This is a genomic window from Actinomadura rubrisoli (assembly GCF_004349215.1).
Taxonomy (GTDB): Bacteria; Actinomycetota; Actinomycetes; order Streptosporangiales; family Streptosporangiaceae; genus Spirillospora; species Spirillospora rubrisoli.
In genome coordinates, this window is record NZ_SMKU01000022.1 from 1 (window position 1) to 50,737 (window position 50,737).

Consider the following 50,737-nt stretch of genomic DNA (forward strand, 5'->3'; position numbering starts at 1 on the left):
TAAGAGACAGCCCCCGTCCGAGCCGGAGGCCCCCTCCAAGTCGCGGGCCAAGCCTTCGCGGCGGACCGCGGACGGGCGCCGGGGCCCGCTCTCCGGCGCGCTGTGGCAGACGTTCCACCGCCGCGGCGAGAGTTCCGGCGACCCGTCCGGCGACCGGGAGCTCGCCGAGCACGTCGCCGGCTGCCCGGCCTGCCAGAGCCGCCGCCAGGTGCGCGCCGCCGCGCTGCTCAGGAGGGCGCCCGCGCCCGTCCTGCCCGCCGCGCTCCGCCACCGCGTCATGCACACCGCGACCGACCCCGAGCTGGCCGGCTACCGCGCCGACATCGCCGCCCGCGGCGGCGCCCTCACCCCCGAGGGCCTGCCGAGCCAGCCGGACGTCCCCTCCCCGTTCACCCGCCGCTGGCTCCTCACCGGCGGCGGGATGGCCGGCGCGCTGATCGCCGCGCTGGCCGCCGTCTTCACCATGGGGCCGGACATCAGCGGGAACACGTTCTCCTGGCCCCCGCTCAGGACGCACCCCCAGCCGTCCATCACGCAGGAGGAGCCCACCACCGACTCCGGTCACAGCCCCGGCCCCTCCTCCTCCGGCGGCGGTCAGGGCGGGCCCGGCCGCCACGGCGCGCCGCCGCCCGTCCGCCCCCAGACGGACGGGAAGGACCCGAAGCCCCCGGCGGAGCCCGCGCACCCGTCGCCGCCGACGTCCAACCCGCCGGCGTCCCACGGCGTCCTCCAGGTCGACCCCGGCAAGGTCGAGCTCTACGGCAGGAAGACCGCCCCCGTCCGGCTCGCGGCCGAGAGCGGCCCCGTGACGTGGACAGCGATGACGTCCACGAACCAGCTCGTCCTGTCGCAGACGCAGGGCGCCATGCCGAAGGACGGGACGCTCACCCTGACGCTCACCCTGCGGACCGCCCTGATCGGCCTCCCAGGCCAGGGCACCCTGACCTTCAAGGACTCCGAGGGCGCCGAGCGCCGCGTCACCGTCGTCTGGGGCGCCAGCATCCTGTGACCGGCGTGCTCAGCCCTCGGCGGGCGCCCCGGCGAGATGGTCCCTGATCGTTTCGAGCTGCTCGCCCAGCGCCGCCTGGACGCGGGCCTCCATCGCGCGGGCGATGAACGGGTCGACGACCATCTTCACCAGCGGCCGCATCCGGCGGACCATGACGGCGATCTCGGCGATGTCGTCGCCGGTGGGCGGGATCTGCTCGTCCAGCCGCTCGAACACGTGCTCCTGGACGAGGTTCACGAACCGCCCGGCGATCACGTCGCAGTCGTCGCGGATCTGCCCGGCGATGTCGAGCACCGCGTCGAGCGGGATGCCCGCGCCGACCAGCTCGGCGCCCACGTGCAGCAGCCGGGGGCTCGGCACCCGGAAGGCGTCCCCCTCCGGCTCGATCAGCCCCAGCTCGACGGTCCGCTCCAGCATCCGGGCCACCTCGTCGTCGCCGAGCCCGGTCCCGAAGATCGCGACCAGCTCGCCGTAGGTCGCCGTGCCGGGGATCTCGTCCGACCACGGGTCGGTGAGGACCTTCTCCAGGCCCAGCACCTCGCCGACGTCCTTGCCCGTCTCCCACGCCGACAGCAGGTCCTTGATGATCGCGAACGTGTAGCCGCGGCCGAGCAGCTTGCCGATCAGCCGCAGCCTGGCCAGGTGCGACTCGTCGTACAGGCCGACCCGCCCCTCCAGCCGCGGCGGCGGCAGCAGCCCCCGGTCCTGGTAGGCGCGGATGTTGCGCACGGTGCTGCCGGACGCCCGCGCCAGTTCGTCGATCCGGTACTCGACCATGCCCCGCCCGCCGACTCGTCCACCTTGACCGCCGTGATCGTGCTTCGGCACTATTGTTACATTGACCGATGACAAGGTGGCCCCGATGGCGGACCCCGGCATGCCCCGCACCATCGAGGAGACCCTCCTCGGCGGCCCCCTGCGCTACACGCGCAAGGAGGTCGAGGTGCTCGCCGGCGTCTCCGAGGACTACGCGCGCAGCATCTGGCAGGGGCTCGGCTTCCCGACGCCGCCGGACGACGAGGTCGCCTTCACCGACGGCGACGTGACGGCCCTGCGCGAGATCAGGGACCTGCTCGGCAACGACCTGGTCAACGAGGAGCTCGTCCTCCAGCTCGTCCGCGCCGTCGGCCAGACGATGGGACGGCTGGCGAGCTGGCTCGGCGACGTGTGGCTGCGGCGCCTGGGCGAGGAGCTGCCGCCCGACGAGCCCGTCACGTCCGACATCGTCACCGCGGCCCTCACCGCGACCGAGGAGCTGCGCCCCGCCTTCGAACGCCTCCTGCTGCACGGCTGGCGCCGCCAGCTCGCCGCCACCGGGATGCGCGCCGCCGCCACCACGGCAGCCGCGAGCGCTGACCCCGCCGCCGGCGTCGCCACCCTCGCCGTCGGCTTCGCCGACGTCGTCTCCTTCACCAGCCTCAGCCGCGCCCTGGACGGCGACGCCCTGGCCGCCTTCATCGAACGCTTCGAGGTCACCGCCACCGAGGCCGTCGCCGAGCAGGGCGGCCGCGTCGTGAAGACCCTGGGCGACGAGATCCTCTTCGTCGCCACCGACCCCGCCGCGGCCGCCGAGATCGGCCTGCGCATCGCGGACCGCTTCAATGAGGACCCCGACTCTCCCAAGGTCCGCGTCGGCATGGCCTACGGCGAGATCATCCAGCGTCTCGGCGACGTCTTCGGCACGCCCGTCAACCTGGCCGCCCGCCTCACCTCCACCGCCTACCCCGGAACGGTCCTCATCGACGCCGTCCTGGCGTCCGCCCTGCCCGCCCGCTCGAGATTCGACGTCTCCGGCCTGCGCCCGCGCCCCCTCCAGGGCCTCGGCCGGGTCCGCCCCCGCCTCCTCCGCCGCGCGCCCTGACCGCGCCCGGCGAGCCGAGCCCTCATTACCCTTGGGGACGATCCGGGGCCGGAAATGAGGAGCGCTCGATCCCTGTGCGCAGCGGGGCGGGGCAGGTCGTCCGGCACCGCAACGCGGGACTCTACCTGGGCGCCGTCCTCATCGGCATCGGCCCAGCGGGCGCCGCGACAGCCCTCTTCTGCCTGATCGCGGACGCCTCGTAGAGCTGCCCGGATCGGCGCACCGTCCTCGTTGACCATGATCTCGGACCGGTCACCGAAACCAACCAGCGCGGTAACCACCCCGCCCAACCGGCCGCGAACTCTTCCCCGCATAGAGACATCTCCGGTCACGACCGGGCCTCCAGCGGTGTCCTCGGCGGAAATGGGCCACTGAGAGTCGGGAGGCCAGTGCCCTGACCGACTACGTCCCGCCACGACGTCCGGCCTCGCCCCAAGCCCGCTCGCGCTCACTCCGGAGAGGTGATACGCGCCTTCTCAGCCCGGGTCGAGATCACTGGGTGGCAGCCGCTCCAGGTACGGAGAACGGCCGCGGAAACCGCGATGGAATCGCGAAGGCCGCCCGGTGCCCAGAAGTTCACGGAACCACTTCTCATGCTCGATCTCCTCATTGAGAATAGCGTGGGCGATCTCGTAGGTGCGATGGTCCTTGCCTCGTGTGAACTCGCAAAGGCGACCGTAGGCGAGAACTGCCCGCTTCTCGCACTCGATAAGCACCTTTACGAGAGAGCGCAGACCCTCGCCAGGGACGGCGGGGACGTCCTCGTCCGAAACATCGGCGACGAACAACCGGATGTCCACCGGTACCCTTGCATCCAGTTCGTGGATCCGAGTCACCAGCACGTCGAAATGGTTGCGGTCCTCCGCGCGAACGTCCCTGAGTATCTCCCGGAGTCCGTCGTCGACGTCGGTCGACGGCACGCACAGGATCGTGCAGCGGTAGCACGCGGCCAGTTCCGCCCTGGCGAGCGTCATCAGCCTGTTGACCAGGACGTCCACGTCGATACCAGCGCGCTCAACGGTCTCGCGCGCGATCCGCCCCATGGGTCGGCTCCCTTCGACGACGTGCGGCGGATTCCTCGCCGCGTAACAAGGCGATCAAGAAGGAGAGGTCTCCAACGCGGCGCGGTCCTCCGGGTTGACGGCCAGGAACGCCGCCGCGGCCACGGCACCCCCCACGAATTCGGCCAGCAGCCAGATCCAGATCTTCGACCAGGCGAACATCCCTATGGACGCGGCTCCGGTGGCGACCGCCGGGTTAAAGGCGCCACCGGAAATGCCGCCTACCGCGAACGCTCCGGCCGCCACGGTGAATCCGATGGCCAAGCCGTAGAAGTCGTTGCCGGGTTGGTCCTTGCTGGTCGCCACGTTCAACACGACATAGGCGAGCGCGAGGGTGAACAAGGTTTCCACCACGAGAGCTGTCCCGAGGGAACGGCCTGACGGTGACAGTTCTGCCACCTCGGCTGGATGTACCACGTACCTGGCGGTGAGGGCAGCGGATACGCCTGCGATCATCTGGGCGCCCCAGTAGTAGGCGGCGTCGGCAAGGCCGATCCGTCCCCGCAGGAACACCGCCAGCGTTACCGCCGGGTTGTAGTGAGCACCGGAGACGTGTCCGCCGGCGTACACCATGACCATCAGCACGGCCCCGATCGCCAGCGGCGCCATGGGGGCCTTCGCCAGAACCGTGCAGCCCACTGTGAGGACAAGAAAAAAGGTGCCGATGAACTCGGTGATAAAACTACGCACGATGCCTCCCGAGCGACTTGAATGGTCCGGGAACTTCCCGCCGCGCATCCCACCAGACGATGACGGGCGACACGCAGATCGTGTCACCTCGTCCGGCCGAGAGGAGGCTTACGTTCCTTACAAGAGGCTTACGGCCACGAGATCACCCGAGTTATAGGCGAGCCGCACGTTGCCGGGCGCAAAAGTCGCCGGACGCAGCAATGCCTGCCGGTCCCTGACCCGGATGGCAACCCTCGGTTGAGGATCTCCGGCCATTGACTTGCGAGTGCCCTGCCCTCTTCACGCCCTCGCGGAGTTGGCGCCAGCGGCCACTGAGCTCGTCGCGACGATGATCGTCGTGTTCGTCTTCCACCTCGGGCCGCACTGCGGGACCGGTCCATCAACGGTGGACGTCATCACCCTGCGCCGCAAAGGACTCACCTATCGCCGCATATCTCAACACGCGGTCAGAGGGAACCGGTTCCCGCCGAAGACCTGATCAACGAAGCCGGAGAGAACGCGTCTGGCTTGTGCCGCGGTCAAAGACACCGGCCCCTTCGATCACCAAGTCGATCTTCGCTGGTTCCGGCTCGCCGTTAAGCGTCGGCACCCAGGACTCAAGACCGGTCTTCACGATGACAGGCTCTGCATCGGGTGCGTCGTCCGGTATCTCGACGCGGAGCAGTTGGCCGTAGTGGTGGACGGGCCGCCGGACTAATCGGGACGGGCAGCCACTTAACGCGCACACGGGTCGAACACCGCGCAGAGGTGAGCGAGAGCCGGGCCGGACGGGGGCACCGGCCCGGTTCTCTCCGCCATCGTCCTCCCGCCCGCTGAAGTCGGCTATGCCGCGCTGCGTCCTACAGCGGCCACTACGAGTCCCCAAACCCTCGCCGTGGAACCACCTCGCTGCATCGACACTCCCCTGGGGCCTGTGAGCTCCGCTGGGGGCCCTCAGGCCGCGAAGACGGTCCATCTCAACGAAACACAGCAGCTCCAGCTCAACTCCGGCCGGTCGAAGAACACGCGGACGCATCAAGGGGCGACGCGTCGGGAACGATCAGGCGCGGCGTCTAAGCGCGCAGGACGGCCTGGACGGTGGGTCGGGAGTGCTGCAGGTGCGCAGGAGAGCAATGATGTCGCGTCCGGCGCTCTGGGCCTCGACCGGTTTCGCTGCGATCGACCAGCGGCTCAGGGCCGCGGCGGCGCGGACGAAGGCGATGCCGTGCCCGTCCGCCACCAGGGAAGCGACCACCGCGTAGTCGCGACCGCGGTGCACGATGTCGGGCACGAGCCCGGCTTGGCGGCAAAGCGAGACCATGAGCTGCCCGTACGCGGTACCGGCCGCGCGGGCGATCCATCGTTCACCGACCAGTTCCGGTCTCTGGACGGGACGCCGATAGGCGGCGAGGCGGTGAACGTGCCGCACCGCGAAATCCAGCTCACCGGACGCCACGGCGACGACTGCTTCCTCGGCATGTACCGCTGGCGTCGCAACGGAGACCTGCCCGAGCCGATCGACCTGTCTTCGGTGGACGCCATCGCGGCGGAATGCTGGCTGGCCGCAATGCCTGGTCGTCCCGGATGCGCGCTGGTCGGTGGCCCTCGCGCGGTCGTCCGGCGGTGGCCTGTTCGGGCGCGGTCGGCCGGGGTTGTGGCGAAGGAGGGCACCGGCCCGTCCATCTCGGTGCTGTTCCCGTAAATCCGCCCCAGAGCCTATTCCTTGGGGCAGACCACCTCTTTGGCTGCCTGGCTGATGGCCGACACCACAGAGCGGTCGTTGTGATCAATGCTCAATGTGACGGACAGGGCGAACTGGCTGCGGCCATCGGGGGTGGTGTAGGTGCTGGTCAAAAGGCCGGGTGCACCTCCCCCATGCGAGGTGAACTCGGGCTTGCCGCCCTCGCACCCGCGGGGAGGGAAGGTGATCAGCTGCTGCAACGACGCCGGCAGCAGCTTGCCCCCGTAGAACGCGCGGAAGAAGGTGCTCACGTCGCGTGCCGTGGAGACCACTCCGCCGGCTCCGAGCATGGTGCTGGCGTTGAGCCGGTCGACGTCGCGCGGCCTGCCTTGGGCGTCGGGCGCGTAGCCGTGCCCGTGCGGGCCCTTGATGCCTTGGGGAGGCCGGGTCGGCAAGTACGTGCGGGTCATCCCCAAAGGACGGAACAGACGCCGGTTGAACTCGGCGGGCAGGGCATGGCCGGTCACCTTCTCGATGATCATGCCGAGGAGGATGAAGTTGGTGTTGGAGTAGGAGAACTTCTCGCCCGGCTCCCCGGTCCGGGGCATCTCGCGTGCCATCTTCACCAGGTCGACCGGGCGGTAGCGGGTGGTGAAGTCGAAGCCGTCGAAGCGCTCCGAGGCGGGGTAGTCGGGGATTCCGGAGGTCATCTTGATGAGCTGCCGTACGGTGATCTCGCTGGCCCGCTCTACCAGGTCCTTGCTGACCAGTTCGGGCAGGAGGTCTCCGAGTTTGTCCTCCAGCCCCAGCTTGCCTTCGTTGACCAGTTGAAGCAGCATCGTGGCCGTCATCGTCTTGGTCTGGGACGCGATGCGGTAGCGGGCATTGGCGGGGATTCTCCCGCCCTTGCCGTCCAGCAGGCGCGATCCGGCCGACCCTCGGTCGACGCGCTTGCCATCGACGTAGGCCGCGCCGATCGCGCCGACCACACCGCGGGTCTTGGCCAGGGCGTTCAACGCCTGCTGCACATCCCCCATCTGAGTCGAGCCGGCCCTGGCGCCGGCGGCGGTGGCGGGCGCCGCGCTGCTCAGCGCCAGCATCACACTGGCCAGACCGGCGACGCCGGCCTTTGTCGAAAGCTTCACAACAGATCCTCTCGGTGGACGAACACGCAGTGCGAACGCACGCGGGAGTACCGCGGCGTTCAAGGGTCTTGTGTAAACCAGCAGGCGTTTCCTCACCGTTTCCCAGAGGGTTGATTTCGGCGGCGACTGTTGGGCTCAGGCACAGATCACGGGAAGCGGCGCTGAAATGAGCAAGCTTGCTGGTGAATGAACCCGGCCCGTCCACGTCCGCGAAAGAGTTCGAACCGTCATCGCCACGTCATGTGGGCCAGAGCCCGTCAAGCGGCAACATTTGTCAATGAGTTTGGACGACGCCCTGACCGTCGAGGTGTCGTGTTGACGAGTTTCAGCAACGCTCAGGGGCTTGCGGTGGGGGTATCTTAAGGCGTGTAGCCCGGGACACGGAGATACTGACGTTCCCTCAGCGGGACGCGCGTAGGGAAGCGTCCAAGGTGCTCATGAGTCGCGCAATGCGGTTTTCTCCGGTTGGCGCGGGAGGATACCGGGATAGCACGGCGATCAGGATCGGCGTGGCACGGTGCCGAGCCTGCTCGATCAGCATGTCTCCGACGGCAGGGTCGTCGCCTGCGTTCAACTCGGCGATGCGCGCGGCGCTCGCGGCAGCGCGCAGGATGTGTCCTACCTGGGTGGCTCGCGATATCGGGTGCAGGTACGCGGCTGATGCGGCATCGCCGGCGGAGCGTGCGGCAAGACGTGCAGGCTCCGTGCCGGCTTCTTTAGCGGCTCGGTGTGCGTCCAATGAGGTGACGCGCTGCAGCTTGGTCCTTTTCGCGCCGTTGATGAACTCCCACGCGGCATCGAGGGCTGCGCGCGGACGAGGATCACCGGGAACGGCCTCCTCGAACACCGGAAGGACTTCCTGAGCGCTGTCTGCCACGTAACGCGTTACGACCCGCAACTCGTCCATGGTCAACTCGAAATCACCGGAAGCCGCCATCATGTATTCGATCCTCCCACTGGCCGGAGGCGTTACCCGGGCCCGTTCGCCGCAACCAGAGGAGAAGATCGCCGGGCGCCTCGGTCTCGAATCCGAGCTGTCGACGGAGGTTGGCGACTCCGAACACTGCGATTGGGGGCTGGGCGGCACGCCGTCGCTGCGAGCCGCGAACGCCAGGAGCCAGCCTCGTACAGTTTCCCGCAGGTCGATGGACCATCACGCCGTCCGGCTTGGCAATGCCCCCCTTCGCCGAAGCGGGAACAAACACCGTCGCTAAATCCCATCGACATCACCGCCCGCATCCCCTGTAGCCGTCCATCAAACCAACGCACAAACGTTCCTGCTTCTCACGGCCGCAGCCACCTGCGGCTGTACGGCCCCTGCGCTGCTCGTCTGGGGTACGCCTATCTCCCGCATCCGCAGGCGCAGCCCCTGATCGGTGCCCGCGTCGGCCGAAGGAGCGGTTCGCCGGACTCGGTCGCACTGATCACGGTGTTGATGCGTCGCCTCACCCAACTGGAGCACTGCGCAACTCAGAGTCCGGCCAGGCCGCCCCCCACCTGGCCGGACGGCGAGCCCCGCATCAGGCGCATCCGTGCCGTCCTCACCGGCGCGCTGAACCACGCCGTCAAAGTGACGAAATCGCTCGACGTGCCCAGCCGCCGTTTCCACGTCCGCAAGCGCAGCCCGACGACGAACTGGATGAGGACAAGTACGGCGACTCCAACCGCTACGTCGTCATCGTCGACGACCCGACCGTCGACGTGATGACCACGCGGTTCGAGTGCCAAGCCGCCGAGAGTGAAGCCTGGGGGAGGCGTACATTGCGCTTCCCCTCGTAGCGTGGAGACCGAACCGGGAAAGAAGGTTGGGTCGTGGGAGTCAAGAGGCGCGGGTTTGACCCGGAGCTCCAGCCACCGCGCCACCGCGCCAGCCGACCGCACCAGCGGAGCCGCCCGAGACTGCACCAGCGACCGAGCTCGGCGACGCACCTCCGCCAACCGAACCAGCGGCGCCGAGTGAGGCAACCGAGCCATCCAGCCTGCCCGAGCCATCCACCGTGCCTGAGCTTGCGAAGGTCCAGCTCACAGAGGGTGTGCCGGTCACCGAGCCAGCCGACGAAACCCCGGCCCCTGGCGTGCGCGCGGCTGACCGCGCCACCGTACCCGGCCTGGCACGGCAGGCCGTAGCCGCCGGAGGGCGGCCGGTCACCGTGGACCTGAGCGTGCCACCGATCCCGGTGACCGAGCCACCGCGCGAGTTCGTGCCAGCCCGCCGGGTTGCCGACCGTGCCAAGGCGGCGACCGTGTCAGCCACCGAACCGACCGCGCCGGTCACTCTGCGGTCCGGATCGCGCCCCGACGACGCGACCGTCGAGAAGACCCGCGCCCTGTACCGAGAACACCGCGCCGCTGGCTGCGCCCTAACCGATCGCCAACTCGCCGCCGTCGCCCAGGCGGGCCGGGCTGGCGATCGGGCGGCGCGCCTGCGCCCGCATTATCAACGAAGAGACGACCTGATGGTCATGCCACTGCCACACCGGTTCCCCGGCCCCTACTTCCAGTCCCGTTCGGCGCCGTCTCTCGACCGCTGCGGCAGCACCTGATTCGCGGCGAACGATGACCCGTGGAGGCTGCACAGCTTGGGCCGCACCTGTCCGCACCACAGGTGCGGATCCTGGACGCTGGCACCGGACGGGTGCTGGAGTCCCATCGGCTGGCCACAGGACCGGCGTTCGTCAACGACATCGCCGTCGGCCAGGGCGCAGCGTGGATCACCGACTCCACCAACCCGGTCCTGTACAAGGTGCCGCTGCGCCGCGATCGCCTGCCCGGCCTGCCGGTCCGGGTTCCGCTCACCGGCGAGTTGAGGTACGGCTCCGGCTTCAACGCCAACGGGATCACCGCGACCCCGGACGGCCGGCGCCTGCTCGGTCGTGCAGTCGGACACCGGCGACCTGTTCCGCGTCGAGCCGTCCGGCATGACCCGCCGCGTGAACCTGCACGGCGAGACACTGGCGGAGGGCGACGGTCTGCTGCTGCGCGGCCGGACGACGCTGTACGCCGTGCAAAACCCGTGGAACGCGGTGGCCGTCCTGAGCCTGAACCCCGGAGGACACCCAGGGCCGCGTGGTCCGCCGGTTGCGCGACAAGCGGTTCGACGTCCCGGCGACCGTGTCGGCCTTCGGCTCGCGGTTGTACCTGCCGAACGCCCGTTTCGACACCGCGCCGACCCCGAAGACGCCGTACACCGGCGTCGCGATCCGGGCGCGGCGAGGGACTTGTGCCCTGACCCGTCCGATACTACAAAGCAGCATATTTCGACCATCTTCGCAAAACGTGGTTCCTGCTGCGGGCAATTTCGCTAGCGTGCCGTTCGCTGCACCTTCTCAGCCCCGGAGAAAGCATGGCCGAGCCGAGACCGAACTCCGAGCCGAGTTCGGCACCACTGCACGTTCGCGTCAGAAGAACCGCGAGGCTGCGTCCTTGGGCGCTGATCCTTCTGCTTCTCAACCTCGCCTCCCTCGTCGTGAGCGGAGTCCTCTCCAACGTTGCGACCTCGGTCAACTGGATCTGGTGGTTGTGGCTGCTCGGGCTGGCGGCATCCGGGGCCTTTCTGGCCTGGAGGATGGTACGTCTCCCTCGGTTTTATATCGGTCCAGAAGGGATCAAGTACGGCCACGGCCGTCTACAGGTGGCGTACAACTGGAGTGAGATCGCCTCCGTGACCATCGCCACCAGAGCACGTTTCTTCGGGCAGAGGACAACGATCTGTCTGCGGCCGTTCGATGGCCTGGGCCCGGAGGTCTTGTTCGCTCAGCGCCTTTCCCGCTTCTCGATCACGCCGCCTTTCCTCGACGGAGCGACCGGGTGGATCGTGGTCTGTGAGATCGATCAGTTCAGCCTGCCGGCCACCCATGTCCGGGAGGCGCTCGCAACATTCGCCGGTCAGCGCATGCGTCCCGGCGCCTGACAGCGTCCGGGTGGCATGACCCGGCAGGAGCTGTCGCGGTACGCCGCGGGACGCTACGGACAGTGCTGGCTCGCGGACCTCGTCAGGAGGAGATGAGACGACGGCCAGCAGCGCATCGTCCGCCACTTGGAGATCCACCAGCCCGGCGTGATTCGTCACCAGGTGTACGTCGGCACCCCGACGACGCTGGGGCGCCTCGCTCCGCTCGGTGACTTCGAGGAGACCGAGCCGTTCGCCGCGCTCGTCGAGGACGGTGACGCGATCCCCACTGGGATTGACTTGTTGACGGCCGGTTACGTCCCGAACATCCGCCCGAATCGGATCTGGTGGAACTACCCGCCTGGCGTGAACCTCGGCCGTTCCGACTACCAGGGCGTCGAGGCCCTCATGGACTCCCTTGACGAGGTCTGGAGTAGCTAGATGCGCGATATCCGGCTCGGGAACGCCCGGATCTTCGCCGATCGCGCGATGCTGAAATCGGACGGCCGCGGTCAAGGCGCCTACCTCGACCTCGACCGTGAGGCGTTTACGCCCGTCGACATCAACCCCATGTCGGGGCAGTCGATGATCAACGAGGTGCAGTTCGCGATCCGCGTCAAGGAGCACGAGGACTCCGCGCGGGCTCTCACGGAGGCGATCGTCCGGTCCGCCGGCTACAGCGCTCAATCTTTCGGCCTGGTCGGCGACGTGGCGCTGACGGCCACCGAGGTCACGGCCCGCAAAGAGCAGTCGTTCCAGACCAAGGCCCACAAGATCACCTACGTGCGGCCGACACTGGGGAACCTGCATTACGCGATGCTCGCCCTTGATGAGGCGGTCTGGGACAGGCGCGGCCTCCGCCCCCAGGCCCCCGACATCGAGTGGCCGCCCGGCATCACCCCCAACCCGGCCGACACCGCGCAGACCGTGTCGCTGCTGGTGTCGGCGCGCGCGGTCAGCCTCTAGACCCAGATGGTGCATCCGGACTGGGATGAGCCCCGCGTCGCCGAAGAGGTCAAACGCATCCAGGCCGAGACGCCGTCCCCGCTCGACCAGGTCCCCGCGCCTGAACCTGCACCCCAGGAGATGCCCGAGCAGCGCGCCGCGCAGAGCCTGGCGGACCAGGACGCCGAGCGGCTTTTCAACGAAGGCGGCCGCGCCCCCGCGCGCACCTGACGCTCCCCTTGCTCGTGGCCCGCCTGGTGCGGGCCCGCCACCTCATCCCAGAGACCGGCCCGACTGGTGCGGGTCGGCATCTCGCATGCCCTGGAGGCATTCCGCATGAACGACAAAGGCCAGCCGACGCTGAACCTGCCCGATGTGTCCACCCTCCCCGTCAACGACCGCACGGGCCTGCGCGCCCTCGCCGTGCCGCCGTCGGGCCGCATCGTGTGGCCGGTCCAGAGCGGTGCCCCCGACGACTCCGACAAGTCCGGCGACAGCGGCCAGGATGACCAGGGCGGCAGCCGCGACCACGACCAGGACGACGACGGCGAGGTGACGACCAGGACGACGACACCGAAGAGGACGACGCCGACGACGACGGAGACGGCAAGGAAGAGGCGCGGCGCCGCCGCGACCGCTCCGGCCGCCGCGGCTCCGACGACAAGACCGCCCGCACGATCGCCGCGCTACGCGAGGACTTCAAGGGCGAGCGGTCCAAGCGGCAGGCCGCGGAGAAGAACACCGCCGCGCTGCAGAAGCAGATCGACGATATGCAGGCCAAGCAGGCCGACGCGCTCGCCAAGGCCCTCGGTCTGAAGAAGGACGACGAGCCGCCCACGCCCGAGCAGCTCGCCAAGGACTTCGACAAGCAGCTCAAGGCGGCGCAAGTCGACACCAACACCGAGCGGCAGCGCGCCGACACCGCCGAGGCGAACTGGCGCGGCGCCGCGATCCAGCTCGCGGTGTATCTGGCCGCCGACGACCTCGACGCCAACGCAAAGGCGCTGCTGGACAGCGCCTGGTTCCTGAAGAAGGTCGGCGGGCTGGACCCGTCCGACTCCGCCTTCGAGGACCAGATCACCGAGGCGATCAAGAACGCCGTGGACGGCAACGAGCGGCTCCGCAAGCCCAAGCCCCGCGCCGCCAAGCGCTCCGGCGGCGAGATGGCACCGGCAACAAGCCGAACCGCAAGCGTCCCGCCTCGATGTCCGAGGCCATCACCAACGCCTACGCCAAGTAGCCCGCCATGTACCTCACCACGTAACCCCTGGCGGCGCCTGGCATACCGAAGGAGAACCTGAATGCCCATTACTCTCGCCCAGGCGCAGATCAACTCGCCCGCGTCCACCACCCGGGCACTCCGGCGTTCCGTGTGATCACAGGCGCCGCCCTCCAGCAGCGATAGGAGCCTGATCCCTGATGATGCAGTTGCGCGTCGCGTTCTGGTGCACGATCGACGGCACCCGCTACCTCCCCGGCGACGAGGTCACCCTCGACGACGACGCCGACGCCGCTCAGCTCATCCGCGACGGGCTGTGCCGCCCGTGGGACAACGACGCCGCCGTCGCCGGTCGAGGGCGCTGCGGCCGGTCTTGCTCCGGCTGCCAACCCCGTCCCGGACCGCGCCGCCTCGAAGGCCGAATGGTCCCGGTACACCCTCACGCAGGGCATGGGGGAGGACGAGGCCCGCGGCATGTCGAAGGCCGACCTGATCGCCCGCTACGCTCCGACCTCGCCGTAGTCCGACGCTGGTCAGCTCGCCGCACGCAGTGTCGTCGCGCGCTGCCAATGGGCCCTCGCCCCGAACACGGCGAACGCGATTCCCGCGACCAGGAGCCCACCTATCGGAGGCAGCATCTTGCGGTGTCGGCTGTCGCACTCGTCGTTCACACCACCGAACGCCTCCGCGGTTAGCCCGCTGAGCTGATCGGGGACCTCACCGGCGACGGAGGTGTCGAGGTGCCGCGGACGGAACACCGACCCGCACTCGAAGGGGTCCGCCTTGACCGGCACGAGCCCAAGCGCCAGCCCGACCACGACCAGCCCGATTCCCACCCACAGCAAATGACGCATCCGTTCATGATCGCTAACGCTCGTCACCGGGTGCGCCGGATCCTTGGTTCCACTGCCTGAACTGGCCATATCGGCATTGGCGCAACGTGCGCCCTGCGCGCGCGGAAGCACCGAGGTAGGAGCGCGCCGGTGGACGAGCAGCCATCTCGCCGAGAGCAGCGGGTCGTCGAGATCATCGCCGCCGTCCTGGCGGCCGGGTTGTCCGCGGCGGTGGCTGCGGCCGCGTTGCGGAAGGCGTTCGCCCCGCTCCGCACCTTGCGGGCGCCGCCGTCCGCGCCGCTGGTCTTTTAGAGATGGTGTCTGCTCGCGAGGTACGGCGCCGGTTCGGGGACGCCGCGCACGGCGAGGTAGCCGTCCCGGCCGAGGTCGAGCCGCGCCGCCAGGCCGACGTCGATGGCCCAGTGGTTCGCGGTCGTGATGTGGCCGACGGCGGCCCTCTGGCTCGTGTGCGCGAGGGCCTCCCAGAGGAGCTTCTCGGCGGTCTCGGCCTGTGCGGCGGCCAGCAGGATCGGACCGCCCCGGTTCGCGTCGAGGTAGACGTAGCCGGGGCGCTCGCCGGGCGAGGACGAGACGATCAGCCGCATACGCTCCAGCATGTGCGGATGGTCGGCGCCGTGGGGGCCGCCGCGCAGGGTCACGTCGAGCGCGTCCATCCATTCGAAGTCGTCGGGGCGTCCCTCGCGCAGCCCCTCGGTCTTGGGGAGGACGCTGCGGTCGAGGCGTCCGGACATGCGCATCAGCGGGTGCAGGGTGAAGCCCGCGAGGCGGTAGCGGCGGGTCGCGCCCGGATGCGGGCTGGAGGAGATCAGGCAGACGCGGTCGCCCGCGTGGGCCAGCGCCGCGTCGATGAGCATGCGGCCGACGCCCTTGCCCTGGAAGCCCGGCAGGACGGCGAAGACGGCCAGGTACCAGACGGTGGCCCGGTTCTGCGCGACCGCGAGGCCGGCGATCTCGCCGCCGTCGGTCTCCGCGAGCCAGCAGCCGCCGGGGTCGGTCGCGACGTGGTGGCCGATCCCCTCGATCCAGGCGCGGGCGGCGGCCTCGTCCGGCGGTTCGGGCTCCGGATCGTTCCAGCGGCGGTCCCTCCGGTCGGCCTCCAGGAAGGTGGCGGCGCAGGCGCGCTGGGCGGCGGGCAGGTCGTCCGGTGTCATGGGTCTGATCCGCTCGGAACTCATGGCACGCATGATCGGGCAGGAGTGGGGCGGACGTCACCCGCATTTCGACGGCGTTCGAACGCATCGGGCCCCGCCCATGACCCCGCCGCGTGCGCCCGCTCCCACCCCTGGCCGCCCGGCATCGACCAGCCACATCACAACAAGATCAACGCCGTTGGAGCTCATGACACGTTGCTTACCGGCACCCCTACCTGAGCCAGCACCTGGGGCTGCCCAACATAACCGTGATGCCGCCCGGCGCGAAGTCGAGCGCATGGCCGCGATCCACGGTGACCGGCTCGGCTGGTTCGCGGTCCGCGACGGCGCCACGACCAGCGACTTCTCCCACGCCCACGGGCGCGACTTCCAGGTGTCGCGGCCCCCAGCATCGGCTACCCCGTGGCTGTGCATCCGCGCTGCCGATACCGCCCGGTAGCGCCGTGGGGCACACCGTTGCTCTCGTAAGCACGCGACGCCGCTCTGCCCGTTCTCCGAGACGACGAAGCGGCCGCGAGCCGTTCAGGGCGTCGGCCTCGTAGCAATGTGCGGCTATCGGCGTACGGCGCCGTCGTCGGCCGCGTCAAGCCGGGTGCCGATCCTCACGTAGCAGGTCGGCGATATCGGCTCCCACGGTCCGCCTTCAGCGCTGACGACCGTCACTTGGACCAGCCCGCTTGTACAGGTCACGGCCCTGTCGGACTGGCCCTCGGGATACCTGGTGCAGCCAGGAGCTCGCGGCCTCGACCTGCCGACCTTCAAGGGCTTCGAGGACGAATCCCCGGGCATCCACGGGAACCGGCGCAGAAACACCAAGGCCAATGCCCGCGAAATTCAACATCTGCGGGCTCCGGCTCGACGGTGGCCGGGGCGTGGTCCTCGATAGGGTCCAGTTCGACGCGCAGGGCACCGAGGCAGCATTCTCCACCCGGCCGATCAGCGAGGAACGCATCAAGCGCATCCACGCCGTCCTCACCGGCGCCCTGAACTACGCCGTCAAGGTCCGCAAGATCCTCGACTCCAGCCCTGCGGTCGGTCTGTTTGCGCGCGAGCGCAGCAGCTACAAGGCGCGCGACAATCCGTTGTTGTGGACAGGGTACTGCTCAAGACGGGGAAGGTGCCAGGCAAGATCATGCATGGTCTGGGCGCCCAAGCATGGGGGCGCCTTCCTCGACTTCATCGCCGAGGAACGTTTCTACCCGCTCTACCACCTGGCGATGTACTGGGGCCCGCGGCGTGGCGAGGTCGTCGGCCTAGAGAAGCCCGACTTCAGCATCGCAAGTCGGCGCTTCCACATCCGCCGGGCCCAGCCTGATGACGAACTGGACGAGGTCAAGTCCGGCGACTCCAACCGTTACGTCATCTTGGACGACCTGACCGCCGAAGTGATGACCGAGTGGTTCGAGCGTCAGGACGCCGAGAGCGAGGCGTGGGGTGAGGCGTATACCGACTCCGGCCACGTCTTCACCTACGAGGATGGTCGGCCGCTGCGCCCTGAGCTATTGACGGACTGGTTCAACCTACAACGCCATGCGTCGCCGCCACTTCGAGGAGGCTGGGACGTCAACCGCAGCGTCCGAAAGCACCGCACGAGCACGGAACGGGTCAAGGCGGCGCTGGCGGGCCGCCGCTGCCGCCCGTGCGGTTCCACGACCTCCGGCAGGGGCGGCGACGATGGCGGCTGCGGCCGGTGTGGCAATGAAGGTCATCAGCGCGACGACCTCGGGCACGCCTCCGAGTCGTTCACCGCCGATGTGTACGCGGTGGTGGCCGAGGAGCTTGCCGTCGACGCGGCCCGCAAGATCGGCGGCTTTGTGCCGCGTCGGGCGGCGCGCGGTCGGTCCGCCAGCGCGCGGCGGTCGGAGCGCTGCGGACCCGGTATCGAAGACGGCGCTGGAGCCGCGTAGGACACGGCTCTGCCGTTTGTGCGTGCACGGGCCTGATTCTGGCCTGGAGACGTCTGCGGGGTCGCGTCGCTTGACGCAACCCCGCAGGTAGGTGGCGGAGGATCGGGGATTTGAACCCCGGATGGGCGGTAAACCCAAACCGCATTAGCAGTACCATTCCGGGCGTGCTATGCGATGATTCGCCATCCCGGCGAATTCACGTTCCCGCAGGTCAGCGTCCATACGATGCACGCTCGTCCTCCATGATCAATTACAGTCCGTGCCCACCCTGTGCTCACCAGCCGCCAGGGGGCGTCCAAGGTAACCACTCATTGCCCGAGCACTCACCGTGATCATCAGGCCGGGTCTGTCACCCACCGAGATTCGGCCTACCGCGGGCGGTTAGCCGGAGTGCTGGCTATGCGGCAGGGGAGCGTGTGCATCCTCGGTAGTCATCTTTGGCGTCACAACGAGAAGTAGGGTTATGGAAGTGCGAAAGCTTGAACAGATCGCGGAACTCTTGTCCAGACGCAATGCGATCGATGAACAGATCTCTGCGATCATCCAGCGGCCGATGACGTCTGGTCACCTCGGCGAGTGGATTGCATCGCAGATCTTCGATATCAAACTGGAGGAATCGGCGACCACCACCGCCTTCGACGGCCGGTTCCGCTCCGGCCCGCTTCAGGGCCGAACCGTCAACGTCAAGTGGTACCTCAAGCAGGAGGGCGTTCTGGACACCAGTGCATCGACGACGCTCGACTACTATCTGGTGCTCACCGGCCCACGGTCGGCGGCGGGGTCCTCGCGAGACGATACTCGCCCCTGGTGCGTTCGGGCCGCGTACCTGTTCGACGCCCGGCGTCTTCATGTCGAGCAGAACTCTCGCGGAGTCAAGACCGGTGTCGCCTCGAGCGTGCTCCGGCGGCAGTGGGACGAAGCCGAGATCTACCCCCACGAACGCAACTCTCTGTTCCAGGTCAGCCCACACGAGGCGGAACTACTCGAACTCCTTACAGGCTGACCAGAGCTCATACATTCGGCAATCCAGCCGATACGGGAGCGTAAGGCTTGGTCAGCGAACTACCCAAAGATCCTACGGCTGGTGCGAGCGAGTGGCTTGGGGGGCGGCTGTCCAGGGTTCTGCGATGGATCCGTCGGGTTCCCATCCGTACTGCCGGAGTTTGTCGGCGTCGGTGGTGTGGCCCGTTTCGGCCAGCACGTCGGCGGTGAGCGCCAGCGCGTAGCCGTGGCCCGCGGCTGCGGCGTGCGTCAGCCAGTCGATGGCGTGCTCGCCCTCGCCGCGTTCCAGCAGCAGCCAGACCGCTTTCTGGGCGGCGTCGTCGTCGCCGGTCTCGGCGCGGTTCTGCAGCCAGCCAATGGCTTCCTGAGGGCGGCCTATCTGGCGGAGAAGGTAGGCCGTTCGTAATGCTGCATAGCGAGCGTCAGAGGTGTATCCGCCGGAGACGTTGACTTGTTCTGCTGCCTGTCGGCAATGGCGGATGGCTTCTTCTTGCCTGCCGGTCACCCACAAGACGGCGCTTACCAATTCAAAGGGGAACCAGTGAGGGGTGTCGGGGGGATGTAGGAAAAGGTCGATGACCTCGTCGGTGATGGAACCTTGGGCCACCAGTTGGTCGGCCGCGCGTTTCGCCTCGTCCCAGCGGGTGGCGTACCAGGGGCTTTCGGGTTCGGTGGTAGTCGGGTCTTGGGGATCGGCGGTGTCGGCGTGCTCGGCCGCCGGTCCCCGGTCCGGGACATCGCGGACGTGGTTGCCGGCGTCGTGCAGCAGGCGGAGGCACTTGGCGACGGTGGCGTCCGACGCGGTGCCGTTCGCGGCGTGGGCACGCAGCCGTTGAACGGCTTCGTCGGCCTGGCCTGTTGCGTGTAGTTCTCGGGGCGTGTCAGCCCACTGGGCCATAAAGGAGCTGGTCCCCACGGCGCGCAGCCACCAAGCCAGGACTTCCTCCAGTGGGCCCGCTCGCACCAGCAGTTCGGCCGCCTGCACGCTGTAGTAGGCGGCTTTGTCCTGGTCGTCACCTGCAAGGTCGACTGCGCGCTGCCACCAGCGGACAGCGTCGTCGATGCGTCCGAATTCCACCAGCCGCCTGCCCGCCTTCTCCAGGGCGACAGGGTTGCCGAGATCCGCCGAGCGCTGCCAGTAGTGCAGCGCCTCCTCGGCTCGGCCCACCGATTCCAGAAGTCTGGCCAGGTACTCGGCGTTTATCCCGTGGTAATCGTCGCCGTCGGCTGCCTGTTGCCACCAGCTGATGGCTTCCTCGATGCGGCCCGCGCCCTCCAGGAGGCCGGCGGTCCTCCTCGATGCGTTCACGTACCCGGCGTCGGCAGCGGCCGCGTAGAAGCGGACAGCCGTTCGCAGCAGCCCGTGATCTTTGGCCCTCTGTCCGAATTGGCCGAGGACGGCGGCGGGCGCGCCCTGGTAGTGCAGCAACGCCTCCCACAGCGCGGCTGGGGCGCGGGTGGTGCGGCGGGTCACGCGGCCGTGGTGTTCGAGATAGGGGGCGAGGCGGTAGCTAGGCCGAGCAGGTGCGGGCTGCCCACGGCGTGGACGGATAGGGGTAAGCGGGCCGCGGGTTCCGCGTTGCGGTGCGGACAGGAAGACCAGGGCCGCCTCGAACCATGCCTCATCCAGCAGATCGAACTGGACGGCGGTGAGGTAACCCTCGGCCGCCTCCTCCAGCAGATCCCGGGTCAGGGGGAGGCCGGGGACGGTGCGCAGGGCGTCCATGGCCGCCTCGATCAGCGCCTTGGCCGCCGGGTACGCGGTGCGGTAACGCTCGAGCAGGGCGGGCGCACCAGCCAGGTACTGGGTGATATGCCCCTGTTCGGCGTGTTGCAGTGCGTCGACCAGGCGGGGGTCGCCGGTGGCCGCGTCGCGGACCGCCTTCAGGTCGTCGCCGGTGAAGCACTCGGGCACGATTATGCCGTTATCGCCGACCAGTTGGCGGGCCTGCGCGAACGGATCGGGGCGCTGCCCGGACCTCCACTGCCCGGGGGCGGGCACGGTGCTCAGCGTGGCCCAGTCCTCGTGCCAGATGCTGCCCACCACCAGCACCGGTGCGCGCCGAGCGTCGTTGAGCAGGTCGCGTAGCCCGGAGGCGACCTGTTCGGCCCGGTCGGGGTCGAGCAGGTAGTGCTGGCTGTCGTTGAGCCACACCACCGTCCGCGGACCCACCGCGGGAAGCCCGTCGATGACGGCCTGGACGCGGGTGGGCGTGAGCGGATGCCAGAGCCGCCACGCCTCCGGCAGCGCCTTCACCGCCTCCCAGCAGGCCCGGGTCTTACCGGAAGACGGGCCGCCGATCAGCAGCGCGATGCCGCTGTGGCCGTCCTTGGCGGCATCGACCACCGCTTTCAGAAGCCGGTCGTGCTCCCGCCGCACATAGGCGGGCAGCAGGCCGAGCCCGGCTGCACCGGTCACCGCGCCGACGAGGTCGACGGCGGGCTGGACCTCCAGGTCCTCCAGCACCAGCCGGACGCCGAACTCACCGATCGGCCGTCCAGCCGGTGCCGCTGCCGAATGCGGAACGCGGGCGGGCTGAGCCCGCTCGACGAGACCACGCCAATGCCTTTCGGTGGGTTGTCCATCGCCCGCCCAGTCGCTCCACAGCCGCACCAGCGCCCACACCACGTCGGCGTCGCGGGGAACCTGAGCCTTGGCCGCGTCCTCGGGAAGCCAGTCACTGATGGCCTGGCCACGGAACTTGATCACGTACGGCGGCCTGGCCAGCGCCCTCTCGGTCTCCCGCAGGGAGAACACTTCACCGGCTGCGCGCCTTCGCGTCCTGGCCCGTTCGCGCAGCGCCCGCAGCTCGTCGTAGAGAGCGCGGCCGTCGTCGGTGCCGATGATGTCCTCCTTACCGTCACCCGGTCACCGCCCTATGCCCGCAGCGGGCGGTGCGGGCATGGCCCGTGACCGGCAGCTTAGAACCGGTTCGCCCGCTGCGCCCGCCTTCTGGGACGGGCCCCCGCTCCCACGCCGATCCTGCTGCCGCACCCGGCAGACCGGCCGGGCAACGACAGCGAGAGGGTTCCATGAACAACAACGACATCAGCACGAACAAGAACGACACCAGCACCATCCGGCGGCTTTACCGCGCCGCGATGTTCAGCCTCGTGCGTGGACTGGCCTCAGCGACAGGAGCCCCCCTGGTGACCGGGCTCATGTGGTGGATCCAGAGCCGCTAAGGCCTCCCCGGGACTGGACGGCGGGCCGGGCCAGGCCCGCCATGTGTTGGCCTGGCCCGCCAGACGTGGCCCGATGCGGCGCCCGCGCGCGTGACTGGTGCCCTCGAGGGCTGACACGGAGCGGGTCGGGGCCGTAGGAGGCGTGTTTACTGGTGAGGCTGGGACGAACGCGGTGTAGTTGGCGTTGGGAGGATAGGGCGCGACCGACAGTCGCAGAAACGTTCGCTCGTCGGCAGACCAGCGCGTTGCGGTCTGCTGCCCCTCGTTCAGGTGCCGGAGGCCATGTAGGCGGGGAGGATGTGTTGGGGTGGCGGTCGAGGTTGTTGCGGGCTCGGTTCTAGCGCATGGTGGTGCGCGGGTCGGCGTGGCGTGCAGCGATCTGGACGTCGCGCAAATCAACGCCAGCGTCGAGCATGGTGGTCACGAAGGTGTGGCGGACCATGTGCGGGGTGCATCCGCGGCAACTGGACAACGGACTTGGCCGCCAGCCTGCGCAGGCGGCGGGTGGAGGCGTGCCGATCCATTCGCACCCCGCGCGGGTTTTGCGCGATCGGCCCGGCTGTCCGGTCGCCGATGGCGCGGTCGATGGCTCTGCCGACTGCTGGCGGGAGGGGTATCAGCACAATCCGGGTGCCCTTGCCGACGACCAGCGGGACCCGGTGGCCGTGTTCTTCGTTCAGGTCGTCGATGTCGGCGCCGGAGGCTTCAAAGATCCACAGCCCGAGGAGACCGAGCATCGCCACCAGCGCGAAATCGTTGGCATTGGACGATGCGCGTGCGGCCGACAGTAGGGCCTCGAACTGCAGATGTGACAGTCCGAGCGTGGGGGATTCGAGTGGGACGTAGGGACGTCGGACGACGTCGGCGGGCGCGTGCTCGAGAGTCCCGTCGGTTACGCAGGTGCGGTAGAAGCCGGCCACCACTGACAGCCGCCGGGACACGGTTGAGTGTCGGAACCGGCGGACCTCCTGCCGTACGGCCAAGGGGGCCAGGCGCCGTTCGGTGCACCAGTTCAGGTAGATCCGCAGGTCCGACTCAGTGTGCATGCGTGAGTCACCCTTGTATCGGGCCGGTAGGCGAGCGTCGCCAATCACAAAACGTCCCTGCCTGCGGCCTCAGTGCCGGGCGTCGCTCCCAAGAGTTCATCGAACGAAGCCATACCGGCGACGCTGCGCCCGCATCAGGCGTAAGACCAGGCTGACCCCACGCGGCATGAGCGGACGTCTGCAGCGCGAGTTCGCGGGCGTTTGCGGGAGCGTCCGCTCGTCGGCGTGACCGATCTCGGATGTCTGGTCATCGTTGATCCAACTTCCGAACGCCAGCTGCTGAGAATCAACATCGGAGACACACACTGTCCGAGGCCTTTTGGCGGACGAACAATCTTCTCCGCGCTTGTCCGCAGCCATCCACCTTCTTCGGATCCCACCGAAGGGTTGTGCATGCTGCATGCCTGGCCCTTCAGCTCCGATGGTGGCCGACGTGCCTCTCCGCGCCACGCAGGATGCAAGCTCCATCTCTCCACCGAGGCAAGCCTCAGGGCAGTTTCGAGAGGCAGCCCAGGCATGGCGGCTGCGGCCACCGCTCTTGGCCGGTCTTCGCTCCTACTCGCGCGTCCCGCCTCCGCCGCCTGACTGATTCCGCAAAGATAGGGCGAGGAAACGGGAGGCATGAAGCAGTGTCACGGTCATCGACGGGTGGGGCCGGAACCTCGGGGGGTGTCGGGCATGAGGATCGCTGCTTGGCCTGGTTCGCGGCGCACCTGCTGACTGAGGATCGACTGCCTGGCTGGGCTTCCGGCCACCGTATAGTCGGCGTTGGCAGCCAGACCGCACGGTCTGTCGACGACGTCGGTGCCGTCACAGACGCGGGCGGTTGGCTGATGGTCCAAGCGAAGAAGAGGCTTCAGCGCACTAAGGCTGAAGATGGCGCGCTGGCCGAGGCACTTCGGCAACTCGTGGACGCAGTGATTTGCGAGGTTCCTAGCTCACCGCCGAACCAGCACATGCTGCGGTCCCTTGACCGGGATCTCGATCGGGTGCTGTTGCTTGGTGATGAGCACACGCCGGCAACCGTCAGGGATCACCTGGCTAAAGTGACGGATCGCCTGCGCACCCATCCTGAGGCGGTTCCTCTAGAGGAAGCTGCTACCAACCGACCTGAGCGTGAGGCCCTCGGTGTGCTTCTCGCCCATCTTCGGCGGCTGTGGGAGGAACGCGAGGGCAGGCCAGCCGATGACGCTGCCCTGCGGCGGCTCCTCCGTCCCCTTGTCGTCCGTGCCCTGAACCTGCGCGACGATGGCCAGGAGTATCAACGGGTTCAGGTCATGCTCAGCGACATGCTGGTTGACCAGGACCAGGCGCGCGACCTCTGGGACGCGCTGGTCTCCATCGGCCACGAACTCGGTGAGAGCCAAAGATGGCTTGACCGCGACGCGCTGGTGGCCGAGCTTGAAGAACGACCCTTCCGCCTCAGGCCGGTGACCCGGGTCCGGGGGGACATCGCTCGCCTACGGCAGACCACCAGAGCCAACGTCGCAGTGCTCGGGAGCGCCCTCACCCTCACGACTCCCGAAGGGGGCCTGACGCTTGAGCGAGGAGTGGGGCCGACCTTGCGCGATGCGGAGGGTAGCTTCGCGCTGACTGGTGAGCCTGGTACAGGCAAGACTGCACTTCTCTGCCAGTTGGCCGCCGACCTGATCGATCAGGGAAACGACGTCGTCCTTCTGAGCGCTGAGCAGCTGAGAGCGTCCGCTGGACAGACCCGCACGGAGCTGAACCTCGAGCACGACCTCAAGGACATCTTGCTCGGCTGGCCGGGCACTCATCCCGGCAGGCTACTTCTGGATGGTCTGGACCAGACCCGTGGGGAGAATGCCTCGCAGTGGCTGCCAACGCTGGCCAAGCAGCTTGCAGGCAGCCGCTGGGAGATCGTTGCCACTGTCCGGCGTTTCGACCTGCGCAACGGCCACAAATGGCGTGCGATGTTCCGCGGCGCGCCTGTCGACCCCGCTCATTCTGATTCCACGCTTCAAAACGTTCGCCACCTTCTGGTCGAGGACCTGCTGCCAGGGGAGATGGAGAGCCTTGTGCAAGAAAGCCCTGCGCTTGCCGAGCTCCTTGGAGCCGCCGGAAGCAGGATGCAGCAACTCTTGGGTAATCCGTTCAATTTGGAGATCGCCTCGCAACTGCTGGCTGAGGGCGCCCTCCTTGAGCCCGGCAGCATTCGCAGCCGGCTTGACTTGCTCGACCAGTACTGGCGGGTGCGGGTAGTCAAAGGTGGCAAGAATCCGTGGGAACGAGCCTCGACACTCACGTATGTTGTTGCACAGATGATCGCTGATCGCCGACAACAGGTAACTTACCTGCCTCATGCCGATGCCGATGCTCTGCAGGGCTTGGTGAGCGACGGCGTTCTTCGCGACTTGCCGCAGGGAGTCGGCGTGCCGCAGCCGCCGATCGCATTCAGCCATCCAGTACTTTTTGACTTCGCGGCCGGGATTTTGGCGCTCGGCGACACCTCCCGCGCAGAGAGTCTTGCGGAGAAATTGGACGCCGACCCTAACCTGGCCCTGCTCCTGCGACCCAGTTTGGACTACCGGCTGGCCATCGCCTGGCGAAATGCCCCGACAAAACAGGAGTTCTGGCAGCTCGCTCTCAGGCTCAATGCCGAGACATCAGGGCATCACCTAGCCGCCGCTGCAGCGGCTACCGCATGTAGCCGCGAACTTCGTTCACCTGATGAACTGGCTCATCTTGCGGAAGCGTGCTTGGGCAACAGTCCTGCTACGGAAGCCTGCGAGAACCCAGAGATTAACGCTCGCCGCATGGCGTTCTTGGTCGCGGCCGCGATAGCCAACTCGGATTCACAAACCAGTCTTTTCAGGGCATTCTTGCCATTCGTAAGAGACCTTGCCCGTGCGGCTCGCGCTACCGACGACACCTCCCTCGCGTTGGATGCCGCCCAGTTCCTCAGACGAGCGTCTGGCCCAGGAATATCCTGGCCCGACGCGGAAGTGAGAGACCATCGGGTTCAGGTCGTCGTTGACTGCATGACTGTGGCCTTGGAGGACGTCGACGATCCCGACCGAGCGCAAATTGGGAGGATGCTTGCCTGGCCTCTCGCTCACGCACTTTCCCTCGACGGAACTGCTTGCGAGCGCATCGCACACATGGCAATCTCACATGAAGTGCTGCGAGCATGGGGTTTCGAGATAGCCAGAGTGCTCATCGAGTGCCTGCCAAGTATCGTCGAGAGGAATGCGGCGCTCGCTGTTGAGATAGCTGCGGCCCCCTGGGAGTACGAGGAAGACCGGGAGCAGGTTACTAGAATTACAGAAAGTCAGATCTTCGGGCTAACCAGCAATCTGCAGCAAGACTTGAATCATCTTCGATGGAGTGTTTGCCAGGAACTTCCCGAAGTTGCATCTGCCGACCTTGAGGCTGCCGTTCGGATGCTCATACGGATTGTGGAAGTACCACGGATGTTCCAGTGCGATCGCAGTACCGATACGGGCCGAAGGCCACGCATTCGCTACGGTGATACCTTGCGGTACGCAGGAGGGCACTCCGAGCTGGGCACAGCTGTCGATGCCGTCATCGCTCTGCTTCAGACGAGGGCTGAGCACGCGAGCTCAGGGCTGACTAACGCTGATAAAAACAGCAGCGCCGACCAGCAGGAGCTTCGGCAGGTCGTCGAACTCTTGATCTCCGCGTTGTCCCATGGCGAGGTCTGGCAGCGTCTCCTGATGCAGGCGGCTAACGCCGAGTCGCCAGCTCTCGCGCACCTGCTGGTTCCAGCACTGGAGACCGGCATCTTCGAACGAGGCCAGACCCGAGGGACAGCAGGGCTCGTAGCCGCTCGCCTATCGTCAGAACTCGACATTGCGATTCACCGTCGGATCGAGGCAGCGATTCTCAGTGCCACGAGCCTAGAAGCCGACGAAATTGACGACACCCGCAGGCAGGAGTGGCAGCGCGAACAACGCGATGCGCTTCTAGGCGCACTCGATCCTAGGAAGGTCACCGAACCTGGAGCGCTCCGGCATCTAGAGGAGCTAGCCAGCAGCGATCGAGATGACCGGGGGCGTTCTTGCGGCCACGCAGACCGTGACCTTATAGACGACTCACTGCCTTGGCCAGCAGGGGAACCACGGGATGACGACGATGGCGCGGGGGGGGGCCTTCCGCCGATGTTGCTGAGGCACTCCAGAAAACAGGCGCTCAGGACCCGGCTACCCGCCGGGCGGGATATGAGAAGCTTGCCGAAAGTTGGCCGGCCCTGTTGCAACAGCTCTTGGCTCACGCACCTGAGGCAAATGTAGAAGGAGATCGTCTTCTGCTGGTTCGAGGAGCGCGGCAACTTGCGCATAGTGCGCTCGCTCAACCTGGGCAGCCTCTAGGGCGTGACGTACTGGCTGTTCTCCAGACGGCGTTGCCCTCGGCGACGAACCCTTCCCAGGAGGACGAGGTCGAATCTGGGTGGCGCGCCTGGGGTGCCACGATCACCTCGGAGGCTGTGTCGGGCGTCACTACTCTCGCGAGCAGGCCCGAATGGCTAGCTGAGCTTCACGACGAACTATCGGCAGCCGTCATTCCTTTCCTCAGCTCGCCCAATGCGCTCTACCGAATGCTTAGCGCGAAAGCAATCTCATTTCTTTTTGAGGCAGAGGCGGCCCTTGAGCACCTCGAGGCGCGGCTAAGCTCTGAAACGGATTCGCAAGTGCAGGCGATGCTGGGGTCGCTGCTCAGCAGGTATCGCGACGCCTACCCCCACGAGGTTGATGAGATTCTCCGTCGGATAGCCACCAAATCCCAATGGGCAATCGTGGCGGCAGACTCGAAGGGTGACGCAAAGCTCAGCAACGACGACCGCGCTGAAGTGATCGTGAAATTGCTCATCATTATGGCCGCTGAATATGGGACCCCCTACGCCCACGATACTGTACAGTCATGGCTATCCAGCCCATTGGAGAATCCTCGTCGAGCGGAGCGAGTTCCGGCTTGGCTGCGGCGCTTTCTAAATCCAGAAGATACGAACTCCTCAGTATCGCAACAGCGGACTTTCGCTTTGCTCGAACTCCCCCTCGCAGCAGTTGGAGAGGCGTGGGCTGAGGAGAATGCGGCAGTTACCCCGGACACGGAACGAGCGAACAACGCAGTGAAGGTCGCCAACAGCGTCGTTCAGAGCGTCTATTACGCGAGCGGGGCAACTAATAGCGACGAGTCTCAGAAACAAGAAGCCAGCCTCACGCAAAAAGCGTTCGCCGAACACGCTTTTCCATTGCTGGATGGCTACAGTGTTGTGCGCCACCCCAGCGTTACTCATCATATTATTCAGACACTAGATCACATTAGCATCCATGCACCTGAGCGGGCGCTCCTCGTGGCTGTCAGGGCGGCTGGCGGTGACGTTCACTATGCGCGAGAGCCATTAGCGCTTAGCGCAGTGCTTCAGCTTATACAACGCTACCTCGCTGATCACCGCGAGTTGATCGTCAGCAGTCCAAAGTGTATGACCGCGGTGAGAACGCTGCTTGAAACGTTCGTCCGTCAGGGCTGGGATGAGGCTATCCAATTCGCCGAACGCCTAGAGGACATGTTTCGCTGAAGCGGTAACCGTCCCAGCATGAGGCGCGGACCCTTTCGACCCACTCGTCGCGGAAGGCGCCCAGCTCGCGGCGTAACTCGTTGATGTCCGCGCCGTAGGGGGCCACGCAGCCGCCCGCCATGTGCTGCTCGACGCCGGACTGGCATCCGTGCACCAGGCGTCCGCCCAGGGCGGCGTGCGCCTTGATCTGCTCGATCCGGCGCGGCTCATTGAACCAGGTGCCGTGGTACAGCTCGTCGAGCTTCTCGGCCTCGCGCGTGTCCAGGTCGTACACGACCTTGGCGGCCTCGTCGAACATCCAGGCCGGGCCGACATTGCTGATCGAGCCGTCCAGCTCGACGCGGTTCAGGGCCATCATGGTGCCCATCTCGGTCAGCACGCGCAGGTCCCGGGTCGTGACGCCCATGGCCGCCAGCGACGGGTCCTTCAGGTGCTCCTCGCGGAACACGTAGGCGTAGAAGGCGTAGGCGGTCGTGAGGACCTCGGCGGGGTCGCGCGTGGAGCGGCCGTGCTCCTTGATGAACTGCACCAACTGCTCGACCGTGGTGTCCTGGGTCTCGCGTGCGTCCAGCAGTGCGGACTTCACGGCGCTCCAGTGGCACACCAGCCAGGACGGGTTCTCGTAGCGGAAGAAGTACTCCGCCGGGTCGATGATGATCTGCCGTCCCTGGACGGTGACCCCGTCGATCCGGTTCCAGCCGCTGTGCAGCGGCTCGGGCAGGTTGGCAACGATGCGCGGTGCGGTCTTCGGCAGGATGGTCACGGTTCCTCCTTTGAGCCTTCCGGCTCGGTCAGATGCCGGGTTCTACAGGTCTGGCGAACGGGCCCCGGCCGAGGGAACCGGGGCCCGCATGGGTCACGACCGTCGAGACCCATGGGTTGTCCGCCCTTAGATGGGCAAGGCGCTATGACGTCCTTCCTTGGCGATGTCTGCTTGGGCTTCTCCGGCGGGTCGGTTCTGCCGGAGGTTTGGCCCTCCGAGCGGCGGTGGGGGCGCAGGGGCCCAGGGGGAGCCCCCTCTCCGCAGCCCGGAGGTGTCTTGGAGATGTCCGGACTGGTCGTGACCTACGGGGTCACTATCTGGGGTGTTGTTGCCGGCGCTGCGGAGGTGGGGCCGGGCCTCGTTGAAGCGGATGCTGGGCGGCCCGTGTAACGGGCGGCGGGTTTCGCGGACGAGTCGACGCTCGCGGTGCGACGCCTCGGTGGTGTGCGCCTCGGCGGTGGATCCAGGGCCAGATCAGCCAGGTGATACCGGCCCCGAAGACGACGCAGACCAGGCCGTAGATCAGCTCCCAGGCCACGATGGGTCCATAGTCGACCGACATCGCTAAGGCCGGTGCGACCAGGTGGGCCCCATGTCCGGCGAGTCGGTGACCTCCCGGGCCCGCTCATCCTGCCGCGCCATCGCCTTCTTGAGCTCCGACCACTCCGAGGCGTGGAGCCTGTCGACCAGCCCGGCGTCCAACTCCAGGCGTGTGAGCGGCCCGCGCAGATGAACGGTCCACAGGCCGGTCGTGTCCGACAGGTAAGGAGCCGCCCAGCGTCCCTCGGGAATCCCGAAAGCGGGTAGCGGGTCGTTCTCGTCGATGTGAGGGATGTCGTCCGCGTGGTGGAGCTTCTGCGAGGTCATGCGGTCGCCAATCGAGTCCGTCAGCCGTGGTGAGGCCAGATTGCGAGCGGTACTTCGGGTGGAACTCTGTGCACCACGAGCCTGACCGGTCGTCAGGACGCCGGTCCATGAAGTTGCGCTGAGTTGCGCCTGTGTTGCGCTACTGGGCTTCGAGTGCGACGAGAGCCCCGCTGACCAGCTCGCGGGCGGCTGAGCCGTAGACGGCGAGGGCGGACAGTTCGTCGAACGCCTTGAAGTAGGTGTTCAGCTCGCTCGGCGCGGTGACGGTGACGTTCGCGGTGAGCAGTTCGACGTGGACCTGCGTGGTGTCGTAGACCGTGAAGCCCTCGACCGGCCACATCGCCCGCGGCGCACTGGCGGGGATGATGCCCACGGAGGCCGAGGGCAGCGACATGTCCTCCAGCAGATGGCGGAGTTGCTCGGCCATGACCGCTGGTCCGCCGATCCGATAGTCCAGGACGCACTGCTCGATCAGGAACGCGAAGGTGTGGCCGCCCGTCGTCAGGACGCGCCGCCGGCCGAGCCTGGCTTCAACTGCGGCCTCAACGTCGTTTGGGATGTTCCGGAAGTCGGTGATGACCTGCAGCAGCGCCCGCACGTATCCGGCCGTCTGGAACAGGCCCGGGATGACGTGCGGCTGGTACACCCGCATCCAGCGGGTCTGCTCGTACAGCGGTACGTAGGACTGCTGAAGCTTGCGCAGTCCCGTCGGCTCCAGCCGCCGCCATTCGACGTACCCGCCTTCGGCGGCACGAAGGGACGCGATGAGGTCGTCGGCCTGGCCCTGAGCGCCGCAGGCCTCGCACCACGCGCGGATATCGGACTGGGTTACCGGCTGGACCGCCTTCTCGATCCGGCTGACCTTGCTCTTGTGCCAGCCGACCGCAGCCGCGAGGTCCGTCCCGGACAGTTCGGCGGCTTGGCGAAGCTCACGCAGCCGGTCGGCGAGGGACTGGCGCGCAGCCTGGACGCTGGAAGAAGGCGAAGGTGACGACGGCATGGCAACGATCTGACGGAGATCTCACCGACCCTAGCTGATGCGGTACTCCCGGTGGTCGATGGCGCGATCCCAGACGGCCTCGAAGGCCTGGGCGCACAGCTTGATGGCCGCCGGATCGTCGGTCAGCTCGTCCTCGATGTGCTCGCCGTCCCCCGCGAAGTGGTGGAACCGGATCAGGCGATCGTCGAACAGCCAGAAGTCGTTGCCCGGCAGTGCGAGGTCGCTGGCGTTCCTGCGCGGGAGCCAGCGCACCTGCTCCCCGGCCGACAGGTTCATCGACTCGGTGACCGCGTACTCGAACCTGATGTAGGGCGTCACGGGCTCGGAGACGATGCGCGCGCGACGCACCGAGACGCCCCGGGCGACCGCCGGAGCGATCAGGGCGTGCCAGTCGCTCTCGCGCTGCGTCCGGTCGTATGCGGGGCCTTCGCCGGTGAACGCGCGGAAGGACGGGTCCGACGGAACGTAGGCGTCGCGCATCTCGAGATGGAGCGCCTGGGTCGTGCAGCCGCCAATCAGCTCGTTAAAGCCTTTGAGTTCCAGCGTCCGCATCGGCTTCCTCCATCAACGCCTTCAACAGGACATCCCTCATCCGTGCGGGGATGCGATCCACGATCTCGTTGGGGCCGATGGGGCTCAGCCCGTCGACTTCCGCCAGCTCGCCCGCCGAGGTGACCTGAGGTCCCTGGAACAGTAGATCACCGGTGGCGTCGTCCACGATCAGCGCCGGGCAGTGCCCGCCATCGGTGTCCGGGTCGATTGCGACCAACCGTAGAGCAGCCATCACGACCTCCCTCTCATGTTGCGCACAGTTGCGCCTCAACAGAGGCTCACCCCGGCCTGGGAGGACCGTCAAGCGAACGCAGCGACTATTTTCAACGCTGCACGAGTCCAAACCGGGACCATGAAGGGCGCTCTATGACGAAGCAGGCCGGCGAACCGCAGTGGCGGACGTCCAGTTACACCGAGCGGCAGGACTGCGTCGCACTGGCCGCCCTGAACATCGACTCCATCGGCATCCGAGACAGCAAGAACCCCAAGGGGCCGCTCCTGTCCGTGACGCGAGCGGACCTGGAGAACCTCATCGACCGCATCAAGGCCGGCCACCTCGACCGCTCGTGAACATCCGGGCGCTGTGATCTATTGGCCGTAAGCGATCCGCCGTGAGCGTCCGCTTCTGGAGGCGCAATGTGGAGGCCCAGAGATCGCGGAGGACTGGAGCACTCAGAGGTACTTCGTCAGTCAACGCTTAACAATCTGAAGCACTTGCACTTCAGAGCCAGCTGTTGAAATGATTGCCTCATATTTGCCGCTCATTGCTTCAGAGTGCTTTAAAGAAAGTATATCGCGATAGCTCACCTGGAAGGAATAATCCCCTCTGAAGCGAATTAATCCCCATGCCGTATCGACGATACTGATCGTATTTTGAACCGGATTTCCGTCGAAAGTCCACTTGGCATCCTTTGAGGTGATGCCGTTAGACGGGTCCTGTGGGCAAGTGGGGGCGAGAGGTACTCGCCGGGTGTTCAAGCAGTCAACAAAAGCCTGCACCACCGCGGCTCTCGTTTGATTCATCGCCGCTGCGGTGGGCGCCTGCTTCTTAATTGGCGTTTTGGGCTTTACTTTCGTTGGCCCGACGGAGCCCTCTAGCGTAGGTCTTCCATTATCCCATGCGACTGTCGCGCGATAGTGCATCATCTGCAGGGCAAATTGCGATCCATCGTAGTCAGTCTGATACCTGACCGTCATGACTGCGTTCCCGATTACGTCAAACCGACCCTCGTGGAAGGAGAAGCGTGCGCCATCAATGGGGTCGCCGATGATGTCCCAGTGAACGCCTCTGGCCTGCACATACCCCGTATCGACACTCTGTGGACAAGTTATAGGATTTACAACCGTTGCTTTCGCGCAAGAATCAAGCTTAGCTCTAATCGGCGCTGCGATTGCCTGCCAGGTCGCCCCAATGGGCCAACGGTCTCCAGGTTCGATGAAAGAAACCTCTTTAGGTTGCTCACCTTTCCCGGACAGGAAAGGTCCAACAATAATCACCAGCCCGACTGCGATACCTATCAGAATCTTATTTTTCGAACCTAATCTCTGCGCTGACTGTGCCGCTTCTGCACCTGCGTCTTTAATGGAGCTTCCGTTATTTATATTAACAACTCTGGCGTTCTGTACCTGGATCTGGTCGCGGCCAGCCCGGCCCGGCTGCTGTTGCCTTGAATTCACTGAACCTCACCGCCGCCAGCCGCGCCGGTGTTTGGGTTGGTCTCGGCCGATCGTGACGTCGCGAGCGTGTTGAATCTGGATCTGGTCGCGGCTGGCGGACCCTGTCTGAGACTGGCTGCCTGAGTTGACTTGAGGTCCTTCGCTCGACTGCGACAAGGCGCGTACCAGGGCGTGGACTGCACTGGTGCTCTCAGGATGATCATCAAGCAGGGCCTGGAACTCGCTCCGCAGGAGAGTGGCCACAACTCTTTGGGCGTTCGGCCCCTCCTCCAGAGCTAACTGCATCTCCTCCAGTTGGCGCGTTACCTCGTCAGGGGACCTCCAGCGCGACAGCGCCTTCGACACCGTTCCAGCAACTGCCGTGGCGGTTTGGGTTGCGAGGGCAGAGATGGCGGCAGTAGCTGCCGTCATTGCAAGTTGATCGTCCATGTGTCACCTGATCGTTTAGGTGTCGCCCAGCGAGTCGCCCCGTAAAGGGTTATCGGAATTTTAGGTGCTTTAGAGGGGCGTCGATCGGACGTTCCCGCTTGTCGTCCGGTTCCGGTCGCCCCCTCTAATTCTCACCCGAAGCTGGCGAGTTGATACTTTAGGACGATCCATTTTGCAGGAAAGGGCCGTTCGCTATACATGTGGCGCGCTTGCTTGATTACGATTTGTTACTGATCGCCTTCGCTGTAGCACCATCCCGGCGGAACCAGGTTGACTCAGTCTGCCGCTCCGCTGCAACCGTCATCACCTACCGAGACTCGGAAACCCCGCCCGATCATTGGCGATGACGCGCGGCCCGGCCGAAGCGGCCCGTCTTCTTCCCCACCGAAGAGGTCCCGCAGCCGGTACCGGCCGTGGCCAGTTGCCTGGCCGCGGTGCGTACGTCGACCGCGCATACCGGGTGGACTCACCCATGACCGCGTTGATCGTCATGCCGTGTGGTCAAAGACTCTCAATCCAGGACGGCCCAGCGAACTCGGAAACCTGCTCCGCGAGGAGCGCGCGCCTGCGCCCTGCCGCCAGGCCGTCCCCTGAGCTGCGCCGGGCGGCTCCTAGCGGCAGGTCGAGCGAGACCACGTGACGACTCTGGAATGCGAACGGAACGCCTTTGAACAACGACACGCCACGCCGATGCTTAAAGTGGCCGGCTGGCGCGAGATGAGCGAAGCTGGGATGCAGGCGGCCGAACTGGCCGCCGAAGCACTCCGACGAACCGAGAAGAGAGGAGTCCGAAATGGTCCGAATTCAGCCAACGCTGGAGAGCACCTCCCATGGACGCACTCGACACTCACACCGACGAGGCCACTGAGCCGCTCCCCATCAAGCTGCGCGGTCAACTCTGTCTGAATCCGCGGCGGAAAGCTTCAGGCACTAAGCCACACCCCCGGGCCAGGGCCCTCAGTACGCCGATACGGGCAAGCGAGCACAGCCTCTCGAACGAGCTCGTTATCCACAGCCCGTGGATAACAGGGGGCGGAGTTCCGGGCGGCGTGGACCGACAGTGCTCGAAGAAGCCGATCGAACGGCATCAGCAACCGTGTACCGGTGACCACACAAGCGAACGTGGGCCTCTGGCCTGCGCCAGGTCCGATAGACGAACGCTGACTCACTCCGGGCGGAGGCGGCGACAGGCGGCATCGAGACGCTCGGCGTAGTCGGCAGCGAAGAGATCCGGCAGGGCTTTGTCTAGGGTTCCCGCGATTCGATGAAGCGGCGCCCAGATCGCTGAATCGTCGACGACACGGCCGAGATCGGTCGTCTGCAGCCGTTCCAACCACTCGGACAAGACCAGCGCTTCGTCCCGCGTGAGCCGGATGACGATCTCTTCCTCTTGCATGCCCGCAACCTAGCCGCGCTGGCGAAGCGCGGTCTCAGCCAAGCTCCGAGGGGTCTTCCAGAGGCTCTGCTGCCGCAGGGCAAGAAATGGAGATCGCAAGCGTTATCGGCTGCGGACCGGGCGCGGTCCGCAGCGAGGGACGGGATCGAGCGCGATCCCAGGTGAGGAGGCCAATGGTCGAAGACGGTAGTAGCGAGTCCGCGTCGAGCGGGGCGAAGCGCCGAAACCGCCGAACTCGCAGCGAGGCGAAGCGAAGGCGGGTGCTGTACATCCTGTTGTCGGACGAGGAGCACGCGGCGGTGTCGAGGGCGGCCGAGCGGGAGCGCCTGGCGACTGCGGCGTGGGCGGCGCTGACGTTGCTCGCCGCCGCAACGGGGAGGCCGCGAGCAGAGAACAGCGAGCTGCGCGAGGTGCTGCAGGCCGTCATGCAGGTGCGCGGCCAGGCGCATCGGATCGGCGTCAATCTCAACCAGGCGGTCGCCGCACTGAACTCAGGAGAGGTGTCCTGGACGATCCAGTGGTACGCGCGCGCCGCCGCGCAGACGATCCGCAAGCTCGACGACCTCGCCGACGAACTGAGAAGGCGACTGCCATGAAAGGCGCCGTCGTCATCACGAAGGCCACGGCACCGAGCGTCACAGGGTGATCGGGAAGGTTCTGCGCGGTGTCCGGGTCCAAGGGCTGCTGCGGTACCTCTACGGGCCAGGCGCGAACGGTGAGCACCGCGACCCGCACATCGTGGCCGGCTTTGGGGACCTGGCCGACCTGGAACCGGCAGTACGCCCTGAGGGCCGCCGCGACTTTCGCCATCTGGAGAGTTTGCTGGTCCAGCCGCTGGCGCTGCTCGGTGAACGGAACTACCGCAAGCCCGTCTGGCATTGTGCCGTCCGGGCCGCTCCGGAAGACCCGGTCCTGACCGATGAGCAGTGGGCGCAGATCACTGGCGAGATCATGCAGCGGACCGGTCTGGTCCCGGCGGGGGACGTGGACGCCGTCCGCTGGGTCGCTGTCCGGCACGCCGACGACCACGTTCATATCGTGGCCACGCTGGCGCGGCCGGACGGTGTCCGCCCCGAGGTATGGAACGACGGATACCGGGTGCGGGACGCCTGCCGGGCGGTGGAGGCACGGTTCGGCCTGCGGTCCACGGCGCCGGCGGACCGGACCGCCGCCCGCCGTCCCAAACGCGGCGAGACCGAGAAAGCCGTCCGCCGTGGCCAGCCAGTACCTTCACGTACCGTCCTGCACCACAAGGTTCAGACGGTCGCCGCCGGCGCGGGCAGCGAAAGGGACTTCTTCGAACGCCTCCAGGCCGACGGTGTCCTGGTGCGGCGGCGGTTCAGCCAGCGGGCGGCGGGTGAGCTGACCGGGTACGCAGTGGCTGCACCCGGCGATGTCAACGCGGACGGGCAGCCGGTCTGGTACGGGGGCGGCAAGCTCACCGCCGACCTCACGCTGCCCAAACTCCGCCAGCGCTGGACAGGTGCGGACGGCTCGGTCTGCGGCCCGTCCGCCATCCGTCCGCTGTCCGGACGGCACCTCTCCGCGCGGACAAGGCAGGCCCTGCTGCGGACGACCGTCCGCCGCGCCGCGGACAAAGCCCGGACGACCGCCGAGTTCCTTGACCGGCTCCAGGACGACGGCCTCCTGGTGAAGGTCCGTTACAGCCAGCAGGACCCCGGTCAGATCACCGGCTACGCCGTCGCCCTGCCCACCGATCCCGGCGACGAGGAACCGACCTGGCATCCAGGAAGCCGCCTCGCAGACGACCTCTCACTCACGCGCCTCCAGCAACGTTGGGCATCACCCAGTGCGCGCCCCATGCCAACCGCCGATGACGACCTCACCCTCGAGGAACGGCAGGCGTTCTACGACGACGCGGCCCGCGCCGCGTCCTACGCCACCGGCCACATTCGCCGCTACCTCGCCACCAATCCATACGCAGTTCAGGACGCCTGCTGGGCCGCCTCCGATGCCCTACGCACCGCCGCGCAAGCCACTGGCAACCATCACCTCCGCCGCGCCGCCGAGACTTACGACCGCGCCGCTCGCGCACCCTACGGTCGCATTCCCCGGCCCACTCCTGCTGGCAATGCCCTGCGCACCGCAGCCCGCCTCCTCGCACTCACTTGCTCCGCCAAGAACCGGGCGGCAGTGTCGGCCATGCTGCTCGTCGCCAACCTCATCACGCTGCTCGACAGCATCGCCGAGCTACGCCGACTCCAGCACCGTCAAGCCCAAGTCGACGCCGCTCGAAATGCCGCCGCACGCGTCCGCGAAGCGCAACCCGCCTCCCCCGTCAGCCCGCCACAACCAACCGCGCAGGCGGCCATGTCCTCACAAGCACGCCTGGCCATGGCCGCCTTCCCCAACCCGTGGGCGCCACTGCAACCCACGGTCCCAACTGGACCCGCACCGCCGAGCGCTTCGCCGACAGCCCGGCCAAGCCGACAACGCCGGTGACCACCCGCCCCTGACGAAGATTTCAACGCCCGCCACGAACCCAAACACGGAGGCATCCGAATGCAGACCATGCGACACGAAGACCTCGACACGCTTCCCACCGTCGTCAGCATCACGATCGCCGCCCGCGCTCTGGGACTGTCCCGCACATACGCCTACGAGCTGGCAAAACGCGGAGAATTCCCATGCCGCATCATCCGAGTCGGCACCGCCTACCGCGTACCGACCGCGGAACTTCGCAAGTTGCTCGGCGTGACATAGGCCGGCGGGGAGCCACACCCACCCCTGGATGACGATGAAGATCGTCATCCAGGGGTTAGAGGGCGCCTGACCCCGGCGTCCAAGGTTCAAGACTCCCCTTGAAACGATCTACTTGAGTGTAGTTGACTCTCCGCGAGTGAGCGATGACAGAACGAAGGTCTGTGATGAGCCCTGTGAGCGCCCGCAGGAGCGCCTCGAACGGCTGGTGAAACCTGCTGGCCGAAGGTGTCGGTGAACTCGGACACCTCGAGCCGCTACCCCGTGCACGCGCTACAGAGCATCTCGCCACCTTCGCCCGTGAGGTGATCGGAAGCCTCGCCGCCGTCCGGCGGGAAGCGTTCCGCGAAGCCCGCGCTGATGGCCTCACGCTCACGGAGATCGCCGACCAGCTCGGCGTGAGTGTTCAAGCGGTGTCCCAGGTGCTGAGAAAACGGCCTCACGACTAGAGCGACGTCCGCCGAGATGTCTCGCACCTCCGACACCACGAAACGAAGCGTTCCTGGAGGAGAAAGCCATGCGAGGCACGACCTACAAACGTTGCGGATGCCGCAACCCCGAGACCGGCGAGAAGTACCCCACGGGCAAGTGCCCAAAGCTGGTCAACCGGAACCACGGTGCATGGTGGGCGCGCTACGACGCACCCGCAGGAAGCAGTGGCCTGCGAAGACAGCCGACCGTCGGCCCGTTCAAGACCAAGAGGGCCGCCCAGCAAGCACTTACGGAAGAACTCGGCAAGACCGAGGTCCATGGCCGACAGCTCGATCGGAGCCTGAAGACGGGCGTATACCTGCAGAACGTCTGGCTTCCGGCCAAGAAGGAGAGCCTGTCCGCCTCGACATACGCGGACTACGCGGAGATCGTCCAGCTCTACTTGGCGCCCGGACTGGGGCACCTCAAGCTGGTCGATCTAAGAGACAAGCACGTGATCGACCTGTACGAGGCGATCCTGCAGATCAACCGCCCGCTTCTCGAAGGCGAAAGGCCCAGCGAGCTGCTCCGGCGCCTCCTTGAGGTTCGGGCGTACTCGACGAGACCGCTGAAGGTCGGAGAGGCTCCGCGCCGCAAACAGACCAAACCCATCTCGCCGACGCGGGTGAAGAAGATCCATGCGGTTCTGCTCTCCGCCCTGAACTGGGCGGTGAAGTCCAAGCGCCTGAGAGAGAACCCGATCGAGCACGTGGAACCACCGCGCATCAAGGGAAGGAGGGTGAAGCCACTCGTCTGGACGAGCGAGCGCGTCGAGCGATGGCAGGAGACCGGCAAGGTGCCCGCGCCGGTGATGGTGTGGACAGCTGCGCAGACGGGCGCCTTCCTCGACTTCATCGCGGAGGAGCGGTTGTACGCCCTCTTCCATTTGGTCGCCTTCCGTGGCCTGCGTCGTGCCGAGGTCGCAGGGCTGGCCTGGGCGGACACCGATCTGCAGGGCGCGGGGACGCTGACCGTCCGCGAGACGAGCCCTGATTCCGAGAGCCAGGACGACGATTACGACGACACCACGTCCGAGGCCGGCGAGCGCACCGTGGCGCTGGACGAGGCGACCGTCTCAGTACTGCTGGACTGGCGGGCCGACCAGGAACGAGAGAGGTCCGTTGCCGGCCCCGAGGTATGGGTGGACTCCGGACGGGTCTTCACCCGTGAGGACGGGGCCCGGCTGCGCCCTCAGTGGATCTCCACGCGGTTCGAGGACCTGATCAGAAAGTACTGGCTCGTCCGGCACAGGCATTCCGTCGAAGGCTGGTCCGTCGACAGGATCGCCCGTCGCCACCGGATCTCCGTTCGCGCCGTCCAGATCGTGATCGGAGGTGAGCCTCTGCCACCGATCCGCTTCCACGATCTACGGCACGGCGCAGCAACCCTCGCCCTGCTGGGCAACGTCAACATGAAAGTGATCAGCGAGACGCTCGGGCATGCCCGCCACTCGTTCACCGCCGACACCTATACCTCGGTGCTTCCGGAGGTGTCCCGGGCAGCGGCAGAAGCGGTGGCGGCGGTCGTCCCTCGCCAGCCGCAGACGAGGACACCCGCAGCCACGAACGTGATCTCATTCGCGGACCGCCGCAGCAGGCGCGGCAAACACGCAGGGTAACCAAGCCCGAGGGGGTCAACACCCGGCTTCAGCAGGGAGGAGTGCACTCCGCCGACGTCCCGTGCACACCATGTGCACACCAGGCGCAGAAAAACGGACATCTGGAACGCGACAGGGACTTCGCCCAAGATCGCAATCTCGGGCGAAGTCCCTGGTCAGGTGGCGGAGGATCGGGGATTTGAACCCCGGATGGGCGGTAAACCCAAACCGCATTAGCAGTGCGGCGCCATAGACCGGACTAGGCGAATCCTCCAGTAGCCATCAGGCTCAGGACAGGCTACCGGTTCGGCGCACCTAGCGGCAAAGCCTGCCTGTGGACACGGAAGCATAGTCCGGATCGGCGACGTTCGCTCCCGGGGCCGCGGGAGCGAAGCGTCGTCGGATCAGCTGCCCAGCCGGAAGCCGGTGTAGCCGCAGGCCTTGCCCAGTTCGTTGCCGTGCTGCTGCATCTCGGTGAAGTTGGGCGTGCCGCCGGAGAGGTTGCCGGAGCTGAGCCTCCGCAGCGTGGTGGCGGTCTCATCCAGGTCCGACGCGAACCTCGTCGCGGCGCTCTCGACGTCACCGCCGGCGTTCTGGCCCTCGCTGCGGATCTTCGCGGCCGCGTCCGAGAACTTCTGGGCGTTCGCGGCAGCGCCGCCGCCCGGCGAAACCGCCGCGCCGCCCGAGGCGATGCCCCGCAACTCCGACTCGATGTTCTTGCAGGCGGTGTTCTTCTTGCCTCCGCCCGTGACGGAGTCGATCGGCCCGCAGGCCGTGGAAGCGAGCATCACGCCACCGATGGCGAGGGCGCCGACCAACTTGGTGGCAGACATGCGCATGGGGGTCTCTCCTTCAAGGGGGGTTTGGGACATCGAACGAGGGTAAACCCCACTGGTCACACCCGTCTCGATTACCCCTTTGGCGTTACACCGCCACATTCGGTTCCGTGACACAGCTCACACCGCCGGACGTGATGTTGGCCAACCGATTCGCGGTTGGCTCCCAGGAGCCGGTACAGTTGTCGCGGCAGGCACCCGTAGCTCAACGGATAGAGCATCTGACTACGGATCAGAAGGTTAGGGGTTCGAATCCCTTCGGGTGCGCAGCAGGTAGAAGGCCCCTTCCGATCTCGGACGGGGCCTTCTTTGATCTTGTATGTCGCGACACGCCCCAAGCTCGAAGGGTCCGGTCGCGTGCTTCGCGCTCGGCTCGAAGGCGGGTGGCCCGTGCCGGGCACGGTTGATCGGTCATGACGCTTAGCGCACTGATGGGGATGTTGGTGGGGTCCCCGTGAGGTGAGGCCACGGGTGTGCTTCGTCGAGAAGGTCGGGCAGCGTGGCGAGTTTGGTTTGCTTGTCGGCCTCTGGGACGGCTCTCAACTTGTCCGTGAGAGCCGTCCGCCATCGCGCCTGTTAGCCCTTGCCGCTCGCGCAAGCGGGCACTCTGGGACGGTACGCGTAGTTGTCATGGCGGCCAATCCATCTGCCCTTCGTCCTGGCTCGTCAGCACGAAGCGCAGGACGTCGGCGGACGGGAGGTAGGACACGGGGCTCACCGTTCGGTACCGCTAGTGCGCCCCCATCTGGCGAGGGCCCTGATGACGGCCGGGATGTCTTCAGGGCGAGCCCGGAACAGCGCGACCAGACCGAGCGCAAGCCAGGGCACGATCGTCAAGAGCGCAGCAAGAACGTAGTGCACGACAGAATGCCTCTCGTGAGGACTGCATCTGCCGCTGAGATCTGTACTAAGCCCCCCAAGCTCACTACACATACCAGCGGATGACCCGAGAGTTGCATGGCCGGGGTTCACTGTCAACGCGGTTGGCGCCTCCTGCCGTTGCGACGTTGGCAGCCGCTGGACGATGGTCCAGGTCGGTGGATGACGAGGTGACCGCTGGTATGAAGTGGCGGCCTTGACCAGGATCGGGCTGATAGGGAGGCCCTCCAGTCGGCCGGGAGCCTCGCGAACGGATGTCGGGTTTCGGCGCAGGTTGGACGCACGGGACGTGGCGCGTTTGGCCTGCGCGGCTCCTGCGGTCGGGTCGTGATGGGATCCGGCGCCGGTCAATAGGGAGATGAGAGCGACTCGTCCGAGTGGGGTGGACACATTTGCTGATGGTCTATGCGGTGTGCGCAGGCGCGGAAGTCTTTCCGGTCGAGCCGCATGGTTCAGGGGTGGGGTGGCACTTCGGTGACGAGTGGAGTGCTGGGGGCAGGACTGACCGGTTCTTGGGGTCGTAGGTGGCTCGTTCGTTGACCGTGGTGGACGGGTGTCCGGAAAAGTCGATGGAGAGAGGTAATTTTGACAAGGATGGGCTATGTGTATGGGGGACATGCGTATCTCGATTAAGGCCGCAGGGTTGTCATTGTCTGGGGACGTTGGCAAGCGCGGTCACCAGGGCGTTGGGGGTGCGCGGGGGAACTGGGTGAGCGTGGGTTGTGTGGGGTCGACGCTGTAAGTCAACGAGCGCTGTCCGTGCTCTTAGGTCAGCTCCGATCGCTTCTTCTGCGCGTGTGTAGTCGCCAGTCGAGCACGTGTGTCCTTGTTCTGTCTCCCCGCAGTTGTAGGATTCCAGAGACGCAATGACTCCTGTGGTTATGGAGCGCATCAGGATTTGTGAGCGGCTTCGAATGCGCTGCGGTGGTCGAGGTCGAACCTGCCTGTTCGTTGGGGAGCGGTTGACGCTGGATGCCTGCCGGTGGGCCGTGGCCGAATGGCTCGGTCGTCAGACGGGCGATTGGCGGAACATATGTTGGTGAGGGAAGCGGCTAGCGCACTTTCTGGAATGAGAAGGCTGGCAGTGTGCAGTATTGGTCTGGCCAGGGGGTTGGTTCGCATCCGCTGGGACGGGCACGTGTCGTCATCGTGGGGCAGGGAGGTGTGTCGGTGATCCGGGAGGTGAAGGTCGTTGGGGTGTGTCTGTGGCTTTGGGGTGGACGGGGATTGAACGGTTGTCGACATGGCTGCGAGCCGCGGGGTGCGGGGTGTTGCCTGCCTGTAATGAGCGAAGGGATGACACGATGAGCGTGTTCGGAGTGGATTATGCGTGGGGACGGCCTGGCGCGGCGGCGTTGGAAAAGGCTGGGGTCAAGTTCGTCTGCCGGTATCTGTCGCATGACACGACAGGGAAGAATCTGACGCGGGCCGAGGCGGAGCAGTTGTCGGGGGCCGGGTTGTCGCTGGTGGTCGTGTGGGAGACGAGTGCGTCCCGGGCGTTGTCGGGGCGGACCGGTGGGGTGGCGGACGCGCAGGATGCGGCAAAGCAGGCGCGGGGTTGCGGGATGCCCTCGGATCGTCCGATCTATTTCGCGGTCGACTTCGACGCCGATAGTGGTCAGCAAGCCACGATCAACGCGTATCTGGACGGGGCGGCGTCCGTGCTGGGTCGGGGACGGGTCGGGTTGTACGCGGGGTATGGGCCGATCAAGAGGGCTTTCGACGCCAAGAAGATCACGTATGGGTGGCAGACGTATGCGTGGTCCGGCGGGAAGTGGGATTCGAGGGCGCAGCTCCAGCAGTACTCGAATGACCACACGATCAATGGTGTTGGCGTCGACTACGACCGGGCCGTGAAGGACGACTTTGGGCAGTGGAAGGTCGGGGGCGGGGGCAAGCCGTCGAAGGCGCCCAAGTGGCCCGGGCGGTACCTTACCCAGCCGCCAGTGATGCATGGTGACGATGTGCGGACTTGGCAGACGCAGATGCGCAAGCGGGGATGGCGCGTCAACGTCGACGGGGCTTATGGGCCGAGTTCGGAGAGTGTGTGCCGGGCTTTTCAGGAGGAAAAGGGCCTGGGCGCGGACGGGATCGTGGGGCCGGCGACGTGGCGGGCGGCCTGGGAGGCGCCCGTCAGCTGAAATGTCGGTGGGGGCCGTTAGCGTGCGGTGTGGGGGTCGGGTACCTGAGGGGTGATGCGACGTCGCCGCAGGTGAAGGGTGTGAGGATCGTCGCTCGTGTCCGCAGTGACCTGGGCGGCTGGGGCAGGGCTTCGTGCTGATCGTCGCGGCGGCACCGGGTGTGGGCGGCGGACATGGTCGTGCAGCGGGGGATCAAGATGAGCCGTAAGGGGGTGCCGATCCGGTACGAGGCGCTGGGGCAGTGTCTGGAAGCACTGGGTGGTGAATCTCGGATCGGGTGCGGGCTCGCGGGTGGAATGGGGGCGCGTCGAGTCGTTGATCGAGCGGCAGCTTGGCTAGGTCGGGGTGGCCTTTTTAGGGGAGGGTGATGCGCACGGTCGTCCCCTTGGCGGGTTCGGAGAGGAGATCGGCGCGACCGCCGTGGGCGGCGGCGATCGCCGCGACGATCGGGAGGCCGAGGCCGGTTCCGGTGGTGCCCTGTTCGGCGCGGTGGAAGCGTTCGAACGCGCGGGCTGCGTCGGCCGGCGACATGCCGGGGCCCTCGTCGGTGACCTCGATGACGCCTGGGGCGAGACGGATGGTCGCCGGTGTTCCGGGGGGTGTGTGGGTTCGGATGTTGGCCAACAGATTGGTGAGCACCTGGCGTATGCGCGACTCGTCCACGGTCGCGATCAGGGTGCCGGGGGCGTTGAGCCGGACGGGATGGTCGGGGGCAGCGGCGGTCGCGTCCGCGATGGCGTCCCGGGTGAGGGCGACCAGGTCGGTCGGGGCCGGTTGCAGTGAGGCTTCGCGGTCCAGGCGGGCGAGGTCGAGGAGGTCGCTGACGAGGTTGTTCATGCGGCGGGCCTCGTCCTCGATGCGGCGCATGGCGTCGGGCAGTTCGTCGGGGCCGAGCGCGCCGTGCCGGTACAGCTCGGCGTATCCCTGGATGGTGGTCAGGGGCGTGCGCAACTCGTGCGAGGCGTCGGCGGCGAACTCCCGGACGCGGGCCTCGGAGCGGCTTCTGGCCCAGAACGCCTGCTCGATCCGTTCCAGCATGACGTTGATGGCGGCGGCGAGGCGGGCGGTCTCGGTGCGTCGGCTGGGGGTCGGCATGCGCGCGCGCAGGTCACCTCCGGCCGTGATGGCCTGGGCGGTGGCGGCCATCCGGTCCAGGGGCAGCAGGCCGCGGCCGATCAGCCATCGTCCAAGAAGGGCGAGTGCGGCGAGCAGGAGGGCAGCGGTGGCGACCTCGGTCAGGACGAGGTTGCGGACGGCCGAACGGATCTCCGTGAGGGGCGCCGCCACGACCACGATGCCGTTCCGCCAAGGACGCGCGACGGCGCGTAGGCCCGGGAGCGAGAACGGCTCCAGGGCCTGCGCTCGGGCGGAGAGGGCGGCGAGGTCGAGCTCCTCGACCTCGGTGACGGCCCGCTGGGGCGCGGGCACGTCGCCGCTGAGCACCCTCACCTGGCCCTTCGGCGTGACGGCCAGCACCACGAACTGGGCCGGGGCCACACCCTGCCCGGGCAGACCGGGCCGGACGAGGCGCGTCACCGCACGATCGCGCGTGGCCTGGAGTTGGCCGTCCACCTGGTGCATGAGGTACCCGTTCAGGACGAGCGCGCTCACCAGGCCCATGATCGCGAGTCCGGCGAGCGTGATGGCCAGCAGCCCGGTCAGCAGCCGGGCGTTGAGGGTCACGGCCGCAGCGCGTAGCCCACCCCGCGCTGGGTGTGGATGAGCGGCGTGCCGAGCGGGTCGAGCTTGCGGCGCAGGTAGCTGATGTAGGTCTCGACGACCTGCGCGTTGCCGTGATGCTCCCAACCCCACACGCTCTCCAGGAGTTGGGTGCGCGACAAGACTTTCCCGGCATTGCGCATCAGGTGGGCGAGCAACCTGAACTCGGTCGGCGACAGGTCGACGTCGGCCCCGCCGCGCCGCACCGTCCAGTGGGCCTCATCGAGTTCCAGGTCGCCGACGCGCAGGACGCCCTCGTCGGCGGACGCGGTGGTTCCCAGGAGCGCGGTCCGCCGGAGAACGGCGCGGACCCGCGCGACCAGCGCCTCGATCGAGAACGGCTTGGTGACATAGTCGTCGCCGCCCAGCGTTAGGCCCGTTACCGTGTCGGACGGCGTGTCGCGCGCCGTCAAGAAGATCACCGGGACCTGGTCGCCGCCCGCGCGCAACTGCCGGCAGACCTCGAAGCCGTCCACGTCGGGCAGCATGACATCCAGCAGGACGAGGTCGGGCCGCTGGACCGCGGCCTGGCGGAGCGCGGCCTCCCCCGTGCTCGCGGTGACCGTCGCGAAGCCGTGGAAGCGCAGCGCGACCTCGATGAGATCGCGGATGTTGGCCTCGTCATCCACGACGAGCACCCGTCCGCCCTCGCTCACCCGCTGGTTCTCTCGTCCGTGTGTCGGTACACGTTCACTGGTCGGGTTCCTGCTCACGCGTTGCTTCTTGCCCCTTCGGGGTGCTCGCTCCTGTGTCGGTGGACGTTCATCCGTTGGTTGTCGGCTGCCGGCCTTCGTGCGAGCGTTGGGTCTTCCTTGTCGGCCGCCGTTGGGGTGTCGGTGCTCGCTTAGTGGCGCCCGCAGCGGCGTCGGTTTGTCGCTCATGTGTTGGTGCTTGTTTGCACGTCGGTCTGTACTAGCCCGTCGGACTGTATTTGCCCGTCGAGTTCTTGCCCACGTGGCGGTTCCCGTCCCGCGTGGCGGTTCCCGTCCCGCGTGGCGGTTCCCGTCCCGCGTGGTGGTTCTTGTCTGCGTGACGGTTCTCGTCCCGCGTGGTGGTTCTTGCCCACGTGGCCGTTCTCGTCCCGCGTGGCCATTCCCGTCCACGTGACGGTTTTCGTCCTGCGTGGTGGTTCTTGCTCGCGTGGTGGTTCTCGTTCATGTTGGTTCTCGCCCGCTGGCGTCCGTGGGGTGTTGGTTCTTGCTTGTCGGCTTCGGTGGCGGTCTGGTTCGGCTAGGCATCCATTTGGGCGTGCTGCCAGTCGTCGTGCACTCGTTCAGGCGTGGCGTTTGTGCCTGATCAGGTCGTCCACGGTGCCATATGGCGAGGGTCAGCTGTTCTTGGGTTCGCGGACGAGTTTGGCGGTGCGGGTTTGGTTGGTGCGCTCGCCCATGACGAGGACCTGGTCGCCGTTCGCGAGGGCCGCGACCGTGGATTTGGCGCCGTCCTTGCGGACGCGGGTGTTCGTGTCGGTGGTCCAGGTCCAGGAGGCGCCGTCGACGCTGCGGACGGTCAGTGTCGCGCCGGATCGTGCGGTGATCTGGCCGCGCTGCCAGGTGGCGAGGTGGAAGCCGTCCTTGCGGCGGACGGTCGCCTCGCCGTGGACGCCTTGGATGCCTCGGAGGCCGTGGTGGGCGTGCCCCTTGCCTCGCCAGTTCCCGTCGTCCCCGGGCGACGTCTGGCTGGGGGACGGCGACGGGTTGGCTGCGGCCGCCGGTACGGCGAGGTACAGGCCGAGTCCGAGCAGTCCGGCCGCACCCACGCCGGCCGCGAGGGTCTTCTTGTCGGTTCGCATGAGGATGATGTAACCGGAGCCGCCTGATAGAAGCCCTCACAGAATGCTGAGAGAACCCTGGGAATCAGCTCCGGATCGGCCGCCGCCTTGGCGTGATGTGGATCACACTTTGCGGGTGGGTGTCCGTCGTCACGGGCCTGGCGGGAGTAGAGACCTGTGAACGAGGGGCGGAGGACGGGATGGCGGATCGTGCCGGTTTCACCGACTACGTCGAGGAGCATTCGGATCGCCTGCTTCGGACCGCGTACCTGCTCACCAGGGATTGGGCGCGCGCCGAGGACCTCCTGCAGACGGCGCTGGCCAAGGCGTGGGTCGCGTGGGGGCGGATTCAGGACGATCCGGGCCCGTACGTCTACCGGATCCTGACCAACACGCACGCGTCCTGGTGGCGGCTGCGGCGGCGGAACGAGGTGCCGACGGCGCATCTGCCCGAGGTCCCCTGCGCCGATCTCGCGCAGGTGGTGGACGACCGGGAGGTCATGTGGGACGCGCTCGGACGGCTCTCGCCGCGGCAGCGCGCGACGGTCGTCCTGCACTACTTCGAGGAACTGCCGGTCGAGCACGTCGCGATGGTCCTTGGGTGCTCGGGCTCGACGGTGAAGACGCAACTCCGTCGTGCTCTCGTTCGGTTGCGGGTGGATCCGTCCCTGCACATCTTGAAGGAAACGAGGTAACGGTGCCGTACGCGGAGGAAGAGCTGACCATCGTCCTGCGGGAGCGCAGCAAGGGCGCGTCCGTCAATCCCGGTCGTGTCCACCAGGTCGTGCGGCGCGGGAGGTCCATCAGGCGGCGCAGGCGCCTCGCGGCGGCCGTCGGGGGCGTGGCGACGGTGTGCGCGATCGCGCTGACGCTGCACGGCGGGGCTGCGCACGAGCCGGCGGACGACGCGGTGCCGGTCGCGGTGCGGCTGCCCATGGAGGTGTCGATGCCGGCGGCCGCGCGGGGGGTGGTGAGCTCAAGGATGCCGCTGGTGGTGAGCGCCCAGCGGCAGCGGATGGGGGAGAACGCGATGGTGCGTTTCACCGCGCTGAGCACCGGCACGATGTTCAACGTGCGCTGCGCCGTCCCCAACTCCTGGCTGATCACCAGGCTCGACACGCCAGGCCGTCCAGGGAGCATTGGACGGTGCGGGCCCGCCGACCATCTGTCGCAGCTCGACAGAGCGTCGGCGGGCTCGTCGTGGGTCGGGACCGTCCGCACGCTGGAGGTGTGGGTGTTGCCACCGCAGGCTCTTGTGGACGAGGCGACGAAGCCCGACGAGATTCCCGTTCTGGCGGCCAAGACGGGTGTCTGGGACGGCGCGTGGGCCGTCGGCGTCTACGACTCTTGACCCGGCTGCCTAACCCGGCCGGTGGGGTGCAGGCCGCGTCGTCCTCCGCCGCTTTGAGCGTTGGCTCTTGAGGCGGCGGTTGGAGGCCTTCTGCGGCGGGTGGGCTGGAGCGCGCGGGACGGGTTACGGCTCCTGAGTGTCCGGTTCGGTCGGGGCGAGGGTCTCCAGGACCTGTTCGCCGTACTTGGCCAGTTTGTTCTCGCCGACGCCGTTCACGCGGCCGAGTTCGGCGAGGGACGACGGGAGGGCGGTGGCGATCTCCCGCAGCGTCGCGTCGTGGAAGATCACGTAGGCCGGGACGCCCTGCTCCTTCGCGGTGGCGCCGCGCCACGCGCGCAGCCGCTCGAAGATCGGCTGGGCCTCGGCGGGCAGTTCCACGGGGGCCTTGCGTTCCTTGGCGGCCTTGGCCGCCTTCGCCGTGGCGCGTTCGGGCTCGCGGCGCATCATGACCTTGTGCCGTCCGCGCAGGACGTCGGCGCTCGCGTCGGTCAGGACGAGTGCGCCGTAGTTGCTCTCGACCGCGAGCAGGCCCTGTGCCAGCAGTTGGCGGACGACGCCGCGCCACTCGACGTCGCGCAGGTCGGTGCCGATGCCGAAGACCTTCAGCGAGTCGTGGTCGAACTGGATGACCTTGGCGTTCTTCTTGCCGAGGAGGATGTCGACGATGTGTCCGGCGCCGAACTTCTGGCGCCGCTCCCGGTCGAGCCGGACGACCGTCGACAGGACCTTCTGCGCCGGGACGGTCGCGTCCCACGTCTCGGGCGGGGACAGGCACGTGTCGCAGTTACCGCACGGTGCGCCGGACTGCCCGAAGTAGTTGAGCAACTGGACGCGGCGGCACTCGACCGTCTCGCAGAGCGCGAGCATCGAGTCGAGGTGCAGGCTCTGCCGGCGGCGGTGCGCGGCGTCGCCCTCGCCCGCCTCGATCATCTTGCGGAGGTTGACGACGTCCTGCAGCCCGTAGGCCAGCCAGGCGGTGGACGGCAGGCCGTCGCGTCCGGCGCGTCCCGTCTCCTGGTAGTAGCCCTCGACCGACTTGGGCAGGTCGAGGTGCGCGACGAAGCGGACGTCGGGCTTGTCGATGCCCATGCCGAACGCGATGGTCGCGACGACGACCAGACCGTCCTCGCGAAGGAACCTCGACTGGTTGACGGCGCGGGTCCGCGCGTCCAGGCCCGCGTGGTAGGGGATGGCCTCGATGCCGTTCTGGCAGAGGAACTCGGCGTTCTTCTCCACCGAGTTGCGCGACAGGCAGTAGACGATGCCCGCGTCGCCCTTGTGCTCGTTCTGCAGGAGGTGGAGGAGCTGGCGCTTGGCGTCGGTCTTCGGCTCGATGCGGTACTGGATGTTGGGACGGTCGAAGCTCGCGACGAAGTGCCGGGCCCGGTCGAGGTTGAGGCGGGTGGCGATCTCGGTGCGGGTGGCCTCGGTGGCGGTCGCGGTCAGCGCGATGCGCGGCACGTCCGGCCAGCGTTCGTGCAGGCCGGAGAGCATCAGGTAGTCGGGGCGGAAGTCGTGGCCCCACTGCGAGACGCAGTGCGCCTCGTCGATCGCGAACAGCGAGATCGTCCCGCGGTCGAGCAGTTCGATGGTCGCGGGGACGCGCAGCCGCTCGGGCGCCAGATACAGCAGGTCGAACTCGCCCGCGACGAACTGGGCCTCCGTCACGCGGCGCTCGTCGAGGTCTTGGGTGGAGTTGAGGAACCCGGCCCGCACGCCGAGCGCCCGCAACGCGTCGACCTGATCCTGCATGAGCGCGATGAGCGGCGAGATGACGATCCCGGTGCCCTTCCGCACGAGGGAGGGGATCTGGTAGCACAGCGACTTCCCGCCGCCGGTCGGCATCAGGACGAGGGCGTCGCCGCCGGAGACCACATGCTCGATGATCTCCTGCTGCCCCGCCCGGAACGCGTCGTACCCGAAGACGCGCCGCAGCGTCTCCTGCGCCTCGGTCACGACCGCCGACGCGTGCGCCGCCTCGCCTTCGGGGACGCGCGCCTCGGGCACGGTCTCCGGTGCCTCGCTCACCTCGGTGCCGCTCTCGGGGGAAGCCATCGCCCCATCCTATGAGCCGCCACCGACGCTCGTCCGGGCGAACGCATGACCCCAGCTTCCTAGTTGCAGGACGTCCTGCGCCCGCCCAGAGGGTCTTGCGTGCTCTCGCGTGTCCGGTTCGGTGTCGTCCTGTGTTCGTGTTGGCGTCGCCCACGTCTTTGGGGGTCGTGGGTGTTGGGCCTGGGGTGTCGTGGGTCTGTCTGGGGCGCGGTGCGTTCCGCCTGTAGGGCGTCTTAGGTGGCTACTTGTTCGATTAGTTCGGGGGTCAGGGCGTTCAGGTCGTCCGCGACGTAGGAGGCGAGGGCCAGGGCGTCGGACGCGGGTGGG

General features: G+C 67.1%; 52 protein-coding genes and 2 tRNA genes. 28 read left to right on the forward strand and 26 right to left on the reverse strand.

Annotation, left to right across the window (positions count from 1 at the left end; translation table 11 throughout):
• Nucleotides 1–1,009: anti-sigma factor (locus tag E1298_RS47870; protein ID WP_481726129.1), on the forward strand; the 1,009-nt coding region annotated here is incomplete at its 5' end.
• A gap of 9 nt (nt 1,010–1,018) precedes the next feature.
• Here E1298_RS47870 and E1298_RS07395 read toward each other — a convergent pair.
• Nucleotides 1,019–1,786 (reverse strand): MerR family transcriptional regulator, encoded by a 768-nt coding sequence (locus E1298_RS07395; RefSeq protein WP_131890364.1) that lies wholly within the window; start codon nt 1,784–1,786, stop codon nt 1,019–1,021.
• A 61-nt stretch (nt 1,787–1,847) separates the two neighbouring features.
• On the opposite strand from E1298_RS07395, the gene E1298_RS07400 reads away from it, so the two are divergent.
• On the forward strand, nt 1,848–2,870 hold the full coding sequence (locus tag E1298_RS07400) for an adenylate/guanylate cyclase domain-containing protein (RefSeq protein ID WP_243725432.1): 1,023 nt from the start codon (nt 1,848–1,850) through the stop codon (nt 2,868–2,870).
• A gap of 74 nt (nt 2,871–2,944) precedes the next feature.
• Entirely contained in the window at nt 2,945–3,073 is a 129-nt protein-coding gene (locus E1298_RS51145) for a hypothetical protein (protein WP_279497901.1), read from the forward strand.
• 273 nt (nt 3,074–3,346) lie between these two features.
• Here E1298_RS51145 and E1298_RS07405 read toward each other — a convergent pair whose 3' ends face one another.
• The 3 genes from E1298_RS07405 to E1298_RS47875 all read right to left on the reverse strand — a co-directional run bounded on the left by E1298_RS07405 (nt 3,347) and on the right by E1298_RS47875 (nt 6,029).
• The gene (locus E1298_RS07405; RefSeq protein ID WP_131890288.1) at nt 3,347–3,913 is read right to left on the reverse strand and encodes a ferritin-like domain-containing protein; all 567 of its coding nucleotides are present in this window, start codon (nt 3,911–3,913) and stop codon (nt 3,347–3,349) included.
• Nucleotides 3,914–3,967: 54 nt separating this feature from the next.
• Entirely contained in the window at nt 3,968–4,621 is a 654-nt protein-coding gene (locus E1298_RS07410) for an MIP/aquaporin family protein (protein WP_131890290.1), read from the reverse strand.
• 1,039 nt (nt 4,622–5,660) lie between these two features.
• Nucleotides 5,661–6,029, reverse strand: a complete 369-nt coding sequence (locus E1298_RS47875) for a LysR substrate-binding domain-containing protein (protein ID WP_165975353.1) — start codon at nt 6,027–6,029, stop codon at nt 5,661–5,663.
• On the opposite strand from E1298_RS47875, the gene E1298_RS47880 reads away from it, so the two are divergent.
• A complete protein-coding gene (locus tag E1298_RS47880) occupies nt 6,021–6,302 on the forward strand; it encodes a hypothetical protein (RefSeq protein WP_165975354.1) in 282 nt (93 codons plus the stop codon). The two genes, E1298_RS47875 and E1298_RS47880, sit on opposite strands and share 9 nt — an antisense overlap.
• Before the next feature lie 14 nt (nt 6,303–6,316).
• Here E1298_RS47880 and E1298_RS07420 read toward each other — a convergent pair whose 3' ends face one another.
• The 3 genes from E1298_RS07420 to E1298_RS07430 form a co-directional block, all read right to left on the reverse strand.
• On the reverse strand, nt 6,317–7,426 hold the full coding sequence (locus E1298_RS07420) for a serine hydrolase domain-containing protein (RefSeq protein ID WP_131890294.1): 1,110 nt from the start codon (nt 7,424–7,426) through the stop codon (nt 6,317–6,319).
• Nucleotides 7,427–7,826: 400 nt separating this feature from the next.
• The gene (locus tag E1298_RS07425) at nt 7,827–8,366 is read right to left on the reverse strand and encodes a putative immunity protein (protein ID WP_131890296.1); all 540 of its coding nucleotides are present in this window, start codon (nt 8,364–8,366) and stop codon (nt 7,827–7,829) included.
• Nucleotides 8,367–8,896: 530 nt separating this feature from the next.
• Nucleotides 8,897–9,154 carry a hypothetical protein gene (locus E1298_RS07430; RefSeq protein WP_131890298.1) on the reverse strand — a complete coding sequence of 86 codons (258 nt, stop codon included), beginning with the start codon at nt 9,152–9,154 and terminating at the stop codon, nt 8,897–8,899.
• 269 nt (nt 9,155–9,423) lie between these two features.
• Between E1298_RS07430 and E1298_RS07435 the strand changes: the two genes are divergently transcribed.
• The 7 genes from E1298_RS07435 (at nt 9,424) to E1298_RS07465 (ending at nt 13,561) form a co-directional block, all read left to right on the forward strand.
• On the forward strand, nt 9,424–9,969 hold the full coding sequence (locus tag E1298_RS07435) for a hypothetical protein (protein WP_131890300.1): 546 nt from the start codon (nt 9,424–9,426) through the stop codon (nt 9,967–9,969).
• A gap of 330 nt (nt 9,970–10,299) precedes the next feature.
• Nucleotides 10,300–10,731: a hypothetical protein gene (locus E1298_RS07440; protein ID WP_131890302.1), complete on the forward strand. Its 432-nt coding sequence runs from the start codon at nt 10,300–10,302 to the stop codon at nt 10,729–10,731.
• Between the two features lie 38 nt (nt 10,732–10,769).
• The gene (locus E1298_RS07445; RefSeq protein ID WP_131890304.1) at nt 10,770–11,336 is read left to right on the forward strand and encodes a hypothetical protein; all 567 of its coding nucleotides are present in this window, start codon (nt 10,770–10,772) and stop codon (nt 11,334–11,336) included.
• A 126-nt stretch (nt 11,337–11,462) separates the two neighbouring features.
• The gene (locus tag E1298_RS07450) at nt 11,463–11,756 is read left to right on the forward strand and encodes a hypothetical protein (protein WP_131890306.1); all 294 of its coding nucleotides are present in this window, start codon (nt 11,463–11,465) and stop codon (nt 11,754–11,756) included.
• The gene (locus E1298_RS07455) at nt 11,757–12,281 is read left to right on the forward strand and encodes a hypothetical protein (protein ID WP_131890308.1); all 525 of its coding nucleotides are present in this window, start codon (nt 11,757–11,759) and stop codon (nt 12,279–12,281) included. It begins immediately after the preceding gene.
• 6 nt (nt 12,282–12,287) lie between these two features.
• Entirely contained in the window at nt 12,288–12,491 is a 204-nt protein-coding gene (locus tag E1298_RS07460; protein WP_131890310.1) for a hypothetical protein, read from the forward strand.
• A gap of 539 nt (nt 12,492–13,030) precedes the next feature.
• Nucleotides 13,031–13,561 (forward strand): hypothetical protein, encoded by a 531-nt coding sequence (locus E1298_RS07465; RefSeq protein WP_131890312.1) that lies wholly within the window; start codon nt 13,031–13,033, stop codon nt 13,559–13,561.
• A 451-nt stretch (nt 13,562–14,012) separates the two neighbouring features.
• Here E1298_RS07465 and E1298_RS07475 read toward each other — a convergent pair whose 3' ends face one another.
• The gene (locus E1298_RS07475; RefSeq protein ID WP_131890316.1) at nt 14,013–14,333 is read right to left on the reverse strand and encodes a hypothetical protein; all 321 of its coding nucleotides are present in this window, start codon (nt 14,331–14,333) and stop codon (nt 14,013–14,015) included.
• Nucleotides 14,334–14,462: 129 nt separating this feature from the next.
• On the opposite strand from E1298_RS07475, the gene E1298_RS47885 reads away from it, so the two are divergent.
• Nucleotides 14,463–14,624: a hypothetical protein gene (locus tag E1298_RS47885; RefSeq protein ID WP_165975355.1), complete on the forward strand. Its 162-nt coding sequence runs from the start codon at nt 14,463–14,465 to the stop codon at nt 14,622–14,624.
• Here the strand turns inward: E1298_RS47885 and E1298_RS07480 are convergent.
• Entirely contained in the window at nt 14,621–15,508 is an 888-nt protein-coding gene (locus E1298_RS07480) for a GNAT family N-acetyltransferase (protein WP_131890318.1), read from the reverse strand. The two genes, E1298_RS47885 and E1298_RS07480, sit on opposite strands and share 4 nt — an antisense overlap.
• A 253-nt stretch (nt 15,509–15,761) precedes the next feature.
• Here E1298_RS07480 and E1298_RS47890 point away from each other — a divergent pair, with 253 nt between their 5' ends.
• The 3 genes from E1298_RS47890 to E1298_RS07490 all read left to right on the forward strand — a co-directional run bounded on the left by E1298_RS47890 (nt 15,762) and on the right by E1298_RS07490 (nt 18,394).
• Nucleotides 15,762–15,923: a hypothetical protein gene (locus E1298_RS47890; protein WP_165975356.1), complete on the forward strand. Its 162-nt coding sequence runs from the start codon at nt 15,762–15,764 to the stop codon at nt 15,921–15,923.
• Nucleotides 15,924–16,305: 382 nt separating this feature from the next.
• The gene (locus E1298_RS07485; RefSeq protein ID WP_131890320.1) at nt 16,306–17,391 is read left to right on the forward strand and encodes a site-specific integrase; all 1,086 of its coding nucleotides are present in this window, start codon (nt 16,306–16,308) and stop codon (nt 17,389–17,391) included.
• A 469-nt stretch (nt 17,392–17,860) separates the two neighbouring features.
• A complete protein-coding gene (locus E1298_RS07490; RefSeq protein ID WP_131890322.1) occupies nt 17,861–18,394 on the forward strand; it encodes a hypothetical protein in 534 nt (177 codons plus the stop codon).
• 72 nt (nt 18,395–18,466) lie between these two features.
• Here the strand turns inward: E1298_RS07490 and E1298_RS07495 are convergent, their stop codons facing one another.
• Entirely contained in the window at nt 18,467–21,103 is a 2,637-nt protein-coding gene (locus E1298_RS07495) for a tetratricopeptide repeat protein (RefSeq protein WP_131890324.1), read from the reverse strand.
• Between the two features lie 323 nt (nt 21,104–21,426).
• On the opposite strand from E1298_RS07495, the gene E1298_RS47895 reads away from it, so the two are divergent.
• Complete coding sequence (locus E1298_RS47895) at nt 21,427–21,579, forward strand: hypothetical protein (protein WP_165975357.1); 153 nt, start codon at nt 21,427–21,429, stop codon at nt 21,577–21,579.
• 337 nt (nt 21,580–21,916) lie between these two features.
• On the opposite strand, the gene E1298_RS51745 is transcribed toward E1298_RS47895, so the two are convergent.
• Both E1298_RS51745 and E1298_RS07500 read right to left on the reverse strand, forming a co-directional pair.
• On the reverse strand, nt 21,917–22,021 hold the full coding sequence (locus E1298_RS51745; protein WP_207944491.1) for a tyrosine-type recombinase/integrase: 105 nt from the start codon (nt 22,019–22,021) through the stop codon (nt 21,917–21,919).
• Nucleotides 21,975–22,625 carry a tyrosine-type recombinase/integrase gene (locus tag E1298_RS07500; RefSeq protein WP_207944492.1) on the reverse strand — a complete coding sequence of 217 codons (651 nt, stop codon included), beginning with the start codon at nt 22,623–22,625 and terminating at the stop codon, nt 21,975–21,977. Before E1298_RS07500 ends, E1298_RS51745 begins: the two co-directional genes overlap by 47 nt.
• A 692-nt stretch (nt 22,626–23,317) precedes the next feature.
• On the opposite strand from E1298_RS07500, the gene E1298_RS07505 reads away from it, so the two are divergent.
• Both E1298_RS07505 and E1298_RS07510 read left to right on the forward strand, forming a co-directional pair.
• Complete coding sequence (locus E1298_RS07505; RefSeq protein WP_131890326.1) at nt 23,318–26,899, forward strand: ATP-binding protein; 3,582 nt, start codon at nt 23,318–23,320, stop codon at nt 26,897–26,899.
• Between the two features lie 194 nt (nt 26,900–27,093).
• Nucleotides 27,094–28,185 carry a hypothetical protein gene (locus tag E1298_RS07510; protein ID WP_131890328.1) on the forward strand — a complete coding sequence of 364 codons (1,092 nt, stop codon included), beginning with the start codon at nt 27,094–27,096 and terminating at the stop codon, nt 28,183–28,185.
• Here E1298_RS07510 and E1298_RS07515 read toward each other — a convergent pair.
• The 5 genes from E1298_RS07515 to E1298_RS07535 form a co-directional block, all read right to left on the reverse strand.
• On the reverse strand, nt 28,145–28,948 hold the full coding sequence (locus E1298_RS07515) for a hypothetical protein (protein ID WP_207944493.1): 804 nt from the start codon (nt 28,946–28,948) through the stop codon (nt 28,145–28,147). The genes E1298_RS07510 and E1298_RS07515 overlap by 41 nt on opposite strands.
• Nucleotides 28,949–29,512: 564 nt before the next feature.
• The gene (locus E1298_RS07520; protein WP_131890330.1) at nt 29,513–29,815 is read right to left on the reverse strand and encodes a hypothetical protein; all 303 of its coding nucleotides are present in this window, start codon (nt 29,813–29,815) and stop codon (nt 29,513–29,515) included.
• 139 nt (nt 29,816–29,954) lie between these two features.
• Complete coding sequence (locus E1298_RS07525; protein ID WP_131890332.1) at nt 29,955–30,815, reverse strand: helix-turn-helix domain-containing protein; 861 nt, start codon at nt 30,813–30,815, stop codon at nt 29,955–29,957.
• 30 nt (nt 30,816–30,845) lie between these two features.
• Entirely contained in the window at nt 30,846–31,367 is a 522-nt protein-coding gene (locus E1298_RS07530; RefSeq protein ID WP_131890334.1) for a DUF6879 family protein, read from the reverse strand.
• Nucleotides 31,339–31,599, reverse strand: coding sequence for a hypothetical protein (locus tag E1298_RS07535; RefSeq protein WP_131890336.1), 261 nt, complete (start codon nt 31,597–31,599; stop codon nt 31,339–31,341). Before E1298_RS07535 ends, E1298_RS07530 begins: the two co-directional genes overlap by 29 nt.
• A 134-nt stretch (nt 31,600–31,733) precedes the next feature.
• On the opposite strand from E1298_RS07535, the gene E1298_RS07540 reads away from it, so the two are divergent.
• The gene (locus E1298_RS07540; protein WP_131890338.1) at nt 31,734–31,937 is read left to right on the forward strand and encodes a DUF397 domain-containing protein; all 204 of its coding nucleotides are present in this window, start codon (nt 31,734–31,736) and stop codon (nt 31,935–31,937) included.
• Nucleotides 31,938–32,057: 120 nt separating this feature from the next.
• Here the strand turns inward: E1298_RS07540 and E1298_RS07545 are convergent, their stop codons facing one another.
• The 3 genes from E1298_RS07545 to E1298_RS07555 form a co-directional block, all read right to left on the reverse strand.
• On the reverse strand, nt 32,058–33,044 hold the full coding sequence (locus tag E1298_RS07545) for a hypothetical protein (RefSeq protein WP_131890340.1): 987 nt from the start codon (nt 33,042–33,044) through the stop codon (nt 32,058–32,060).
• Nucleotides 33,045–33,050: 6 nt separating this feature from the next.
• Entirely contained in the window at nt 33,051–33,473 is a 423-nt protein-coding gene (locus tag E1298_RS07550) for a hypothetical protein (RefSeq protein WP_131890342.1), read from the reverse strand.
• A 1,165-nt stretch (nt 33,474–34,638) separates the two neighbouring features.
• Nucleotides 34,639–34,869, reverse strand: coding sequence for a hypothetical protein (locus E1298_RS07555; protein WP_131890344.1), 231 nt, complete (start codon nt 34,867–34,869; stop codon nt 34,639–34,641).
• Nucleotides 34,870–35,129: 260 nt separating this feature from the next.
• Here E1298_RS07555 and E1298_RS07560 point away from each other — a divergent pair, with 260 nt between their 5' ends.
• The 5 genes from E1298_RS07560 (at nt 35,130) to E1298_RS07580 (ending at nt 39,679) form a co-directional block, all read left to right on the forward strand.
• Nucleotides 35,130–35,465 carry a hypothetical protein gene (locus tag E1298_RS07560; RefSeq protein ID WP_131890346.1) on the forward strand — a complete coding sequence of 112 codons (336 nt, stop codon included), beginning with the start codon at nt 35,130–35,132 and terminating at the stop codon, nt 35,463–35,465.
• Between the two features lie 46 nt (nt 35,466–35,511).
• Nucleotides 35,512–37,332, forward strand: a complete 1,821-nt coding sequence (locus E1298_RS07565) for a relaxase/mobilization nuclease domain-containing protein (RefSeq protein ID WP_131890348.1) — start codon at nt 35,512–35,514, stop codon at nt 37,330–37,332.
• A gap of 60 nt (nt 37,333–37,392) precedes the next feature.
• Nucleotides 37,393–37,593 (forward strand): helix-turn-helix domain-containing protein, encoded by a 201-nt coding sequence (locus tag E1298_RS07570; RefSeq protein WP_243725433.1) that lies wholly within the window; start codon nt 37,393–37,395, stop codon nt 37,591–37,593.
• A 302-nt stretch (nt 37,594–37,895) separates the two neighbouring features.
• On the forward strand, nt 37,896–38,039 hold the full coding sequence (locus E1298_RS51750) for a sigma factor-like helix-turn-helix DNA-binding protein (protein ID WP_207944494.1): 144 nt from the start codon (nt 37,896–37,898) through the stop codon (nt 38,037–38,039).
• 68 nt (nt 38,040–38,107) lie between these two features.
• A complete protein-coding gene (locus E1298_RS07580; RefSeq protein WP_131890350.1) occupies nt 38,108–39,679 on the forward strand; it encodes a tyrosine-type recombinase/integrase in 1,572 nt (523 codons plus the stop codon).
• Between the two features lie 160 nt (nt 39,680–39,839).
• Here E1298_RS07580 and E1298_RS07585 read toward each other — a convergent pair.
• Nucleotides 39,840–39,932 (reverse strand) — tRNA-Ser (locus tag E1298_RS07585).
• A gap of 130 nt (nt 39,933–40,062) precedes the next feature.
• Nucleotides 40,063–40,491, reverse strand: a complete 429-nt coding sequence (locus E1298_RS07590; RefSeq protein ID WP_243725434.1) for a hypothetical protein — start codon at nt 40,489–40,491, stop codon at nt 40,063–40,065.
• Nucleotides 40,492–40,688: 197 nt separating this feature from the next.
• Between E1298_RS07590 and E1298_RS07595 the strand changes: the two genes are divergently transcribed.
• Nucleotides 40,689–40,761, forward strand: a tRNA-Arg gene (locus E1298_RS07595).
• 1,916 nt (nt 40,762–42,677) lie between these two features.
• On the forward strand, nt 42,678–43,514 hold the full coding sequence (locus E1298_RS07600; protein WP_243725435.1) for a glycoside hydrolase domain-containing protein: 837 nt from the start codon (nt 42,678–42,680) through the stop codon (nt 43,512–43,514).
• A 354-nt stretch (nt 43,515–43,868) separates the two neighbouring features.
• On the opposite strand, the gene E1298_RS07615 is transcribed toward E1298_RS07600, so the two are convergent.
• From E1298_RS07615 to E1298_RS07625, 3 genes are all read right to left on the reverse strand, one after another.
• Nucleotides 43,869–45,197, reverse strand: coding sequence for a sensor histidine kinase (locus tag E1298_RS07615; RefSeq protein WP_207944495.1), 1,329 nt, complete (start codon nt 45,195–45,197; stop codon nt 43,869–43,871).
• The gene (locus E1298_RS07620; protein WP_243725436.1) at nt 45,194–45,889 is read right to left on the reverse strand and encodes a response regulator transcription factor; all 696 of its coding nucleotides are present in this window, start codon (nt 45,887–45,889) and stop codon (nt 45,194–45,196) included. The genes E1298_RS07615 and E1298_RS07620 overlap by 4 nt, the downstream gene beginning before the upstream one ends.
• Before the next feature lie 671 nt (nt 45,890–46,560).
• Nucleotides 46,561–47,025: a DUF5666 domain-containing protein gene (locus E1298_RS07625; protein WP_131890356.1), complete on the reverse strand. Its 465-nt coding sequence runs from the start codon at nt 47,023–47,025 to the stop codon at nt 46,561–46,563.
• A gap of 179 nt (nt 47,026–47,204) precedes the next feature.
• On the opposite strand from E1298_RS07625, the gene E1298_RS07630 reads away from it, so the two are divergent.
• Both E1298_RS07630 and E1298_RS07635 read left to right on the forward strand, forming a co-directional pair.
• Nucleotides 47,205–47,699 (forward strand): SigE family RNA polymerase sigma factor, encoded by a 495-nt coding sequence (locus E1298_RS07630; protein ID WP_131890358.1) that lies wholly within the window; start codon nt 47,205–47,207, stop codon nt 47,697–47,699.
• 2 nt (nt 47,700–47,701) lie between these two features.
• Nucleotides 47,702–48,355, forward strand: coding sequence for a hypothetical protein (locus E1298_RS07635; RefSeq protein WP_131890360.1), 654 nt, complete (start codon nt 47,702–47,704; stop codon nt 48,353–48,355).
• 123 nt (nt 48,356–48,478) lie between these two features.
• Here the strand turns inward: E1298_RS07635 and recQ are convergent, their stop codons facing one another.
• Nucleotides 48,479–50,410: a DNA helicase RecQ gene (gene recQ / locus E1298_RS07640; RefSeq protein ID WP_131890362.1), complete on the reverse strand. Its 1,932-nt coding sequence runs from the start codon at nt 50,408–50,410 to the stop codon at nt 48,479–48,481.
• Nucleotides 50,411–50,737: the final 327 nt, after the last annotated feature.

Bases quoted from the DNA above. Each gene is read 5' to 3' on its own strand.
- E1298_RS07395 (WP_131890364.1), bottom strand. From the start codon at position 1,786: ATGGTCGAGTACCGGATCGACGAACTGGCGCGGGCGTCCGGCAGCACC.
- E1298_RS07405 (WP_131890288.1), bottom strand. From the start codon at position 3,913: ATGGGGCGGATCGCGCGCGAGACCGTTGAGCGCGCTGGTATCGACGTG.
- E1298_RS07425 (WP_131890296.1), bottom strand. From the start codon at position 8,366: ATGATGGCGGCTTCCGGTGATTTCGAGTTGACCATGGACGAGTTGCGG.
- E1298_RS07445 (WP_131890304.1), top strand. From the start codon at position 10,770: ATGGCCGAGCCGAGACCGAACTCCGAGCCGAGTTCGGCACCACTGCAC.
- E1298_RS07455 (WP_131890308.1), top strand. From the start codon at position 11,757: ATGCGCGATATCCGGCTCGGGAACGCCCGGATCTTCGCCGATCGCGCG.
- E1298_RS07460 (WP_131890310.1), top strand. From the start codon at position 12,288: ATGGTGCATCCGGACTGGGATGAGCCCCGCGTCGCCGAAGAGGTCAAA.
- E1298_RS07465 (WP_131890312.1), top strand. From the start codon at position 13,031: ATGCAGGCCAAGCAGGCCGACGCGCTCGCCAAGGCCCTCGGTCTGAAG.
- E1298_RS07475 (WP_131890316.1), bottom strand. From the start codon at position 14,333: ATGCGTCATTTGCTGTGGGTGGGAATCGGGCTGGTCGTGGTCGGGCTG.
- E1298_RS07480 (WP_131890318.1), bottom strand. From the start codon at position 15,508: ATGAGTTCCGAGCGGATCAGACCCATGACACCGGACGACCTGCCCGCC.
- E1298_RS47890 (WP_165975356.1), top strand. From the start codon at position 15,762: ATGGCCGCGATCCACGGTGACCGGCTCGGCTGGTTCGCGGTCCGCGAC.
- E1298_RS07485 (WP_131890320.1), top strand. From the start codon at position 16,306: ATGCCCGCGAAATTCAACATCTGCGGGCTCCGGCTCGACGGTGGCCGG.
- E1298_RS47895 (WP_165975357.1), top strand. From the start codon at position 21,427: ATGAACAACAACGACATCAGCACGAACAAGAACGACACCAGCACCATC.
- E1298_RS51745 (WP_207944491.1), bottom strand. From the start codon at position 22,021: ATGGTCCGCCACACCTTCGTGACCACCATGCTCGACGCTGGCGTTGAT.
- E1298_RS07500 (WP_207944492.1), bottom strand. From the start codon at position 22,625: ATGCACACTGAGTCGGACCTGCGGATCTACCTGAACTGGTGCACCGAA.
- E1298_RS07520 (WP_131890330.1), bottom strand. From the start codon at position 29,815: ATGACCTCGCAGAAGCTCCACCACGCGGACGACATCCCTCACATCGAC.
- E1298_RS07525 (WP_131890332.1), bottom strand. From the start codon at position 30,815: ATGCCGTCGTCACCTTCGCCTTCTTCCAGCGTCCAGGCTGCGCGCCAG.
- E1298_RS07530 (WP_131890334.1), bottom strand. From the start codon at position 31,367: ATGCGGACGCTGGAACTCAAAGGCTTTAACGAGCTGATTGGCGGCTGC.
- E1298_RS07535 (WP_131890336.1), bottom strand. From the start codon at position 31,599: ATGGCTGCTCTACGGTTGGTCGCAATCGACCCGGACACCGATGGCGGG.
- E1298_RS07540 (WP_131890338.1), top strand. From the start codon at position 31,734: ATGACGAAGCAGGCCGGCGAACCGCAGTGGCGGACGTCCAGTTACACC.
- E1298_RS07550 (WP_131890342.1), bottom strand. From the start codon at position 33,473: ATGGACGATCAACTTGCAATGACGGCAGCTACTGCCGCCATCTCTGCC.
- E1298_RS07555 (WP_131890344.1), bottom strand. From the start codon at position 34,869: ATGCAAGAGGAAGAGATCGTCATCCGGCTCACGCGGGACGAAGCGCTG.
- E1298_RS07570 (WP_243725433.1), top strand. From the start codon at position 37,393: ATGCAGACCATGCGACACGAAGACCTCGACACGCTTCCCACCGTCGTC.
- E1298_RS07580 (WP_131890350.1), top strand. From the start codon at position 38,108: ATGCGAGGCACGACCTACAAACGTTGCGGATGCCGCAACCCCGAGACC.
- E1298_RS07590 (WP_243725434.1), bottom strand. From the start codon at position 40,491: ATGTCTGCCACCAAGTTGGTCGGCGCCCTCGCCATCGGTGGCGTGATG.
- E1298_RS07600 (WP_243725435.1), top strand. From the start codon at position 42,678: ATGAGCGTGTTCGGAGTGGATTATGCGTGGGGACGGCCTGGCGCGGCG.
- E1298_RS07625 (WP_131890356.1), bottom strand. From the start codon at position 47,025: ATGCGAACCGACAAGAAGACCCTCGCGGCCGGCGTGGGTGCGGCCGGA.
- E1298_RS07630 (WP_131890358.1), top strand. From the start codon at position 47,205: ATGGCGGATCGTGCCGGTTTCACCGACTACGTCGAGGAGCATTCGGAT.
- recQ (WP_131890362.1), bottom strand. From the start codon at position 50,410: ATGGCTTCCCCCGAGAGCGGCACCGAGGTGAGCGAGGCACCGGAGACC.